The 56,776-nt window shown below is 70.2% G+C and carries 53 protein-coding genes (1 of these 53 cut by a window edge); 20 read left to right on the top strand and 33 right to left on the bottom strand.

Annotated features, from left to right (window positions below; translation table 11 throughout):
* Together AC1DG4_RS13855 and AC1DG4_RS13860 are read right to left on the bottom strand one after the other, a co-directional pair.
* A partial coding sequence (locus AC1DG4_RS13855; RefSeq protein ID WP_477421291.1) for an alcohol dehydrogenase catalytic domain-containing protein occupies positions 1–379 on the bottom strand: 379 nt, incomplete at its 3' end.
* Positions 380–399: 20 nt separating this feature from the next.
* Complete coding sequence (locus AC1DG4_RS13860; protein ID WP_477379694.1) at positions 400–1,353, bottom strand: aldo/keto reductase; 954 nt, start codon at positions 1,351–1,353, stop codon at positions 400–402.
* A 139-nt stretch (positions 1,354–1,492) separates the two neighbouring features.
* Between AC1DG4_RS13860 and AC1DG4_RS13865 the strand changes: the two genes are divergently transcribed.
* Positions 1,493–2,434: a pseudouridine synthase gene (locus AC1DG4_RS13865; protein ID WP_477380400.1), complete on the top strand. Its 942-nt coding sequence runs from the start codon at positions 1,493–1,495 to the stop codon at positions 2,432–2,434.
* Between the two features lie 13 nt (positions 2,435–2,447).
* Here the strand turns inward: AC1DG4_RS13865 and AC1DG4_RS13870 are convergent, their stop codons facing one another.
* The 5 genes from AC1DG4_RS13870 to AC1DG4_RS13890 all read right to left on the bottom strand — a co-directional run bounded on the left by AC1DG4_RS13870 (position 2,448) and on the right by AC1DG4_RS13890 (position 7,910).
* Positions 2,448–3,107 carry a methionine ABC transporter permease gene (locus tag AC1DG4_RS13870; RefSeq protein WP_477379696.1) on the bottom strand — a complete coding sequence of 220 codons (660 nt, stop codon included), beginning with the start codon at positions 3,105–3,107 and terminating at the stop codon, positions 2,448–2,450.
* Entirely contained in the window at positions 3,107–4,180 is a 1,074-nt protein-coding gene (locus AC1DG4_RS13875) for a methionine ABC transporter ATP-binding protein (protein WP_477380402.1), read from the bottom strand. The genes AC1DG4_RS13870 and AC1DG4_RS13875 overlap by 1 nt, the downstream gene beginning before the upstream one ends.
* A 122-nt stretch (positions 4,181–4,302) precedes the next feature.
* On the bottom strand, positions 4,303–5,211 hold the full coding sequence (locus AC1DG4_RS13880) for a MetQ/NlpA family ABC transporter substrate-binding protein (RefSeq protein WP_477379698.1): 909 nt from the start codon (positions 5,209–5,211) through the stop codon (positions 4,303–4,305).
* An 81-nt stretch (positions 5,212–5,292) separates the two neighbouring features.
* Positions 5,293–5,967: a DedA family protein gene (locus tag AC1DG4_RS13885; protein ID WP_477421292.1), complete on the bottom strand. Its 675-nt coding sequence runs from the start codon at positions 5,965–5,967 to the stop codon at positions 5,293–5,295.
* 107 nt (positions 5,968–6,074) lie between these two features.
* Complete coding sequence (locus AC1DG4_RS13890) at positions 6,075–7,910, bottom strand: Na+/H+ antiporter (RefSeq protein WP_477421293.1); 1,836 nt, start codon at positions 7,908–7,910, stop codon at positions 6,075–6,077.
* Positions 7,911–8,110: 200 nt separating this feature from the next.
* Between AC1DG4_RS13890 and AC1DG4_RS13895 the strand changes: the two genes are divergently transcribed.
* The 3 genes from AC1DG4_RS13895 to AC1DG4_RS13905 all read left to right on the top strand — a co-directional run bounded on the left by AC1DG4_RS13895 (position 8,111) and on the right by AC1DG4_RS13905 (position 13,071).
* Entirely contained in the window at positions 8,111–10,348 is a 2,238-nt protein-coding gene (locus tag AC1DG4_RS13895; RefSeq protein ID WP_477379704.1) for an ATP-binding protein, read from the top strand.
* A 132-nt stretch (positions 10,349–10,480) separates the two neighbouring features.
* On the top strand, positions 10,481–11,977 hold the full coding sequence (locus AC1DG4_RS13900; RefSeq protein ID WP_477379706.1) for an aldehyde dehydrogenase family protein: 1,497 nt from the start codon (positions 10,481–10,483) through the stop codon (positions 11,975–11,977).
* Positions 11,974–13,071 carry an NAD(P)-dependent alcohol dehydrogenase gene (locus AC1DG4_RS13905; protein ID WP_477379708.1) on the top strand — a complete coding sequence of 366 codons (1,098 nt, stop codon included), beginning with the start codon at positions 11,974–11,976 and terminating at the stop codon, positions 13,069–13,071. Before AC1DG4_RS13900 ends, AC1DG4_RS13905 begins: the two co-directional genes overlap by 4 nt.
* A gap of 30 nt (positions 13,072–13,101) precedes the next feature.
* Here the strand turns inward: AC1DG4_RS13905 and AC1DG4_RS13910 are convergent, their stop codons facing one another.
* The 3 genes from AC1DG4_RS13910 to AC1DG4_RS13920 form a co-directional block, all read right to left on the bottom strand.
* Positions 13,102–14,037 (bottom strand): sugar kinase, encoded by a 936-nt coding sequence (locus AC1DG4_RS13910; RefSeq protein WP_477379710.1) that lies wholly within the window; start codon positions 14,035–14,037, stop codon positions 13,102–13,104.
* 116 nt (positions 14,038–14,153) lie between these two features.
* Complete coding sequence (locus AC1DG4_RS13915; protein WP_477379712.1) at positions 14,154–15,977, bottom strand: ABC-F family ATP-binding cassette domain-containing protein; 1,824 nt, start codon at positions 15,975–15,977, stop codon at positions 14,154–14,156.
* Between the two features lie 179 nt (positions 15,978–16,156).
* Positions 16,157–16,924 (bottom strand): biotin--[acetyl-CoA-carboxylase] ligase, encoded by a 768-nt coding sequence (locus AC1DG4_RS13920; RefSeq protein ID WP_477379714.1) that lies wholly within the window; start codon positions 16,922–16,924, stop codon positions 16,157–16,159.
* Between the two features lie 137 nt (positions 16,925–17,061).
* On the opposite strand from AC1DG4_RS13920, the gene AC1DG4_RS13925 reads away from it, so the two are divergent.
* Together AC1DG4_RS13925 and AC1DG4_RS13930 are read left to right on the top strand one after the other, a co-directional pair.
* Positions 17,062–18,651 (top strand): acyl-CoA carboxylase subunit beta, encoded by a 1,590-nt coding sequence (locus AC1DG4_RS13925; protein WP_477379716.1) that lies wholly within the window; start codon positions 17,062–17,064, stop codon positions 18,649–18,651.
* Positions 18,648–18,869, top strand: a complete 222-nt coding sequence (locus AC1DG4_RS13930) for an acyl-CoA carboxylase subunit epsilon (protein WP_477379718.1) — start codon at positions 18,648–18,650, stop codon at positions 18,867–18,869. Before AC1DG4_RS13925 ends, AC1DG4_RS13930 begins: the two co-directional genes overlap by 4 nt.
* 349 nt (positions 18,870–19,218) lie before the next feature.
* Here the strand turns inward: AC1DG4_RS13930 and AC1DG4_RS13935 are convergent, their stop codons facing one another.
* The 4 genes from AC1DG4_RS13935 to AC1DG4_RS13950 form a co-directional block, all read right to left on the bottom strand.
* Positions 19,219–20,226, bottom strand: a complete 1,008-nt coding sequence (locus AC1DG4_RS13935; protein WP_477379720.1) for a hypothetical protein — start codon at positions 20,224–20,226, stop codon at positions 19,219–19,221.
* Positions 20,223–21,449 (bottom strand): sensor histidine kinase, encoded by a 1,227-nt coding sequence (locus AC1DG4_RS13940; RefSeq protein ID WP_477379722.1) that lies wholly within the window; start codon positions 21,447–21,449, stop codon positions 20,223–20,225. The genes AC1DG4_RS13935 and AC1DG4_RS13940 overlap by 4 nt, the downstream gene beginning before the upstream one ends.
* A 62-nt stretch (positions 21,450–21,511) precedes the next feature.
* Positions 21,512–22,177, bottom strand: a complete 666-nt coding sequence (locus AC1DG4_RS13945) for a response regulator (protein ID WP_477379724.1) — start codon at positions 22,175–22,177, stop codon at positions 21,512–21,514.
* 71 nt (positions 22,178–22,248) lie between these two features.
* The gene (locus tag AC1DG4_RS13950) at positions 22,249–23,541 is read right to left on the bottom strand and encodes a class I SAM-dependent RNA methyltransferase (RefSeq protein WP_477379726.1); all 1,293 of its coding nucleotides are present in this window, start codon (positions 23,539–23,541) and stop codon (positions 22,249–22,251) included.
* A gap of 78 nt (positions 23,542–23,619) precedes the next feature.
* Here AC1DG4_RS13950 and AC1DG4_RS13955 point away from each other — a divergent pair, with 78 nt between their 5' ends.
* Complete coding sequence (locus tag AC1DG4_RS13955) at positions 23,620–24,279, top strand: Maf family protein (protein WP_477421294.1); 660 nt, start codon at positions 23,620–23,622, stop codon at positions 24,277–24,279.
* A gap of 106 nt (positions 24,280–24,385) precedes the next feature.
* Complete coding sequence (locus tag AC1DG4_RS13960) at positions 24,386–26,155, top strand: acetyl/propionyl/methylcrotonyl-CoA carboxylase subunit alpha (RefSeq protein WP_477379730.1); 1,770 nt, start codon at positions 24,386–24,388, stop codon at positions 26,153–26,155.
* A 63-nt stretch (positions 26,156–26,218) separates the two neighbouring features.
* On the opposite strand, the gene AC1DG4_RS13965 is transcribed toward AC1DG4_RS13960, so the two are convergent.
* The 3 genes from AC1DG4_RS13965 to AC1DG4_RS13975 are packed head-to-tail and all read right to left on the bottom strand — an operon-like array spanning position 26,219 to position 28,244.
* On the bottom strand, positions 26,219–26,479 hold the full coding sequence (locus AC1DG4_RS13965; protein WP_477379732.1) for a Txe/YoeB family addiction module toxin: 261 nt from the start codon (positions 26,477–26,479) through the stop codon (positions 26,219–26,221).
* Between the two features lie 3 nt (positions 26,480–26,482).
* The gene (locus AC1DG4_RS13970) at positions 26,483–26,740 is read right to left on the bottom strand and encodes a type II toxin-antitoxin system Phd/YefM family antitoxin (protein ID WP_477379734.1); all 258 of its coding nucleotides are present in this window, start codon (positions 26,738–26,740) and stop codon (positions 26,483–26,485) included.
* Positions 26,741–26,795: 55 nt separating this feature from the next.
* Entirely contained in the window at positions 26,796–28,244 is a 1,449-nt protein-coding gene (locus tag AC1DG4_RS13975) for an NAD(P)H-quinone dehydrogenase (protein ID WP_477379736.1), read from the bottom strand.
* A 175-nt stretch (positions 28,245–28,419) separates the two neighbouring features.
* On the opposite strand from AC1DG4_RS13975, the gene AC1DG4_RS13980 reads away from it, so the two are divergent.
* Entirely contained in the window at positions 28,420–29,250 is an 831-nt protein-coding gene (locus AC1DG4_RS13980) for a purine-nucleoside phosphorylase (protein ID WP_292724034.1), read from the top strand.
* Entirely contained in the window at positions 29,247–30,938 is a 1,692-nt protein-coding gene (locus AC1DG4_RS13985) for a phospho-sugar mutase (RefSeq protein ID WP_477421295.1), read from the top strand. Before AC1DG4_RS13980 ends, AC1DG4_RS13985 begins: the two co-directional genes overlap by 4 nt.
* A 360-nt stretch (positions 30,939–31,298) precedes the next feature.
* On the opposite strand, the gene AC1DG4_RS13990 is transcribed toward AC1DG4_RS13985, so the two are convergent.
* Positions 31,299–32,255 carry a type IV toxin-antitoxin system AbiEi family antitoxin domain-containing protein gene (locus tag AC1DG4_RS13990; protein ID WP_477379740.1) on the bottom strand — a complete coding sequence of 319 codons (957 nt, stop codon included), beginning with the start codon at positions 32,253–32,255 and terminating at the stop codon, positions 31,299–31,301.
* Positions 32,256–32,592: 337 nt separating this feature from the next.
* Here AC1DG4_RS13990 and AC1DG4_RS13995 point away from each other — a divergent pair, with 337 nt between their 5' ends.
* From AC1DG4_RS13995 to AC1DG4_RS14005, 3 genes are all read left to right on the top strand, one after another.
* On the top strand, positions 32,593–33,180 hold the full coding sequence (locus AC1DG4_RS13995) for a GNAT family N-acetyltransferase (protein ID WP_477379742.1): 588 nt from the start codon (positions 32,593–32,595) through the stop codon (positions 33,178–33,180).
* An 82-nt stretch (positions 33,181–33,262) separates the two neighbouring features.
* A complete protein-coding gene (locus AC1DG4_RS14000; RefSeq protein ID WP_477379744.1) occupies positions 33,263–34,636 on the top strand; it encodes a flavin-containing monooxygenase in 1,374 nt (457 codons plus the stop codon).
* On the top strand, positions 34,633–35,586 hold the full coding sequence (locus AC1DG4_RS14005; RefSeq protein WP_477421296.1) for an SDR family oxidoreductase: 954 nt from the start codon (positions 34,633–34,635) through the stop codon (positions 35,584–35,586). The genes AC1DG4_RS14000 and AC1DG4_RS14005 overlap by 4 nt, the downstream gene beginning before the upstream one ends.
* 30 nt (positions 35,587–35,616) lie before the next feature.
* Here AC1DG4_RS14005 and AC1DG4_RS14010 read toward each other — a convergent pair whose 3' ends face one another.
* The 12 genes from AC1DG4_RS14010 to AC1DG4_RS14065 all read right to left on the bottom strand — a co-directional run bounded on the left by AC1DG4_RS14010 (position 35,617) and on the right by AC1DG4_RS14065 (position 47,268).
* The gene (locus AC1DG4_RS14010) at positions 35,617–36,054 is read right to left on the bottom strand and encodes a VOC family protein (RefSeq protein WP_477379748.1); all 438 of its coding nucleotides are present in this window, start codon (positions 36,052–36,054) and stop codon (positions 35,617–35,619) included.
* A 35-nt stretch (positions 36,055–36,089) separates the two neighbouring features.
* Positions 36,090–36,410 carry a DMT family transporter gene (locus tag AC1DG4_RS14015; RefSeq protein ID WP_477379750.1) on the bottom strand — a complete coding sequence of 107 codons (321 nt, stop codon included), beginning with the start codon at positions 36,408–36,410 and terminating at the stop codon, positions 36,090–36,092.
* A complete protein-coding gene (locus tag AC1DG4_RS14020; RefSeq protein WP_477379751.1) occupies positions 36,407–36,820 on the bottom strand; it encodes a DMT family transporter in 414 nt (137 codons plus the stop codon). The genes AC1DG4_RS14015 and AC1DG4_RS14020 overlap by 4 nt, the downstream gene beginning before the upstream one ends.
* Complete coding sequence (locus AC1DG4_RS14025) at positions 36,807–37,685, bottom strand: carbohydrate kinase family protein (protein WP_477379753.1); 879 nt, start codon at positions 37,683–37,685, stop codon at positions 36,807–36,809. Before AC1DG4_RS14025 ends, AC1DG4_RS14020 begins: the two co-directional genes overlap by 14 nt.
* Positions 37,678–38,793, bottom strand: coding sequence for an adenosine deaminase (locus tag AC1DG4_RS14030; protein WP_477379755.1), 1,116 nt, complete (start codon positions 38,791–38,793; stop codon positions 37,678–37,680). The genes AC1DG4_RS14025 and AC1DG4_RS14030 overlap by 8 nt, the downstream gene beginning before the upstream one ends.
* Before the next feature lie 98 nt (positions 38,794–38,891).
* Complete coding sequence (locus tag AC1DG4_RS14035) at positions 38,892–40,184, bottom strand: thymidine phosphorylase (protein ID WP_477379757.1); 1,293 nt, start codon at positions 40,182–40,184, stop codon at positions 38,892–38,894.
* Complete coding sequence (locus tag AC1DG4_RS14040) at positions 40,181–40,597, bottom strand: cytidine deaminase (RefSeq protein WP_477379759.1); 417 nt, start codon at positions 40,595–40,597, stop codon at positions 40,181–40,183. The genes AC1DG4_RS14035 and AC1DG4_RS14040 overlap by 4 nt, the downstream gene beginning before the upstream one ends.
* A gap of 10 nt (positions 40,598–40,607) precedes the next feature.
* Positions 40,608–41,894, bottom strand: a complete 1,287-nt coding sequence (locus AC1DG4_RS14045) for an ABC transporter permease (protein ID WP_477379761.1) — start codon at positions 41,892–41,894, stop codon at positions 40,608–40,610.
* Positions 41,891–43,198, bottom strand: coding sequence for an ABC transporter permease (locus tag AC1DG4_RS14050; RefSeq protein ID WP_477379763.1), 1,308 nt, complete (start codon positions 43,196–43,198; stop codon positions 41,891–41,893). Before AC1DG4_RS14050 ends, AC1DG4_RS14045 begins: the two co-directional genes overlap by 4 nt.
* On the bottom strand, positions 43,195–44,709 hold the full coding sequence (locus tag AC1DG4_RS14055) for an ABC transporter ATP-binding protein (protein WP_477379765.1): 1,515 nt from the start codon (positions 44,707–44,709) through the stop codon (positions 43,195–43,197). The genes AC1DG4_RS14050 and AC1DG4_RS14055 overlap by 4 nt, the downstream gene beginning before the upstream one ends.
* Before the next feature lie 113 nt (positions 44,710–44,822).
* Positions 44,823–45,941, bottom strand: a complete 1,119-nt coding sequence (locus AC1DG4_RS14060; RefSeq protein WP_477379767.1) for a BMP family lipoprotein — start codon at positions 45,939–45,941, stop codon at positions 44,823–44,825.
* Positions 45,942–46,152: 211 nt separating this feature from the next.
* Positions 46,153–47,268: a mannose-1-phosphate guanylyltransferase gene (locus AC1DG4_RS14065; RefSeq protein WP_477379769.1), complete on the bottom strand. Its 1,116-nt coding sequence runs from the start codon at positions 47,266–47,268 to the stop codon at positions 46,153–46,155.
* A 232-nt stretch (positions 47,269–47,500) separates the two neighbouring features.
* Between AC1DG4_RS14065 and sdhC the strand changes: the two genes are divergently transcribed.
* The 6 genes from sdhC (at position 47,501) to AC1DG4_RS14095 (ending at position 53,339) form a co-directional block, all read left to right on the top strand.
* Positions 47,501–47,935, top strand: coding sequence for a succinate dehydrogenase, cytochrome b556 subunit (gene sdhC, locus AC1DG4_RS14070; protein ID WP_477379771.1), 435 nt, complete (start codon positions 47,501–47,503; stop codon positions 47,933–47,935).
* Positions 47,935–48,390, top strand: a complete 456-nt coding sequence (locus AC1DG4_RS14075; protein WP_292717660.1) for a succinate dehydrogenase hydrophobic membrane anchor subunit — start codon at positions 47,935–47,937, stop codon at positions 48,388–48,390. Before sdhC ends, AC1DG4_RS14075 begins: the two co-directional genes overlap by 1 nt.
* Before the next feature lie 69 nt (positions 48,391–48,459).
* Positions 48,460–50,286 carry a succinate dehydrogenase flavoprotein subunit gene (gene sdhA, locus AC1DG4_RS14080; protein ID WP_477379773.1) on the top strand — a complete coding sequence of 609 codons (1,827 nt, stop codon included), beginning with the start codon at positions 48,460–48,462 and terminating at the stop codon, positions 50,284–50,286.
* A complete protein-coding gene (locus AC1DG4_RS14085; RefSeq protein ID WP_477379774.1) occupies positions 50,286–51,059 on the top strand; it encodes a succinate dehydrogenase iron-sulfur subunit in 774 nt (257 codons plus the stop codon). Before sdhA ends, AC1DG4_RS14085 begins: the two co-directional genes overlap by 1 nt.
* A 110-nt stretch (positions 51,060–51,169) precedes the next feature.
* A complete protein-coding gene (locus tag AC1DG4_RS14090; protein WP_477379776.1) occupies positions 51,170–52,435 on the top strand; it encodes a YihY/virulence factor BrkB family protein in 1,266 nt (421 codons plus the stop codon).
* Between the two features lie 10 nt (positions 52,436–52,445).
* Positions 52,446–53,339, top strand: coding sequence for an exodeoxyribonuclease III (locus AC1DG4_RS14095; RefSeq protein ID WP_477379778.1), 894 nt, complete (start codon positions 52,446–52,448; stop codon positions 53,337–53,339).
* A gap of 29 nt (positions 53,340–53,368) precedes the next feature.
* On the opposite strand, the gene AC1DG4_RS14100 is transcribed toward AC1DG4_RS14095, so the two are convergent.
* Together AC1DG4_RS14100 and AC1DG4_RS14105 are read right to left on the bottom strand one after the other, a co-directional pair.
* A complete protein-coding gene (locus AC1DG4_RS14100) occupies positions 53,369–53,986 on the bottom strand; it encodes a TetR/AcrR family transcriptional regulator (protein WP_477379780.1) in 618 nt (205 codons plus the stop codon).
* Positions 53,987–53,994: 8 nt separating this feature from the next.
* Entirely contained in the window at positions 53,995–55,176 is a 1,182-nt protein-coding gene (locus AC1DG4_RS14105; RefSeq protein ID WP_477421297.1) for an FAD-binding domain, read from the bottom strand.
* Between the two features lie 162 nt (positions 55,177–55,338).
* Here AC1DG4_RS14105 and trpS point away from each other — a divergent pair, with 162 nt between their 5' ends.
* A complete protein-coding gene (trpS, locus tag AC1DG4_RS14110) occupies positions 55,339–56,349 on the top strand; it encodes a tryptophan--tRNA ligase (protein WP_477379784.1) in 1,011 nt (336 codons plus the stop codon).
* An 86-nt stretch (positions 56,350–56,435) separates the two neighbouring features.
* Here the strand turns inward: trpS and AC1DG4_RS14115 are convergent, their stop codons facing one another.
* A protein-coding gene (locus AC1DG4_RS14115) for an endonuclease domain-containing protein (RefSeq protein ID WP_477379786.1) crosses the window boundary here: on the bottom strand, positions 56,436–56,776 show its 3' end. It continues 502 nt past the right edge of the window; 341 of the gene's 843 nt are visible here — the last part of the coding sequence; its start codon lies off the right edge, out of view; it ends in the stop codon at positions 56,436–56,438.

Here is a 56,776-nt window from a genome sequence, read left to right on the forward strand (position 1 = left end):
GCGCCGCGCCCGCCTGAGCGGGGCTCCACGCGCGGGGCGCCGCGGCGAGGTCCGCGGCGGGCACGACGGCGAACTCGGCGAGGGTGTGCGCGGCCTCGGGGAACCGGGCGAGTCCGAACACCGCATCGCCCTCCGCCCAGCCCGTGACTCCGGGTCCGACAGCGGCCACCGTCCCCGCGACGTCCCAACCGGGGCGGTCCGAGTACCGGATGGCGCCGAAATCGTGCCCCGCGGCGCGGATCTTGACGTCCACCGGATTGAGTCCGACCGCCGCGACGCGGACGAGCACCTCCCCCGCACCGGCGACCGGAGCCTCGACCTCGCCGATCGTGATGACGTCCGCCGCCGCGCCGGCGGCGGAGTATGTGACGGCACGCATGAGGTCCGCTCCGTTGACCGTCACGCCCGTGCCGGCGTCCATTCGGAGACCGCGCTGAGGCGCGCGACCTCGTCGGCGGCGAGTTCGAGGCGGCCGCCGGCGAGCAGGTCCGGCACCTGGTCCGCCGTGCGTGCGCTGGCGATCGGGGCCACGACCGCCGGCTGGGCGCGCAGCCAGGCCAGCGCGGTCGCCGTGATCGAGGCGCCGTGCGCGTCGCCGATCTCCTCGAGGGCGTCGATGATGCGCAGGCCCTGCTCCGTGGCGTACTTCGCCGCGCCGGCGGCACGCGGCGAGCCCTGCCCCGTCGCATCCGTCGAGCGGTACTTGCCCGTGAGGAAACCGCTCGCGAGCGCGTAGTACGGCACGAGGCTCAGCCCGAACTCGGTCGCGACAGGGATGATCGTCTCCTCCACCTCGTTGCGGTGAACGAGGTTGTAGTGCGGCTGCACGGCCACCGGGAGCGCGACGCCCGTGGATCGGGCGATCTCGACCCATGCGCGGATCCGTTCGGCCGAGTAGTTCGACACCGCGATGTTGCGGACCAGGCCGTCGGCGACGAGCTGGCCGAAGGCTGCGACGGTCTCCTCGAGCGGCACGTCGGCGTCGTCGAAGTGCGCGTAGTACAGGTCGATCGCGTCCACGCCGAGCCGCTCGAGGGATGCCTCCGCCGCGCGACGGACGTTCGCCGCCGACAGGCCGAGGAATTGCGGATGCTGGCTCACCTTCGTCGCGACCACGACGCCCTCCGGGCGACGCGAGGCGAGCCACTCGCCGATGATCCTCTCGCTCTCGCCGCCGCTGTTGCCCGCCACCCAGGCGCTGTAGCCGTCGGCCGTGTCGATGAAGTTTCCGCCGCCCGCCACGAACGCGTCGAGGACGGCGAAGGACGCATCGCGATCGGCCGTCCAGCCGAATACGTTGCCGCCGAGCGAGAGGGGGAAGACGGAGAGGTCACTGGATCCGATGCGAGTCATACTCGTCGCAACCACGCACCCGCGGCGACTATTTCCCTGTTACTCCCAAAGACTCCGTGCGCGGCCTCCGCGCCTCACACCGGACCGCTGCCGCCGCACGTGGCATGCCGCGGCGAGAACTAGGCTGGGCCGAATGGCGATGCGCTCTCCCCTGCCCGTGCGCGACGGCGTCGGCGCCACCCGCCTGCGCGTGCCCGACGCGGGGCCGTGGCCGACCGTCGGCGCTTTCATGGCCGAGCGCTTCTTCCACCTCGATCCCGAGTACCTGCTGGACCGCTTCGACCGCGGCGAGATCGTCGCGATCGACGGCACCGCGCTCACCCGTGAGACGCCGCTCGGGGTGCACGATTTCATCTGGTACTACCGGGAGCGTCCGGTCGAGAAGCAGATCCCCTTCGACGTCGAGATCCTGCACCAGGACGCGGATCTCGTCGTCGTCGACAAACCGCATTTCCTGCCGACGACCCCCGGCGGCAAGTTCCTGCAGAACTCGGCGCTGGTGCGGCTGCGCAACGCGCTCGACATCCCAGAGCTCACGCCCATCCACCGCCTCGACCGCGCGACGGCGGGCCTGCTGATGTTCTCGACGCGGCCCGCCACCCGCGGCGCGTACCAGCTGCTGTTCGAGAACCGCCGGGTCGAGAAGGTCTACGAGGCCGTGTCGCTGCTGCCGGAGGACTGGGATCCGCGGACGCCCGCGCTCGGCGGATCCGCGCTCCCGCTCGTGCATCGCAACCACATCGAGAAGCTGCGTGGGAACCTCTGCGTGCGCGTGGATCCGGATCGCGCGCCGAACGCGGAGACGCTCGTCGAGCTCCTTGGTTTCGATGACCGGGTGCTGCACACGCTGCTACGCCCGCACACCGGACGCATGCACCAGCTGCGCGTGCACCTCGCCGAGCTCGGCGCCGGGATCCTCAACGACGCCTTCTATCCCGAGCTCCTGCCCGAACAGCCCGACGACTTCGCCCACCCGCTGCAGCTGCTCGCCCGCGAGCTGCGCTTCACGGATCCGCTGACCGGCGCCCCCCGCGAGTTCCGCACCAGACGGTCCCTGCAGGAGGCGCCGGCCCCGGAGTGACGCCCGACCAGCCTCAGCGCCGCATGATGCGCCGGGCGAGCCAGGTGCCGAAGGTCTGCACGAGGTGCACGAACACGACGATCAGGATGATCGCCGCCCACATCACGACCGGCTCGAACTGGCGGAAGCCGTAGACCTGGGCGAACGCGCCCAGGCCTCCGCCGCCGACCAGTCCCGCCATCGCGGTCATGTCGATGAGCGCCACGACGACGAACGTGTAGCCGAGGATCAGCGGTCCGAGCGCCTCCGGCATCGCGACCGTGAGGAGGATCCGCCAGGGGCCCGCGCCCATCGACCGCGCGGCCTCGATCACGCCCGGCGACACCGAGACGAGGTGCTGTTCGACGATGCGGCCGATCGCGAACGACGCGGCGACGCCGATCGCGAAAGCGCCCGCGTTGATGCCGATGCCCGTGCCGATCACAATCCGCGTGAACGGCTGCAGCACGGCGATGAAGATCACGAACGGGATCGGCCGGAAGAAGTTCACCAGGAACGAGATGACGATGCTCGCCGGACGGTTCGGCAACAGACCACCGGGACGGGTGACGTACAGGCCGATGCCGATGATCGTGCCGATCACGCCCGCCATCGCGAGTGCGAACGTGGTCATGTACAGCGTCTCGAGCGCCGCCTGCCAGAAGTCCGGGAGCAGTTCGATCAGGCGATCCATCAGCGCACCTCCCCGTCGGTCGTGGTCGTCCCCGCGGGTGCCCGGGATCCGATCTCGGTCACGGTCGCGTGCGCCCGGATCTTCCGGAGCGCGGCGTCGATCGCCGCGTCGGCACCGCGGATCGCGAGGGTGAGATGCCCGAACGCGCGGCCGCGGATGTCGTTGATCCCGCCGTAGACGAGCTCGAACGCGAGGCCGGCCTCGGCGAGATCCAGGAACACCTGCGCCTGCGAGGAGTCGCCGTCGCGGAACGAGAAGGTGACGAGCCGGCCCTCGTGGCGCGCGCCCAGCGACGCCTGCTCCACGGGAGTGGGGATGCCCTTGATGACGGTGCCGACGAAGCGCTGGGACGCGGGGTTGCGGGGGTTCGAGAACACTTCGAACACCTCGCCCTGCTCGACGACGCGTCCCTGCTCCATCACGGCGACCCGGGTGGCGAGCGTCTGGATCACGTCCATCTCGTGCGTGATGACGACGATCGTCACGCCCTGCTCCCGGTTCACGCGGGCGAGCAGCTCGAGCACCTCGTGCGTGGTCTGCGGGTCGAGGGCGCTGGTGGCCTCATCGGCGAGCAGGATGGCGGGCCGGGTGGCGAGCGCGCGCGCGATGCCGACGCGCTGCTTCTGGCCGCCCGACAGCTGCTCGGGGAACGCCTTGGCCTTGTCGGACAGCCCGACGAACGCGAGCAGCTCCGTCACCCGCGCCTCGATGTCGGCCTTCGTCCAGCCCGCGAGCGTGAGCGGGTAGGCGATGTTCGCCCTGACCGTCTTCGCGGAGAACAGGTTGAACTGCTGGAAGATCATGCCGATGCCGCTGCGCACGCGACGCAGCTCGCGCTCGGTGAGCGTGGTGAGGTCGACGCCGTCCACGACCAGGCGACCGCTCGTGGTCGGCTCCAGCGCGTTGATCAGCCGCACCAGCGTGGACTTGCCCGCCCCGGAGTATCCGATGATCCCGAAGACGTCGCCCTGGGCGATATCGAGGGACACGTCGTCGACCGCGATCACGGGCGCACCGTCGCGCGCGGTGGGCGGATAGGTCTTGGTGACGCCCTGCAGGCTCACGATCGGCATGGGTTCTCCGGTTCGGTTCTGCGTCACGGATCTCCGATGACGCGGAATCGGGCGACGCTGGTGCGCGTCGCCCGATTCTCTGGCAGGCGGCGGGTTCGCATCCGTCGCCGTACGCCCAGGGCTCAGCCCTTGTGGGTCTTGACGTCACCCTCGACCTTGGTGAGGGTCTTCTGCAGCTCGGCCGAGTCGACCGTCAGCGGCACGCCGGTGTCGCCCGAGGCCTTGGCCAGGCCCGCCTGCACGGCCTTGTCGGTCTGGAAGATCTCGACGAGCTTCTTGTACGTGGCGTTGTCCTTCTCCTTGGCCGGGGCCGCGAAGATGTTCACGTACGGCAGCGCATTGGGATCCTTCGGGTCGTCCTGCGCGATCGCGTCCTTGAACGTGAGACCCGCGTCCTTGACGAAGTCGTTGTTGATGATTGCGGCGGCCACGTCCGGCAACGACGTCGGGATCAGCGCGGCCTCGAGCGCCGTGACCTTGACCTTCGACTTCGCGGTGTCGACGTCGGCGAGGTCGGAGAAGATCGATCCGCCGCTCTTGAGCGCGATGAGGCCGGCGGACTGCAGCACAAGCAGGCCGCGCGCCTGGTTGGAGGCGTCGTCGGGCACCGCGACCGTCTCACCGGCGGGGATGTCCTTCACGCTCTTGTACTTCTTCGAGTACAGGCCGAGCGGATAGATCGCGGTGGATCCGATCGGCTGCAGATCCTTGCCCGAGGCGACGTTGTACTGCGCGAGGTACACGATGTGCTGGAACTGATTGAGGTCGATCTCGCCCTCGGTCAGCGCGGGGTTCGGCTGTTCGTAGGAACCGAAGTCCACCAGCTCGACGGTGATGCCCTCCTTCTTGGCGGCCGCGACGAAGGCGGGCCACTGCGGGTCGCTCTTGCCGACGACGCCGACCTTGACGGTCTTGGACTCGGAGGTCGGGGCGGATCCGGTGCCCGCTGCGGACGAGCAGCCGACGAGGGAGATGACGAGCGCGGCGGCCGCGGTGGCGGCGGCGAGCGCGGTGGTGAGCGTGCGGGACATGGCTGTGAGTTCCTCTCTTGGGGGACTCGACCACGCTACGAGCGGCGCCGAGCGCCGTCCGAATCGGCCCGTCACACGGCGTCACAGCTCCGCGGCGGCACCCGCGGTCACGAGCTCGTGGTCGACCTCGGAGTCGGGAGCCTGCGCGGCCGCACGCGTCCCGCGCGCGCGACGGACGAGCCGCGCCCCGAGATCGATCAGCACGCCGACCACGATCGACAGCACGACACCGACCAGCGCCGCGAGCAGGGGCGAATGCCCGAGCCAGGCGGAGGCGACGGACGCGATCACCGCGCTGAGCGCGACCCAGCAGACGGCCGCGACGATCGACAGCGGCAGGAATCGGCGGTACGGCAGCCTGGTCGCCCCCGCGGTCATGTTGACGGCGACGCGTCCGACCGGGATGTACCGCGCGACGAGCAGGTACACGGCCGGGCGGGCGGCGAGACGCTCCCCCGCCCATTCGAAAGCGGTGCGCACGCGAGGACGCCGCATCCAGGTCCACCGCTCTGTGCCCACGCGACGGCCGATCGCGTACGCCGCGCTGTCTCCGGCCGCCGCGCCCACGCCGGCGGCGAGCAGCACCAGGAGCGCCGTCGGAAACGCTGCCTCCCCGGTCGCGAAGGCCAGCGACAGGGCGCCGACGACCACCSTCTCGCTCGGCACCGGCGGGAAGAATCCGTCCAGGAAGCAGAACAGCAGGACCAGGATCGGCGCCCACGGGGTGAGGAGGAACGAGCTCAGGAGGTCGGCCATGACCTCACGGTAGGTCGCGGCGGGATCCGGTCGCGTCCCTCTGCAGAGTGATCCTCGCTCCAGGTCGTACTACGGGAGTACGACCCGGAGCGAGCTGCACGTCCGGGTCAGTCGAAGTCCTCGAGTCCCTGCAGACGGAGCTGCTCGAGGTCGAGCCGCGCGGAGATCCGGCGCACGACGAGGTCGTCGACCGTGCCGGAACGGCGCAGGCCCAGCAGCACCTCGCGCTTGCGGTCCAGGAGCGCGAGCTTGAGCCGCGTGAACTCCTCGTGGCGTACCAGCGGGGACCGCTGCAGGAGGTCGACGTCCTCCGAGGTCGCGATCATCTGCAGGGTCGCTCCCTCGATGAGCGTGCGGCGCGGGGCGGATCCGCTCGCGCTGCCCTGCTCGTCGGCGTCGATCGGCTGGCCGCCGATGCCGTCGGATCCGATGCCTTCGGATGAGGTTCCCTCGGATCCCGAGGCGACCTCCTCCGGCTCGGTCCCCGCGGCGAGCGGGTCGGGCTGGCCGAGCATCTCGTCGAGCGCCTTGACCTCGGCGTCGACGAGAGCCTGCTCCCGGGCGAGAGTGCGCGCGTTGGCGTACTCGAGCATCTGGTAGCCCTCGAACCGGATCCGGTCACGCACGTCGTCGCTGACCTCGTGCCGCACGGCGAGGTCGTCGAGCGCGGAGAGCGCCGCCCCCGAGATCGTGCGCTCGGCGAGCTCATACTCCTCGACCTCGCCCTGGTCGGCGGGGATCCGCGCCCAGCGGACGATCGCGGGCAACAGCGTGCCCTGCACGAGCAGACTCAGCAGGATGACGCCGGCCGTGACGAACACGATCTCGTCGCGGCCGTCCAGCGCTCCCCCCGCGACAGCGCCCGCGGGAACCGACAGCGCGATCGCGAGCGACACCGCCCCGCGCATGCCCGCGAACGTGCTCAGCACGCGCGAGCGCGCCCTGACGCCGCGGGGCGGGCGCGGCCCCGTGCGCTGGTAGAACGGCACGCTGAGCAGCTGGAACAGGTAGCGCACGACCAGCAGCGCGACCCAGACCGCGAGCGTGACGAGCACGAGACGCCCGATCGCGCCGGCCGAGATCTGGTGCACGACGYACTGCACCTCGAGTCCGATCAGCACGAACAGCGCGCCGTTGAGCAGGAACACCCCGAACGGCCAGGCCGACTCCGCCTGCCGTCGGGACTGCGCCGTGGTCACGGTGGGCGACACGTACGCGATGATCACGCCGGCGACGACGACCGCGAGAACGCCCGATGCGGTGATGAGCTCCGCGACGAGGAACGCGACGAACGGGACCAGGAGCAGCGCCGTGTTGATCACGATCGTCGAGGAGACCGCACGCAGCAGCAGGAACGCGAGGGCCGCGACGGCCACGCCGGCCGCGATGCCGCCGAGATAGGAGACGATGACGGACCAGGTCACGCTCAGCGGGGTGATGTGCCCGCCGACCGCGAGCGAGATCCCGATCGCGTACAGCACGAGGGCGGTGCCGTCGTTGGTGAGGCTCTCGGCCTTGAGCTTCATGAACATGCGCCGCGGCAGCAACCGGCCGAGGGCTGCGACCGCGGTCGCGTCGGGCGGCGCGACCGCCGCGCCGAGGATCAGCGCGGTCTCCCACGGCAGCCCGAAGAACAGCCCGATGCCGGCGACGGCGAACGCGGAGACCACGACGAGCAGCGTGCTCATCGGCAGGATGTAACGGAAGTCGCGGCGGATCGCGCGCAGCGACGTCGTCAGGCTCTCCCAGAACAGCATGACCGGCAGGAACAGCAGCAGCACCGTCTCCGGCGGCAGCTGGATCTCGCGGAGGGCCGGCACGAATCCCAGCGCGAGGCCGATGATGACGAGCACGAGCGGCAGCGCGAGCCGGAGCCGCGGTGCGAGCAGGGCGCCCGTGAGGATCGTGAGCCCCAGCAGGACGGTGACTTCGAGACCTTCCATGCGTGGCCTCCTCTCGTCTCGCATGCGGACCGCGAGTGCCATCCGCCCAGAGCACAGCACCGCGTAAGACCACGGTATTCCCGGCTGGCGCTCCATGGCCATCGATGTCCCCAGATCCGGGGCACCGCGAGGCAGATCCGGAGCACCGCGAGCCGCCTTCCGGCACTCCGTGCAATAATCCCAGCCACGATGGGGACGGCATGATCAGGGAACCGCGCAGCGCGTTCGTGGGGCGAGGACGAGAGCTCGACGCTCTGTCCGCGCTGCTGCGCGGCGCCCGCCTCGTCACGCTCACCGGCGTCGGCGGCGCCGGCAAGACGCGCCTGGCGATCCGCGCGGCGAACGCCCACGCCGACGCCACCGGCGATCCCATCTGGTTCGTCCCTCTCGACGGCATCCAGGATCCGCGGCGGCTCCCGCTCGCGGTGGCCCGCGCGCTCCCGCTGGGCGAGCAGACCGTCCGCGATCCCCTCGAGTTCGCCGTCGACGTGCTCGGCGAGACGCCGGCTCTGCTCGTACTGGACAACTGCGAACATCTGGTCGACGCCGTGGCCGCGCTGGTCGACGAACTGCTCGACGCGGTGCCAGGGCTGCGCATCGTGGCGACCAGCAGACGACGCCTGGAGCTGGATGGGGAGAACGTCTTCGCGGTGCCGCCGCTGGAGGTGGAGGCCGCGGCGGGAGACGTTTCAGAGGCCGTCGCGCTGCTCACCGCACGCGCCGGCGCAGCGGACGCCTCGTTCGCGCTCCGGCCCGCGGACATCCCGATCGCGGTGGAGATCTGCCGCACCCTGGACGGCCTTCCCCTCGCGATCGAGCTCGCGGCGAGCAGGCTGCGCACGCTCTCCCCCGTCGATCTCGCCGCCCGGCTGTCGTCGCGCTTCACGCTGCTGCGCGGATCCTCCCGATCCTCGGTCGCCCGCCAGCGCACGCTCCGCGCGGTCGTCGATTGGAGCCATGATCTCTGCTCCCCGCCGCAGCGGGCGCTGTGGGCCGCGGTCAGCACGTTCGCGGGGCCCTTCGACCTGGCCGCCGCGGCGGCGGTGGCGGGCGAATCGGAGGAGACCGCCCTCGATCTGCTCGACGAGCTGGTGGCGCAGTCCCTCGTGGAGGCCGATCGCGACGCCGGCAGGTTCCGCCTGCTGGAGACGATCCGCGGCTACGGACGGGAGCTCGCCGAGGAGTCGGGACGGAAGCCGGCACTCGTCCGTCGCCATCTCGCGCACTACGGCCAGGTCGCCGCCGAGGCGAACCGGCACTGGTACGGACCGCGGCAGGCCGAGATCGTCACGGCGCTGCGCACGGATCGCGCGGAATTGCAGGCCGCACTGCGTGCGGCGGCGGCGCTCGACACCGCGGCCGCGCTCGGCCTCTTCACCGACCTCCGCTACCACTGGGGCGTCGGCGGGTACCTGCTCGAAGGGCGCGGATGGGCGGCCCGGCTGCTCCCGTTGGCCGATGCGACTCCCGCCCTGCGCGTACCGGCTCTGCTCACGGCGACCTGGCTGTGCCTGCTGCAGGGAGACCTCGCAGAGGCGCGGATCCGTCTGGACGAGGCGGCCGTCCTGTCGGCGTCCGTGCCCGCGGCGCTCCGGTCACGGACCGAGATCGAGCGCCATCGCTGGAACGGCACGCTCGCCCTCTTCTCGGGCGATCCGGCGCAGGCGCGCGAGGAGTTCACGCACTCGATCCGTCTCGCCGTCGAGGCGGGCGTCCCCGAGGAGTCGATGCTCGCGCAGTTCCAGCTGACGACCGCGATGAGCCACCTGGGGCTGCCCGACGCCGCGCTTCCCGCCGCCTCCGCGGAGCGCCACGCGGCCACGATCGGAGAGCGCTGGATGCGTTCGCTCGCCCTCTGGGCGCGAGCTCTGGCCTCGTTCACCGACGGATCGCTCGACGATGCCGAGAGCATCGCGAAGGAGGCGCTGGCCGTCGACACCGGGATCGACGATCCGGCAGGCGACTGCCTGGTGCTGGAGCTGCTCGCCTGGATCGACGCCGCGCGCTCGCCCACCGAGCGCTCTGCCGTGCTGCTGGGCGCCGCCCGGAGCCGCTGGCGGCGGATCGGATCCGGCATCGAAGTGCACGGCCCGCAGATGACGGCCCACCACGACCGCTGCGTCGAGATCGTGCGCTTCCGTCTCGGACATCGCGCCTCCGAGCGCCTCGCCGCCCTCGGAGAGCGCCTCTCCCCCGCGGAGGCGGCGTCCTTCGAGGGGGACGGCGCGCCGCGGACTCCGGCTCTGAGCGACCGAGAGCGCGAGGTCGCCGCGGGCGTCCACGCCGGGCTGAGCAACCGTGGGATCGCCGAACGCCTGGTGCTCTCGGTCCGCACCGTCGACACGCATGTGCAGCGCATCTTCGCGAAGCTCGGGGTCTCCTCCCGCGCGCAGATCGCGGCGTGGTACGAGGCGACCTCCTCCGGGTCGAATCGGTAATCCTACGGATACCGCGGCGCAGGGCGGTCCCGCAGACTGACCAGGACGACGCCGCCGGCCTGTGCTCCGCCGCTTCGCGGCCGGGTCTCCACGCCGTCGTCGCCCCGGATCTCGACGAGGAGAGGACTGATCATGACGATCGCAGAAGAGGCACCCGTCGCCGCACACCCGGCCTTCGCGCCAGGACGGCTGTTCATCGGAGGGTCGTGGCGCGAGGCGGCCGACGGCGGCCGGATGGACGTCCTCGCCCCGGCGACCGGACGGAAGCTCACGGATGTCTCGCGCGCCACCACGCAGGACGTGGACGACGCGGTCGCAGCGGCCCGCGCCGCCTTCGACTCCGGCGTGTGGTCGGGGCTCTCCAGCCGCGAGCGCGCCCGCATCCTGCAGCGCGCGCACGACCTGCTGCGGGAGCGCGCGGAGGAGCTCGCCCAGGCGGAGAGCGCGAACGCCGGCAAGCCGATCACGTTCGCGCGGGTCGTCGACGTCAACAACGCCGCCGAGCTGTACGAGTACTACGCGGCCCTCGGGCACCACCTCGACGGTGAGGTCAGGGAGATCCCCGCGCACGCGCACGCCTACGTGAAGAAGGAGCCCTACGGCGTCGTCGCGGCGATCACGCCCTTCAACTTCCCGCTGATCCTGTCCAGCTCGAAGATCGCGCCCGCCCTGATCGCCGGCAACACGATCGTGCACAAGCCGGCGAGCGACACCCCGCTGAGCGCCCTGATCGTGGCCGACATCCTGCAGAAGGCCGGCGTGCCCGACGGCGTGTTCAACGTGGTCACCGGTCCCGGATCGACGCTCGGCGACCACCTGGTGGGGCACCCCGGCGTGGACAAGGTCGCCTTCACCGGCTCGACCGAGGTCGGCGCCCACGCCGCGGCGATCGCCGGGAGCTCCCTCACGCCGTTCACCGCCGAACTGGGCGGCAACGCCGCCAACATCCTGTTCGCCGATGCGGACCTGAGCACCGCGATCGGAACGGTCATCTCCGCGTTCGTGTTCAACAGCGGGCAGTTCTGCATGGCGGGACCCCGGCTCCTCGTGGAGCGGCCGATCTACGAGGCCGTGCTCGGCATCCTCGCCGACGCGGTGCCGCAGGTCCCGTTCGGGGACACCTCCGACCCGGCCACGGTGATCGGCCCCGTCGCGAGCCGCAGCCAGCTGGAGAAGGTCGCCGGCATCGTCGACCGCGCGCGGGCCGCAGGAGCCCGCGTGGTCACGGGCGGCGAGAGGGTCGATCTCGAGGGCGGCTTCTACTATGCGCCCACGGTGCTCGCCGCCCTGGACCCTGCCGCCGAGGCCGTCGTCGAGGAGATCTTCGGACCCGTCCTGACGGTGCAGCCGTTCGACACCGAAGACGAGGCGGTCGCGCTCGCCAACGGCACGAGATACGGGCTGGCCAGCGGCATCCAGACCTCGGATCTCGCACGGGCGCACCGGGTCGCCGCCCGCCTGCAGGCCGGCATCACCTGGGTCAACGGCTGGGCGATCCTCGACCCCGCGATCCCGTTCGGCGGTGTCAAGGACTCGGGGTGGGGCCGCGAAGGCGGTCCGGAGGCCATAGCCTCGTACCAGAGGGCGCACTCGATCGTCATCAGCCTCGGCACGGAGAACGAGCGGTGACCGCAGGACGCGCGGCCGTTCTCGATGCGGGCGCATTCACGGTCGCCGACGTCGACTACGGCGACCCCGGCCGCGAAGAGGTGCTCGTGCGTCTCGTCGCGAGCGGGCTGTGCCACACGGACCTCGCTGTCCTCGCCGGCGGGATCCCGTTCCCGGCACCGGGGATCATCGGACACGAGGGCGCCGGCATCGTCGAGCGCGTCGGACCGGGAGTGACCGAGGTCGCACCGGGCGACAAGGTCCTGCTCAGCTTCACCTCCTGCGGCGACTGCGCGGCGTGCACCGGGGACCACCCGGCGTACTGCCAGACCTGGCTGCCGCGGAACCTGCTCGGTGCCCTGCGCGCGGACGATGCTGGAACGATCACCCGCGACGGGCAGCCCATCGCCGGCCACTTCTTCGGCCAGTCCTCCTTCGGCACCCATGCCATCGCCGACCGGCGCTCGCTCGTGAAGGTCGCATCGGACGCGGATCTCACCGCCCTCGCGCCGCTCGGCTGCGGCGTGCTCACCGGCTTCGGATCGATGTGGAACGTGCTCGACCCCGGCCCTGAGCACATCGTCGCCGTGTACGGCGCCGGTGCGGTGGGCCTGTCCGGGCTGATCGCGGCGTCTCTGCGCACGCCCGCCCGACTCATCGCGATCGACCTCGTCACGGAGCGGCTCGACCTCGCTCGTGAGCTCGGCGCCACCGACGTCATCGACGCGGGGGCCGAGGACGTGGCCGCGCGCCTTGCGGAGGTCACCGCGGGGCACGGCGTCGATCTGAGCTTCGACACGACGGGGAACCCCGGCGTCGCCAGGGCCGCGCTGGACGCCGCGGCGACCCGCGGCACGGTGCTGGTGTGCGGGGCGCCGCCGCCCGGAACCGAGATCGCCGTCGACATCCAGGGGATCCTCACCGGAAAGGTGCTGCGYGGCGTCACGATGGGCGATGCCCGGCCGCAGCAGCTGATCCCGCAGCTCGTCGCCCTGCACGCCGAGGGCCGGCTTCCGCTGGAGCGGCTGGAACGGGCCTACGAACTCGATGAGATCGCGCAGGCCGCCGAGGACATGCACCACGGCCGCACGGTCAAACCGGTGATCGTGTTCTGAGGAACACGGCGCCGCGCGGCGATCGAGGGGTCAGTGCGCCACGTCGGCGTGCACGGAGTCCGCGTCGCGCGGCGCCACGGCAGGAGCGCTGTCGCTCGTCGACTGGAGCACCAGGTGCGCGCGCTCATGCCCGCTCTGCAGGCACTCCTGCACGCTCCGTCCGCGCAGGAGCCCGGCGAGGTAGCCGCCGGCGAAGGCGTCGCCGGCGCCCACGGGCTCGACCACCTCGGTCGGGATCGCGGGCACGAAGATCCGGCCGTGCGCGGAGAACTCGGTGGCGCCGACATCGCCGTCCTTGACGATCAGCCGTGCCGGTGCGGGGAGGTGCTCGCGCACATCCTCGGCCGTCCGACAGCCCCACAGCGTCTCCGCCTCGTCGCGCCCCACGAAGACGATGTCCGCGCGGTTCGCCAGATCGCGCAGGACCGGGGCGGCGTCGGCGACCGACCACAGCCCGCGGCGGTGGTTCACGTCGAAGCTGAGCAGCGCGGTGCTCGCGGCGACGCGCTCGAACACGGCGTCGATCATGGCGGCGCAGTCGTCCGAGAGCGCAGGGGTGATCCCCGAGACGTGCACGACCGCCGCCTCCTCGAGCGGAATCGGCGCGATCGATGCAGGGGTCATCCGCGAGGCCGCGGACCCGGCACGGTAGTAACTGACGCCGCGACCCGGATCCTTGAAGAAGACCCCGGTGGGCGCTGTCTCATCGAACGACACCCAGCGGGTGTCGATGCCCTGCGCCGCGAGCTGGCGGTGCACCCGACGCCCGAGCACGTCGTCTCCGAGCGCGCTCGCCCAGGCGGCCGCGCCGCCGAGCGCCACCACATGCCCCGCGACGTTGGATTCGGCGCCGCCGACGAGGAGCCGGATGCTCTCCGCGTCGAGGAGGGACTCCGCCCGACTCGGCGTCACCAACGCCATGGTCTCGCCGATCGCGATGAGCGCGGGAACGTCTGCAGATGCCATTCCGGCATTCTCCCCCACAGATCACCGCTGACGCAACACCCGTTGCATTAGACGCAACCGGGCTACGCGCACGACGAACTTCCCCTTTCGGAGTCGCCCTGCGGATCCCTCGGCGCTCAGCCCAGCTGATCGGTGAGTTCGAACCAGCGCAGTTCGAGCTCCTCGACCTCGGCCTCCCGAGCGGAGATCTCCTTCATCTTCTCGCCGAGGCCGGCGTAGTCGGCCTGATCGTGGTCGGCGAGGGCGTGCTTGGCGCGGTCGATCTGCTCGGCGAGCTTCTGCATGCGGCGTTCGAGGGCGGTCAGCTCCTTCTCGGCCGTGCGACGATCGGCGCCGCTCAGGGCGGACTCGGCGGCCGGCGCGGACGCGGAGGCGGATCCTGTCGCAGGCGCCTTCTGGTGCGCCTGCTCGAGAGCCCGCAGCCGCAGGTACTCGTCCACTCCGCCCGGCAGGTGGCGCAGGCGCCGGTCGAGGATCGCGTACTGCTGGTCCGTCACCCGCTCCAGGAAGTAGCGGTCGTGGCTCACGACGAGAAGCGTGCCGGGCCAGGAGTCGAGCAGATCCTCGATGGCCGCGAGCATGTCGGTGTCCATGTCGTTCGTGGGCTCGTCGAGGATCATCACGTTGGGCTGGTCGAGCAGGACCAGCAGCAGCTGCAGCCGGCGCTGCTGGCCGCCCGAGAGGTCCTTGACGGGGGTGGAGAGCTGCGCCGACGAGAAGCCCAGCCTCTCCAGCAGCTGGCCCGGCGTCAGCTCGGCCGCCTTGGATCCGGTCCCGAACGTGTAGGTCGTGCGCAGTCGCCCGATCACGATGCGCACGGGTTCGTCCCAGACGTCCTGCAGCTCGTCCAGGCGCTGGGTGAGGGTGCGCACCTGCACGGTCTTGCCGTGCTTGACCCTGCCGCTCGTGGGCGCCAGCGTGCCGGCCACGAGACCGAGCAGCGTCGACTTGCCCGCGCCGTTGACGCCGAGGATGCCGGTGCGCTCCCCCGGTGCGATCCGCCACTCGACGTCGCGCAGCACCTCGCGCTCCGGCGTCGATGCGGAGGCCGGGAAGGTGACGCCGGCGTCGATGAGATCGACGACCTCCTTGCCGAGCCGCGACACGGCGAGCGACTGCAGGGCGATGCGGTCGCGGACCTCGGGCTCGTCGGAGATGAGCTCGTTCGCCGCATCGATGCGGAACTTCGGCTTCGACGTGCGGGCAGGAGCGCCGCGACGCAGCCAGGCGAGCTCCTTGCGCGCGAGGTTCTGCCGCTTGGCTTCGGTCGCCGACGCCATCCGGTCGCGCTCGACGCGCTGCAGGATGTAGGCCGCGTAGCCGCCCTCGAAGGGTTCGACGATCCGGTCGTGCACCTCCCAGGTCTCGGTGCACACCTCGTCCAGGAACCATCGGTCGTGCGTCACGACCATGAGCGCGCCCTGGCTCGCCGACCAGCGCTTCTTCAGGTGCTCCGCGAGCCAGCCGATCGCCTCCACGTCGAGGTGGTTGGTCGGCTCGTCGAGAGCGACGACGTCCCAGTCGCCGGCGAGCAGCTGCGCGAGCGCGACGCGGCGGCGCTGGCCGCCGGAGAGATCCGCGATGGAGGCGTTCCAGTCCAGGTCGCTCACGAGACCGTCGATCACATCGCGGACCTTCGGATCCCCCGCCCACTCGTGCTCCGGGGTGTCGCCGACGATCACCCCGCCGACCGTGAGCGCGTCATCGAGCACGTCCGCCTGGTCGAGCACTCCGATCGTGGTGCCGCCGCGCATGGTCACGCGTCCGCCATCGGGTTCCAGGCGTCCGGCGAGCATCGCGAGCAGGCTGGACTTGCCGTCGCCGTTGCGGCCGACGATGCCGATCCGATCTCCCTCTTCGATGCCGAGGGTGACGGAGTCAAAGACGATCCGGGTGGGGAACTCGAGATGGAGGCCTTCGGCCCCGAGGAGATGTGCCATGTCGGCTTCCAGGGTAGTCGGCCCGCCCCGCGCCGCGCTCCGAGGCGGGCTGGTCCGCCCGTGCCGCCGCGCGCGAAAGCACGGGATCCTGCCGAGTGCACGGGGTGTTCGCGTCAGGATCCCGTGGGCTCGACAGGATCCCGTGCGATCGGCAAGCCGGCGGACCCGGCGAGGCCCGCTCAGGCGAGGCGCAGGTGCACGATATCGCCGGCGGCGATGCGGTGCTCCATTCCCTGCGCCGACACGATCAGGCAGCCGTCCGCGCCGAGCTCCGTCGCCTCGCCGACCAGGTCGGTGCCGCCCGGGAGCATCACGCGCACGGTCCGGCCGAGCGTGACGCAGCGCGCGGCGACGGCGTCGCGCAGACCGCTCGCGACGGCCGAGCCGTGCTCCGAGAGCCCCTCGATCCACCCGTCCAGCCGGGCCAGGTAGCCGGCGACGAGCAGGTCGAGATCGGCCTGCACCCCCTCGACGGCGAACGAGGTCGCCGTCTCGACCGGGAGCTGCTCCGCCGTCATCGCGGTGTTGACGCCGGACCCGACGATCACGACGTCGGATCCGGTGGCCTCGGCGAGGATGCCGCAGATCTTGCGGTCGCCCACCAGCACGTCGTTCGGCCACTTGACGCCTACGCTCCGCTCGGGGAGCTGAGCGGCGATCGCATCGGCCATCGCGAGACCCGCCGCGAGCGGGATCCAGCCGCGCTCGGCGACGGGAACCCGCGGCACCCGCAGCAGCACCGACAGGGCCAGCGCGGATCCGGCCGGCGTCGTCCACACGCGGTCGAGGCGACCACGGCCCGCGACCTGGTCCTCGGTGAGGATCGCGGACAGGTGCGGCCAGCCGACCTCGTCACCCGCATGCGCGCGCAGATCGGCGTTCGTGGATCCGGTGGAGGCGACGATCTCGAGACGCGCGGCGGCCGCGGTGCTGTGCGGGAAGCTCATCCGGTCACCCTATCCGCGGGGGTCGGCGGCATCTTCGGATGGACGGCGTCGATCAGAGGGTCCGCACAGAGGATCCGGCTCCGGTGTTGTGCCTCTCATCCAACGGGCGCCCGGGCCCCGGCGCTAATGTGGAAACTGTGACGGACAAGCCTGACCTCTATACGACCGCCGGCAAGATCGCCGACCTGCGCGCCCGCTACGACGAGGCCGTCGTCGCGGCCGAGGCGAGGGCGAAGGAGAAGCAGCACGCCAAGGGCAAGATGACCGCCCGCGAGCGCATCGAGTTGCTGGTGGACCCCGGCAGCTTCGTCGAGTTCGACGAGTACGTGCGGCACCGCACGACCGCGTTCGGCATGGACAAGAACCGGCCCTACGGCGACTCCGTCGTCACCGGCGTCGGCACGATCAACGGTCGTACCATCGCGGTCTACTCGCAGGACTTCACGACCTTCGGCGGCTCGCTCGGAGAGGTCTCCGGTGACAAGATCATCAAGATCATGGAGTTCGCGCTGCGCAGCGGCGTGCCCATCATCGGCATCCTCGACTCGGGCGGCGCCCGCATCCAGGAGGGCGTGCTCGCGCTCAGCAAGTACGGCGAGATCTTCCGTGCGAACACCCGCTCCTCCGGCGTGATCCCACAGATCTCGATCATCATGGGCCCCGCCGCCGGCGGCGCCGTGTACGGCCCGGCGCTGACCGACTTCGTGATCATGGTCGACAAGACCAGCCAGATGTTCGTCACCGGCCCCGACGTCATCAAGACCGTCACCGGCGAGGACGTCGGCATGGAGGAGCTCGGCGGCGCGTACACGCACAACACCCGCTCCGGCGTCGCGCACTACCTCGCCGAGGACGAGGACGACGCGATCGACTACGCCCGCACGCTGCTCGGCTTCCTGCCGGACAACAACATGGCGGAGCTGCCCTCGTACTCCAACGACTTCGAGTTCGAGACCACCGACGCCGATCGCACGCTCAACACGCTGATCCCGGACTCCGCGAACCAGCCCTATGACATCCACACCGTCATCGAGCGCGTCGTCGATGACGGTGAGTTCCTCGAGGTGCAGCCGCTCTTCGCCCCGAACATCGTGATCGGCTTCGGCCGCGTCGAGGGCCGCTCGGTCGGCATCATCGCCAACCAGCCCTCGCAGATGGCGGGCACGCTCAACATCGAGGCCGGCGAGAAGGCCAGCCGCTTCGTGCGGTTCTGCGACGCCTTCTCGATCCCGATCGTCACGCTCGTGGACGTGCCGGGCTACCTTCCCGGCACCGATCAGGAGTGGACCGGCGTGATCCGCCGCGGCGCCAAGCTCATCTACGCCTACGCCGAGGCCACGGTGCCCCTCGTGACCGTGATCCTGCGCAAGGCCTACGGCGGCGCCTACATCGTCATGGGCTCCAAGCAGCTCGGCGCTGATGTCAACCTTGCCTGGCCCACGGCGGAGATCGCCGTCATGGGCGGCCAGGGCGCGGTGAACATCCTCTACCGCGGTGAGATCAAGCGTGCAGAGGAGGCCGGCGAAGACGTCGCCGCCGTCCGCACCCGCCTCGCCAACGAGTACACCTACAACGTCACCAGCCCGTTCCTGGCCGCCGAGCGCGGCGAGATCGACGGCGTCATCGAGCCGGCCAACACGCGCGTCTCGATCGCGAAGGCGCTGCGGGCGCTGCGGGGCAAGCGCGCGGAGCTGCCCCCGAAGAAGCACGGGAACATCCCGCTGTGAGCGCGGAGGACGACGAGGCGGTCGAGATCCAGGTGCTGCGCGGCTCGGCCTCAGAAGAAGAGCTCGCGGCGCTCATCGCCGTGCTCTCCGAGGCGTTCGTCGCGGAAGAGGCCGATGCCGTGGCCGCCGAGAAGCCCGTGTCGGCGTGGGGCCGCACGCAACGCGCGCTGCGGGCACCGCTGCGACGGGACATCCCCTGGGGCCGCTTCTCCGGCTGAGCGCGCCGCTGCACGGCACGCACGGGGTTTCTCAGGGGCAGTGACGGGATATTCGCCTCCGTCTGAATTTGTCCCCCAAAATACCTACAGACATCCCCCTTGCAACCCGGAAGACTCTTTCTTGCAACGCTTCGCGTTCGGCCGGATCTCTGCCACAGGGTAGGTAGACGATCTCCGGTCTCAGCGGGCAGTTTTCGGGTAACTGTTCCGCGCCTGGCGAGGGGCGGGCGGCTTCGCCGCCCCKCGCCCTTTCTTCTTCCTGCCTGCGGGGCGTCAAGCCTCCTGCACGCGGGAATCGAGCGAAAGCTCGCCCTCCCCACCGGTCAGCGCGGGCGGGTCCGCGGAAAGATCACTTCTCGCGCGAGCGAGGGATCTCGTGCCACAGCTCGACCGAGTCCTCGTCGGAGGACTCCCCCGCGGCAGAGCGTCCGACCACGGTGACCGCGATCCGCGCGTCCTTCGGGGCGCGGATGATCAGGCGCGCGGAGGACGAGTCCGCGAGCACATCCGCCAGCTCCTCGCGGATCAGGCCCTTGGTGCGATCGTCGAGGCCCTCCAGCCCGCCGTCGTCGAACACGGTCACGGTGGCGCCCCTCGCGCGCGCCGTCTCGATCGCCGCGCGGGCGCGCTCGTTGAGAAGCTCTCCGCCCCGGATCTCGTCGCGGAGCCGCCCCTCGGACAGGTGAGCCTCCTGCCGCTCCTCGACGGACAGATCTCCCCGGGTCGCGATGACCCTGGTGAGGATCGGACCCGCGACCGCGAGCGCGTACTGGACGCGTTCGCGGCGCTCACGCTGGCGGACGATCTGGGTCGCCTGCCAGGCCGACGCCGCCTGCTGGATCCCCGCGAGGCGGTCCGTATCCTGCACCGCGCGCCGCCAGAAGGCGACCATCAACTGGGCGATCACCATCCACACCGTGGATCCGACGAGCCCGAGGCCGAGCGAGTCGAGTATCCCGATCCACGCCGTCGACGCGATCGTGAGCAGCAGCAGGACCAGCCATCCGGCGAGCGGGCGGCGGCGAACGATGCAGACCACGCCGATCAGTCCCACCGAGCCGATGTACCAGGTGGCGTAGGGAGCACGCAGTGCGCCCGGATCCAGGCCGAGGTTGCTCAGCTGCGGGATCGCGATCGCGGACGCGAGCGCCAGGCCGGCGGCCCAGCCGGGCATCTTGATCACGCGAGCGGCGCCGACGATCGCGATCACGGCGAACGACACCAGGTAGATCAGGACCGAGAGCAGCACGAGCAGCGGACGCGGCGGCGGCGTGGTCCACCACAGCGCCCGCGCGGAGAAGTAGCAGGCGAACACGAGTGCGAGCCCGGTCGCGACGATGCGGACGGTGAGCCTCATATCCGCGACCAGCCCAGCGTGACGACCGTGCCGCGACGGTCCGAGTCGATCGTGGCGGTGCCTCCGACCGCCGCCATCCTGGCGAGGATCGAGGCGCGGATCCCGAGCCGGTCCGCCCCGACCTGGGAGGGGTCGAACCCGCTGCCGGTATCGCTGACCTTGACGGTGAGCCCCGTGTCGCCGTGTCCCTCGACGACCACGGCCAGTCCGCGGGCGGAAGCATGCGCGACCGCATTGCCGATCGCCTGCCGCGCGGCGAGCGCCATCGCGCGGGCGACGCGGTCGGGGACCGCGCCGTGGCCGAACTGCTCGACCTCCACCGTCAGCCCCATCTGCGTCACGGCGCGGCGAAGATCCTCGGCGAGGAGCTCGACCTCCACCGGCTCGTCGCTGCCCTCCTGCGCCGGGGCCTCGGCGTTCGCGAGACGGGTCAGGGCCTCGCGTGCCATGTCCGTGGCGAGGGCGCGCTCCCGGTCCGTCCCTGCACGCTCGGCCGCGATCAGCGCGGCGAGAACGCTGTCGTGCATGAGCGCGGCCACGGCCACGCGTTCGTGCTCGACCGCTTCGGCGGAGGCGGCCTCGGTGTAGAGGGCGACCGCGCGCCCCCGAGCGTCGTCGACGCCGTTCGCGACCGAACGGAACATCCAGCCCAGGGCGACCAGCACGAGCCCGAGGATCAGCGTGAACGACACGTCGAACGCCGTGACGATCCAGAAGTCCGGTCCGAAGTCGCCCTGCACGAGTCGCACGGCGCCGTAGATGAACGGGCCGACGAGGGCCCACACGACCTGCACGCCGAGCGGGAAGGCGACGACCGCCGCGACGCCGGCCACGTTGACGAGGAAGAAGATCCACGGCTGATCCGTCGGCACGACGTCCTTGTGAGTCGCCACGAACGGCCACAGCAGCAGGTCGACGAGGTACGCGACGAAGAAGATCCCGGCCGTCAGGCGCACCCCGCGCCCGAGCGTGCAGCCCACGAGCATCGCGAGCCACGGCACGAACACCAGCGCCATCATCCCGACGTGCGGAGTGTCCACGACCCGCATCTTGACGAGCGCGTTCACCAGCGCCTGGGTGCCGAGCGCGAGCGCGCCGACCCCGACGACGATCGCGATGATGCGCTCCATCCGCCGTCCGGCGAAGCGCTCGAGCTCCTGTCCGACCTCGCCCGGCGTGGGGATCTTCTCCCACGCCTCTCTGAGGCCCTGATCCGCCGACACGCGCTCAGCCCCTCGGTGGCGGTGCGCTCACCGCGGCCGCTCCCCTGCGACGCCCGCTCGGCTCAGGCGACACCCTGCGGATCCTCCTGCGCCGTCTCCACGATGCCGTCCTCCATCGCGCGCCGCAGCAGGTCGACCTTGGTGGGCGCGGGGCGCCCGACCTCGACGTACTTGACCCTGATGCGGGTGATGTTCTCCTTGGCCGTCGAATAGGCGACGCCGAGCCGCTCCGCCACGACCTTGAGCGGCAGGCCCGTCGCGTACAGGCGGAGCACCTCGCGCTCACGGGTGGACAGCTGCGCGTCCGCGAACGCCGTGTCGCCGTCGACCGCGTTCGCCCACTCCACGTTGTTGAGCGCCTCGCCCCGCGCGACCGTGCGCACGGCGGCGATCACGTCATCCAGTGGCGAGGACTTGCTGATGACCCCGGCGGCGCCTGCGGCGAGCGCCTCGCGCACAGATACCGGTCGGTCGGCGACGCTGTGGATGACCACACTGGATCCGTCGACGACGAGCCGGGTGACGTTCTCGGTCACGGTCGTGCCATCGCCCAGGGTGAGATCGAGCACCACCACATCGGCGGGCGCATTGCCCGCGCGGCTTCGTGCATCGAGGTACTCGGCGACGCCGGCGCCCGCGAAGACGACGTCGAAGGACGCCCTCTCGAGCGCGGCGGCGAGTCCCAGACGAACGGACTCGTGGTCGTCGATCAGGGCTACGCTGCTCACGGTCTCACCCTATCCCGTGGCCCGGCGGGTCCACGCTCCCTCATCCGCCGTGGCCGCCCTCCTGAGCGGGCTCACCGCGTGAGCAGCGCCACGGTCTCCAGGTGGTGGGAGTGCGGGAACAGGTCGAAGGCGCGGAGCGCACGCGGCTCGAACCCGAGCCCGCGGAACGTGGCGAGATCCCGGGCGAGCGCGACAGGATCGCAGGCCACGTAGGCGATCGCCGCCGGATCCAGCGCGGCGACGTCCTCGACGACGGCGCGTCCGGCACCGGAGCGGGGCGGATCCAGGATCACGGCGCCGCCGGCGACACCCTCGGTCGCCGCGTCGTCCGCACGCAGGAAGCGGTCCACGCGTGCGGTGACCGCCTGGACGCCGAGATCGCGGAGGTTCGCTGCGGCGTGCCGGGTGGCACGAGGGGCGGATTCGACCGTGGTGATCCGTTGCGCGCCGAGCCGCGCCAGAGTGGCCGCGAACAGGCCGACGCCGCCGTACAGGTCCAGATGCGCGGCGTCCGGATCGACCCGCCCGTCGAGCAGCTCGGCGACGGCTCCGTCGAGGAGCGACGCTGCGGCCGGGTGGATCTGCCAGAAGCCGTCGGCGTCGAGCGTGAAGGAGCGCTCGCCCACGCGCTCGACGATGGCCTCGGGAGCGGGGCGCCGCGGCCCCCGTCGTCCTCTAGTGCCGTGCGCGATGCGCTCGGCCTCGGTGCGCAGCACCCGCCGCACCTCGCCGTCGGCGGGCTCGACGAGCTCGATCCGGCCTTCGGGCAGCCCGCGCAGCTCGCGCGCCACGGCGTCGATCGCGGGTCGGGCGAGCACGTGCTCGGCGACCGGCACCACGCGGTGGCTGCGCGCGGCGAAGGGGCCGATCCGCCCCTCGTCGTCGACGTGCAGGGTGACCCTCGTGCGCCAGTTCTCGTCGGTTCCGGTTGCCTCGACCGCCGGAGCGTCGATCCCTCCCCCGGCGAAGCGGTCCAGCGCCTCCTGCAGCACCCGGCGCTTGAGCACGCGCTGGTGCGCGATGTCGATGTGTCCGAGGTCTGCGCCGCCGGGGCGCCTCTCGGGCGCGCGCGACACGTCGGCCTCCGGCCATACGTGCGGGCGCCGGTGCTCCGACGCGTCGAGCACCTCGACGGTCTCGGCCCGCCAGAACGAACGCGTGTCGGCGCCGTCGGCGGAAGAGCCGGGCGAAGGGTCGGTCAGCCGGGCGCGCACCCGTTCACCGGGGATCGCGTCCGAGACGAACACCACGCGCCCCTCGTGCCGGGCGATGAAGACGCCGCCGTGCGCGATGGCGGTCACGTCGAGGTCGAGAAGGGCGCCCTCGGACGCGTCGGTCCCTGAGCCAGTCGAAGGGTCGGTCACCCCTCGATCATCCCAGACCTCGGCGCCCTCCCGCCGCCGGATCCGGATCCGCGATGGCCGCACCGCTAGCGTGGGCTCATGCGCGTATGCCTCGCCYCCACCTCTCCCGCCCGGCTCGCTCTCCTGCGGCAGAGCGGTATCGAACCGCTGTGCCTGAGCCCCGACGTGGACGAGGACGCGGTCGCCGCCGCCGAAGCGGACCGGCTCGGCCGGGCGCTCGCGCCGGAAGAGGTCGTGCTGCTGCTGGGGCGTGCGAAGGCCGCCGACGTCGCCGCGCGGATCCGTGACACGCATCCGGAGTTCGACGGGATCGTGATCGGCGGCGACTCCATGTTCGAGCTCGACGGCGAGGTGCACGGCAAGCCGCACACGCCGGAGCGTGCGCTCGCGCGCTGGCACGCCATGCGCGGCCGGACCGGAGTGCTGCACTCCGGGCACAGCGTCATCCTGGTGCGTCCTGGCGAGCCCGCCGAGGAGGCGCACGCGGTCGCGGAGGCGGCCGTGACGTTCGCCGCCGACATCGACGACGCGGAGCTCGAGCGGTACGTCGCCACCGGGGAGCCGCTGCTCGTGGCCGGCGCCTTCACCGTGGACAGCCTGGGCGGCGCCTTCATCGAGCGGGTCGACGGCGATCCCTCCACGGTCGTCGGCATGTCGCTGTCCACCCTCCGGCATCTCGCCGGACGGCTCGGGATCCGCTGGACCGACCTGTGGAACGCCGTGCCGCACTCCTCCTGACGCCTTTTCCGGAGGACCTGGTTCGTAGGATCCAGGAAGGGTTACACGCCGATTCTTGTGGAGAGTCGTCAAAAATATCGGCGGTGCTGTCGATAGGCTGACATTCATGCCTGACATCGCCAAGGTGCTCGTCGCCAACCGCGGCGAGATCGCCGTCCGCATCATCCGCGCCGCGCGCGACTCCGGTCTCTCCTCCGTCGCCGTCTACGCGGACCAGGACCGTGACGCCATGCACACCCGTCTCGCCGACGAGGCCTACGCCCTCGACGGATCCACGAGCGCCGAGACGTACCTGCAGATCGACAAGATCCTGTCGGTGGCCCGCCGCGCCGGGGCCGACGCCGTGCATCCCGGCTACGGCTTCCTCGCCGAGAACGCCGACTTCGCCCGTGCCGTGATCGGCGCGGGCATGGTGTGGATCGGCCCCTCCCCCGAGGCCATCGAGGCGCTGGGCGACAAGGTCACCGCGCGCCACGTCGCCGAGAAGGTGGGCGCGCCGCTCGCGCCAGGCACCCCCGGCCCGGTCGAGACGGCCGCCGAGGTGGTCGCGTTCGCCGAGGAGGTCGGCCTGCCCATCGCGATCAAGGCCGCATACGGCGGCGGCGGGCGCGGCCTCAAGGTCGCACGCGAGCTCGACGAGGTCGCCGAGATGTTCGAGTCCGCCACCCGCGAGGCCGTCGCCGCCTTCGGCCGCGGCGAGTGCTTCGTGGAGAAGTACCTCGACAAGCCGCGGCACGTCGAGACCCAGTGCCTCGCCGATGCCGAGGGCAACGTCGTCGTCATCTCGACGCGCGACTGCTCGCTGCAGCGCCGCCACCAGAAGCTCGTCGAGGAGGCGCCGGCTCCGTTCCTCACCGAGGAGCAGAACACCCTGCTGTACTCGGCGTCCAAGGCCATCCTCAAGGAGGTCGGCTACGTCGGCGCCGGCACCTGCGAGTTCCTCATCGGCGCCGACGGCACGGTGTCCTTCCTCGAGGTGAACACCCGACTGCAGGTCGAGCACCCGGTCTCCGAGGAGGTCACCGGCATCGACCTCGTCCGCGAGCAGTTCCGCATCGCGGCCGGCGGCACCATCGACTACGACGACCCCGCCCCGCAGGGCCACTCGATCGAGTTCCGCATCAACGGCGAGGACCCGGGTCGGGGCTTCCTGCCGCAGCCCGGGCCGATCCACGTCTTCAAGACCTTCGGCGGCCCCGGCCTGCGCCTGGACTCGGGGGTGACCGCAGGCGACGTCGTCTCCGGCGCGTTCGACTCCCTGCTCGCGAAGATCGTCGTGACCGGCAAGGACCGTGCCGAGGCGCTCGAGCGCTCGCGACGCGCCCTCGACGAGTTCGAGGTCTCCGGTCTGCCGACCGTGCTGCCATTCCACCGCAAGGTCGTGAACGACCCCGCCTTCACCGCCGAGGACGGCCGCTTCGGCGTCTACACGCGCTGGATCGAAACCGAGTTCGTGAACGACATCCCCGCGTGGGACGGCGAGCTGGAGGCCGCGGCCGAGTCCAAGGGCCGGCACACGGTCGTCGTCGAGGTCGCCGGCAAGCGTCTCGAGGTCAGTCTGCCCGATCGCGTCGCCGCCTCCGTCGTGGGCACGGGCGGGCGCCCCGCGGCGGTGCCGCCATCGCGCCGCAGCCACGCCAAGACCGTGAACGCCGGGGCGTCCGGCGACGCGGTGAAGTCGCCGATGCAGGCCACGGTCGTCAAGATCGCGGTCGAGGAGGGACAGCAGGTCGTCAAGGGCGATCTCGTGGTCGTGCTCGAGGCGATGAAGATGGAGCAGCCGCTGCAGGCGCACAAGGACGGCGTCATCGGCAACATCAACGCCGACGCCGGCGCGACCGTGTCGGCCGGCCACCAGCTCCTCACGATCAGCTGAGTCGATCCGCACACGCGAACGGTGCCAGGACGCGAGCACCGAAGCGACGGATGGATCAGCGGATCAGCGGCCGTAGTGGTACCGGCAGGCGGCGATCAGCACGTCCGTCTCGGTCACGCGGTAGACCAGACGGTGCTCTTCGGTGATCCGCCGCGACCAGTAGCCGGAGAACTCGTGCTTCAGAGGCTCCGGCTTCCCGATGCCCTCGTTGCCGTGGCGGACGATGTCGGCGATCAGTACGTTGATGCGCTTCAGGATCTTTCGATCCTGAATCTGCCACCACAGATAGTCCTCCCAGGCGTTCGCGTCCCAGACCAGCCGCATCCGTCACTCGGCTTCGAGCATGCCGCGCTCTTCGCCGCCTCCGGATTCGAGCCGTTCGATGGACTCGAGGAGACGCCGCGCGTTCGACGGTGAGCGCATGAGGTACGCCGTCTCTTTGAGTGACTGGTATTCGTCGAGCGAGACGATCACCGCGGACTCGTGCCCCGCGCGAGTGATCACGATCTCTTCTCGATCGTCGACGACCGAGTCCAGCACCTCCGCATAGCGGCGCCGCGACTCGCTGTACCCCATGGTCTTCATACGGATCTCCCTACGTACAAGAAATTGTACGCGTGGTGACCCGCCTGAACAAGGGTCAGTTCGCGATGTAGACCTGGTGCATCGCACGGGTGGCGTCGGTGATGCTGCTCGTGATCGACGGGTAGGCGGCGAACACGCGCGACACCTGGTCGACGTTGAGGCGGCGCTCCACGGCGATCGCGAGCGGGTAGATCAGCTCCGACGCACGCGGGGCGACGATCACGGCGCCGATGACCGTGCCGGATCCCTTGCGCGCGATGATCTTCACGAAGCCGTCCCGGATCCCCTGCATCTTGGCGCGCGGGTTGGCGGCGAGAGGGAGCTTGTAGGCGATGCCGTCGGCCACGCCGTCCTCGATGTCCTTCTCGGAGAACCCGATCGTGGCGATCTCCGGGGCGGTGAAGATGTTGGCGGTGATCTTCAGCTTCTCGAGCGGGATCACGATGTCGCCGAGCGCGTGGAACACGGCCGTGCGGCCCTGCATCGAGGCCACGGAGGCGAGCGGGAAGAAGTTCGTGCAGTCGCCGACCGCGTAGATGTTGGAGACCGAGGTGCGCGCGACCCTGTTGACGCGGATGTGGCCCGACGCGGTCAGCTCGACGCCGACGTCCTCCAGGCCGATCCCCGCCGTGTTCGGGATGGATCCGACCGCCATCAGGCAGTGGCTGCCATCGACCGTCCGGCCGTCCGACAGCGTCACGGTCACGCCGTCCGCCGAGCGCTCGACCTTGTCGGCGCGGGACTTGGACAGCACCTGCATGCCCCCGCGCTTGAAGACCTTCTCGAGCACGTGCGCCGCGTCCTGATCCTCGCCGGGGAGCACCTGGTCGCGGCTGGAGATCAGGGTGACCTTGGCGCCGAGGTTCATGTACGCCGAGGCGAACTCGGCTCCGGTGACGCCCGAACCGACCACGATGAGGTGCTCCGGCAGCGTCTTCATGTCGTACAGCTGCGTCCAGGTGAGGATCCGCTCGCCGTCCGGCTTGGCGGAGTCCAGCTCGCGCGGAGACGCCCCCACGGCGACGATGAGGGTGTCGGCCTCGACGCGATCGAACTCGGTGCCGTCCACGGAGGTGGCGACGACGATCGCGTTCGGACCGTCCAGGCGGCCGTGGCCGGAGAGGATCGTCACGCCCGCATCGAGAAGCGTCGTGCGCATGTCCTCGGACTGCTGCCCGGCGAGCGCCATCAGGCGCTTGTTCACGGCGGCGAGATTGATCGCGACCTGCGGCTTGAGGGGTTTGCCCTCGGCGCCCTTCGCGTAGAACTGCACGCCGAGGTCGGTGGCCTCGCTGATCGCGACCGCGGCGTCTGCCGTGGCGATCAGGCTCTTGGAGGGCACGACATCGGTGAGCACCGCGGATCCGCCCACGCCGACCCGTTCGACGAGCGTCACCTCCGCCCCGAGCTGTGCGGCGGCGAGCGCCGCCTCGTAACCGCCGGGACCGCCACCGAGCACGGCGACACGCTGGGAGCGCTCGAACATCAAGGTCATGGGATCCATTCTTCCGTATCTGCGGCGCGGCCGGGATCCGCCGGCCCGCAGCCGGGAAAGCGTTCCCTCCGTGTTCGCCGCGCGTTCCGTCCCTGCGGCGTCGTCGTGAGCGCGGGCGAGCGCGACCCCCGCTCTTCCGCGCCCTCCTCGCCCGCTCGGGTCGCGGGGCCGTATCCTCGATCTCATGGCTGACTGGAACCACCCCCTCGACGACCCGAGTGCCGACCCCTTCGCGATCGCCGCAGAGGCCGCCTCCGACATCCGCCGGCTCACCGGCGTCGAGCGTCACGACATCGCCGTCACCCTCGGCTCCGGCTGGGGCAAGGCCGCGGAGCTCATCGGCGAGACCGTCGCGACCATCCCCGCCACCGAGGTCACCGGCTTCTCCAAGCCCGCGCTGGAGGGCCACGTCGGCACGCTCCGCAGCATCGTCACCCCCGGCGGCAAGAACGTGCTCGTGATCGGCGCCCGCACCCACTACTACGAGGGCCACGGCGTCCGCAGGGTCGTGCACAGCGTGCGCACCGCCGCCGCCACGGGGGCAAAGACCATGGTGCTCACCAACGGCGCCGGCGGGATCCGCGAGACCTGGAAGCCGGGGCAGCCGGTGCTGATCAGCGACCACCTCAACCTCACCGCGGACTCGCCGCTCGAGGGCGCAACCTTCATCGACCTCACCGACCTGTACAGCGCGCGGCTGCGCGACCTCGCCCGCACGATCGACCCGAGCCTCGACGAGGGCGTCTACACGCAGTTCCGCGGCCCGCACTACGAGACCCCGGCGGAGGTGCAGATGGCGAAGGCCATCGGCGGCCACATCGTCGGCATGTCCACGGCACTCGAGGCGATCGCCGCCCGGCAGGCCGGCATGGAGATCCTCGGCTTCTCGCTCATCACGAACCTCGCCGCGGGGATCCAGAAGACCCCGCTCAGCCACGCCGAGGTGATCGAGGCCGGCCGTGAGGCTGAGCCCGTCATCTCGGACCTTCTCGCACGAGTGATCGGGGCGCTGTGAGCGCGCAGGAGACGACGCTGCTCGCGCAGGCACGCGCCTGGCTGCGTCAGGATCCGGATCCGGAGACCCGCGACGAGCTCGCCGGTCTCATTACGCGCGCCGGATCCGGGGACGAGGCAGCCCTCGCCGACCTCGCCGACCGCTTCTCCACGCGTCTCGCCTTCGGCACCGCAGGACTGCGCGGCGAGCTCGCCGCCGGGTCGAACCGGATGAAMCGGGTGCTCGTGGCGCAGGCCGCCGCCGGCTTCGCCGCGTACCTCGTGGCGAAGACGCCGGACTCCGCGCCGACGGTCGTCATCGGATACGACGGACGCAAGAACTCCCGCATCTTCGCGAAGGACTCGGCCGAGATCTTCGCGGGCGCAGGGCTGCGGGCGATCCTGCTTCCGCGGCTGCTGCCGACCCCGGTGCTCGCGTTCGCCGTGCGGCACCTCGGCGCGGCCGCCGGTGTCATGGTCACCGCGAGCCACAATCCGCCTGACGACAACGGTTACAAGGTGTACCTCGGCGGCGCAGACCACGGCTCGCAGATCGTCGCGCCCGCCGACGCGGAGATCGCCGCGCACATCCAGCAGGTGGCAGACCGCGGCGATGCGCTGGGCATCCCGCGCTCCGAAGCCTATGAGACCGCGGGCGAGGACATCGTCGAGGCGTACGTCGCCGCGACCGCGGCCGTGGCACCGGCCCCCGTCGGCACCGCGGGGCTGCGCTGGGTCTACACGGCCATGCACGGGGTGGGCTGGGAGACGTTCTCCCGCATCATCGGCGAGGCCGGATACCCCGCGCCGTGGACCGTGAGCGAGCAGCGCGACCCCGATCCCACCTTCCGCACGGTCTCCTTCCCCAATCCGGAGGAGCCCGGCGCGATGGACCTCGCCTTCGCGAAGGCGCGCACGCTGGGTGCTGAGCTCGTGATCGCCAACGACCCCGATGCGGACCGGCTCGCCGTCGGCATCCCCGACGAGACCGCCGAGGGCGGCTGGCGCCGGCTCACCGGCAACGAGGTCGGCCTGCTGCTCGGCTGGCGCGCCGCGCGTGCGGCCACGGCGGACGGTCCTGCCGCACCAGGGATCTCGCTCGCCTGCTCGCTCGTGTCCTCCCCAGCGCTCGGCGCGGTCGCCGCACGCTACGGCTTGGACTTCCACGAGACCCTCACCGGCTTCAAGTGGATCTCCCGCGCTCCCGGCATCGCGTTCGGCTATGAGGAGGCCCTGGGCTATCTCGTGAACCCGGAGACGGTGCGCGACAAGGACGGCATCTCCGCCGCGGTCGCGCTGCTCGGGCTCGCCGCGGAGGCGCGCGGACGCGATGCGACGCTCGCAGACCTGCTCGAGGAGGTCGCCGCCGAGGTGGGCCACTTCGCGAGCGGGCAGGTGTCGATCCGCGTCGACGACGTCACCGTGATCAGCCGGATCATGGCCGCGCTGCGACAGGATCCCCCCGTCGCGTTCGGCGAGACCGCGATCTCGTCGGTCGAGGACCTCCTCACGGCCTCCGAGGGCGCGCCCGCCGGCGACGTGCTGCGCTACCGTCTCGCCGACGGCTCCCGGGTGATCGTGCGCCCGAGCGGCACAGAGCCCAAGCTCAAGGTCTACCTCGACGCCCGCGCGGACTCCGGCGAGGCGGCCCGCGCCGCCGTCGCCGCGCTGGACGCCGCGATCCGCGAGCTGCTGACCCGGTTGAGCTGAGTCGGCGCGGCGCCCGGGCCTCGGTCCCGTTTTGGGGCACGCTTCGACGTTTTGGGGCGCGTCCCACCACGATTTCCGGGCGTGGCGCGCCCCAAAACGGCAGAATGCGCCCCGAAATCCCTGGACTCGTAGCGGGTGTGACTCCACGATCCTCGCGTCGCCCCGTCTTGCGAGTCCGCCGCAGGTTTGGGGAGTCAGCCGGCCCGGTTTGGAGGCCGGGTTTGGGGCGGTTTGGGGCGGGATCCTCCGGTTTGGGGCGTATCTCACCAAGACTTCCGAGCGTCGCGCGCCCCAAAACGAGATCGCGCGCCCCAAACCGAACGGATGGGGCTCTCCCGACCGGTCGACCGCACCCCGGCATCAGGCGGGTCGGATGCCGAACGCGGCGAGACGCCGTCCCAGCAATGGAGCCGTCTCGATGTGGCCCCAGCCCCACCGCGCGAAACGTCGCTGAGTGGTGCCGCGGATCCAATCCTCCCGCTGCTTCTCCTCATCGAGCACAGATGCGCCACTCCGGCCCGCGAGAATGCCCTCATCGACATACTTGACCGCGCCGTCGAATTCGCCGAAGGCCATCGCGGCGAGATCGTCGAGCGCGAAGTCCACGAAGTACGAACCGCGGGGACCGGGCACTTCGACCTGAAGGCGGAGGCTCCGGAATCCGAGCTCGACGAGTCGGATCCGGCTGATGCTCTCCCCGGGCAGCTGGGATCGCCCATCCGCGAACGCCAGAACCCGGTCCGCCCGCTGCCGCCCGTGCGCGAATCGGTGTGCGATCCCGTGGACGGTTTCGAGGACCGCCGCCGCCGCGTCCTCGTCGTATGTTCCGGGCCCCGACACACAGCGGGTTCGCAGCGCCGCGTCGGCGACCACCACGGCGCTCTCGAAACTCGCCGTGCGCACCACATCCGCGACAGTGCGCTCAAGCGTCGTGCAGCGCAGCCCGCGTGTCTCGACGACCTCGTCCTCCGGCACGGATCCGCGGTGCCGGATCGTGCCTACTGCGGATCCGGGACGCGCGTGCGACACGGTGAGATGCACGCGCGCGCGATCGGCGTGGAACAGCGGAAGTCCGTGCAGCGCGGCTGCGGTCTCGTGCGAGAACACGGCGTCGTCGGAGATCAGCCCGAGCGCGTGGGCACGTGCGATGACCCGTCCCTCGGGTGACGCAGCGGCCCAATCCTGCCGATGCGCATAGACGCCGGGCCGGATCCGTTCGAGGTCCCGACCGTCGTCCGCCACACGGATGCCTGTCGCCGTACGGCGGATGCGGCCGAGCTCTGCGGCGCGATGAACCGCGGGGATGAGGAGAGTCATCGCCCCATCCTGAGATGCCCGCCTGGTGCCCAGACGGCCGTGCACGGAACGCGTGGACAACTCGTCGGTGACGCGACCCGTGCAGGACGACGTCCGGAGCAGGACGACGTCCGGAGCAGGACGACGTCCGGAGCAGGACGACGTCCGGAGCAAGGTTCCCGATCCAGGCAGGGTTCCCTGTTCGGGGCGCGCTCTCACGTTTCGGGGCGCGTGCTGCGCGGATTTCGTGACGTAGGGCGCCCCAAAACGTGTGAGGGCGCCCCAAAACCTTGGTGGGGAACCCCGAGCGCGCCGCTGTGGCAGAGAACCACGCCGCGGGTGCGGATACGCTCGTTCCATGGACTTCGCCGCGCCCGTGACCCTCGAGAACGACTTCGTGCGACTGGAGCCGCTCACCGCGGACCACGCCGAAGACCTCGCCTTCGCGACCACCGGGCTCGAGGACCGCTGGTACACCTCGGTGCCGTCCGCCGAGGGCGTCCCCGCGGAGATCGCGCGACGCCGTGCGCTGCATGCCGAGGGCGCCATGAACCCGTTCGCGATCGTGCGCCTCGACACCGGGCGCGCCGTCGGGATGACGACGTTCTGCGACATCGTCCAGGCCAACCGCACGGTCGAGATCGGGTACACCTGGCTCTCGCCCGAGGTGCACGGCACGGCCGTGAACCCCTCCGCCAAGCGCCTGCTGCTGGGGCACGCCTTCGAGCAGTGCGACGCGATCCGGGTGCAGTTCTGYACGCACTTCCACAACCGGCAGTCCCGTTCCGCGATCGAACGGCTCGGGGCGAAGCAGGATGGCATCCTGCGCAACCACCGCATCGGGCCCGGCGGCGCCTTCCGCGACACCGTGGTGTACTCGATCCTCCCCCACGAGTGGCCCGCGGTCCGCAACAGCCTCGACGCCCGACTCGACAAGCGCCGCTGAGCACTCGCCCGCGCTCTCAGCCGAAGGATAGGATCGGGCACTGCACGCGGAGACCCCCGAGCCGCACACGGATGAGGAGAGCATGGCGACGAAGTCATATGCCGTGATCGGCGCCGGCCCCTCCGGACTCGCCGTCATGCGGGCGCTGCAGAAGGCGGGCATCGACGCCACCGGCTACGAAGCCTCGCACGGCGTCGGCGGGCTGTGGGACATCACGAACCCGCGCAGCACGATGTACTCCTCCGCGCACCTGATCTCCTCGCGCACCACGACCGAGTTCACCGAGTTCCCGATGGACAGCGACGTCGACTATCCAGGGCACGACGTGCTCAAGAGTTACTTCGACGCCTATGCGGACGAGTTCGGGCTGCGCGAGCGCTTCCGGTTCGGCACCAGGGTGGATCGCCTGGAGCGCGACGGCGAGGGGTGGATCCTGCACGCCACGGCCAGGGATGAGGCCGGCGTCGCCACACCCGTCACCGCGCGGCACGACGGCGTGATCCTCGCCAACGGCACGCTCGCCGAACCGAACGTCCCCACGTTCCCCGGAGAGTTCGCCGGGGAGATCATGCACACCAGTGCCTACAAGGATCCCGCCCAGCTCGCAGGACGGCGCGTGCTCGTCGTCGGCGCGGGCAACTCCGGCTGCGACATCGCGGTGGACGCCGTGCACCACGCCGTGAGCGTGGACATGAGCGTACGCCGCGGCTACTACTTCGTGCCGCGCTATCTGTTCGGCCGTCCGAGCGACACCCTCAACCAGGGCAGGCCGCTGCCCGCGCGGATCAAACAGGCGATCGACTCCCGCGTGCTGCGCGCGTTCACGGGCGACCCGGTGCGCTTCGGCTTCCCCAAGCCCGACTACCGCATCTACGAGTCGCACCCGATCGTGAACACCCTCGTGCTGAACCACCTCGGTCAGGGCGATCTGCGGATCCGCGCCGACGTCGCGCGCTTCGACGGCCCCGCCGTGCGCTTCCGCGACGGCACGAGCGGCGACTACGACCTCATCCTGCTCGCGACCGGCTACGCCCTGGACTACCCGTTCGTCGACCGGGAGCATCTGAACTGGACGGGCGCCTCGCCGCGGCTGTTCCTGAACGTCTTCCCGCCATCGTTCAACGGCCTGTACATGATGGGCATGATCGAAGCCAGCGGGATCGGCTGGCAGGGCCGCTACGAGCAGGCCGAGCTGATCGCCGCCTACCTCGCCGCGGAGACGGCGGATCCGGCCCGCAGCGCGGGCTTCCGTGACCGGGTGACGACGCAACCGTGGCCGGACCTCACCGGCGGGTACCGCTATCTGGGCCTCGCGCGCATGTCGTATTACGTCAACAAGGACGCCTACCGGCGCGCGGTGCGCACGGAGAAGACCGCGCTGGCCGCGAGCGCGGCCACGGCCGGTTCGCGCACCGGCGATGCCTCCCGCCGAGCCGTCAGGGCAGGAGACCGATGAGACGTGTGATGGTCACCGGCGGYGCCGGCTTCCTGGGCAGCAGGGTCACCGGGCTGCTGTCCGATCACCCCGGCGTCGATGTCGTCCTCTCCGGTGATCTCCGCGAGTGCGAGGTGCCCGGCGTCGTCTCTGTCGACCTGGACGTCACGGATCCACGCGGGCTGCCGGAGCTGCTGCGCCGTCATCGCATCGACACGGTCGTGCATCTCGCCGCGATCGTGAATCCCGGCCGGGACGTGCAGGRCGAGTTCCGCGTCGACGTGCAGGGCTCGTCCAACGTGCTGGCGGCGTGTGTGGAGGCCGGCGTACGCCGCCTCGTGGTCTCGAGCTCCGGCGCCGCATACGGCTATCACGCCGATAATCCGGACTGGATCGACGAGACGGATCCGCTGCGCGGCAACGACGAGTTCCCGTACTCACGGCACAAGCGCATGGTCGAGGAGATGCTCGCCGCCGCGCGCACCACGCACCCGGCCCTGGAGCAGGTGATCTTCCGGATCGGAACGATCCTCGGCCCCGCCGTCCGCAATCAGATCACGGCGCTGTGGGACGCGAATCGGATCCTGCGCATCGCCGGATCCGATTCCCCCTTCGTGTTCGTGTGGGTCGACGACGTCGCCGCGGCGATGGTGCGCGCCGCCCTCGGCGAGGGCCCCGCCGGGATCTACAACGTAGCGGGCGACGGAGCGCTGACCGTGCCGCAGATCGCGCGGAGGTTGCACAAGCCGCTGCTGACGATCCCCGCGCCGCTGCTCGCGATCGCCCTCGCGATCGGCAGCGCGCTGCGCCTGACCGATCACGGTCCCGAGAAGATCCGCTTCCTGCGCTACCGCCCCGTGCTGCGCAACGACCGGCTGAAGGAGGAGTTCGGCTACACGCCGCGGCTCACCTCGGCGGAGGCGTTCGAGGAGTACCTGCGCACGCACCCGGACGTCGTGCACGCCGGCTGACCCCCGCGCGTGCCGGCGCGGCGCGTGCGGTCAGGGCCTCTGCAGCTCCTGGGCGAGCATCACCAGGATGCCGCTGGGTCCGCGCAGGTACGTGAGCTTGTAGACGTCCTGATAGTTCGCGACGCCCCGCAGCGGGAAGCAGCCGTGGCGGGCGGCGATCGCCAGGGCATCGTCGATGTCGTCGACCGCGAACGCGATCCGGTGCATTCCGATCTCGTTCGGGAGGGTCGGCGTCGTCTCGATCGCGTCGGGATGGATGTACTCGAAGAGCTCCACGCGCCCGTGCCCGTCCGGAGTCTGCAGCACGGCGATCCTCGCGTGGTTGCCGTCCAGCCCGACGGCGGTGTCGGCCCACTCCCCCGAGACGGTGTCGCGGCCCAGCACAGTGAGCCCGAGGTCGGCGAAGAAGGCGATGGTCGCTTCGAGGTCGTGGACGGCGATGCCGACGTTGTCCATGCGGATGGCCATGCCTCGGACTCTACACGCCCGATCGCGGCACGGTGTCAGTGCGAGCCGGCCTCGACCAGGATCACGCCGCCGACGATGACTGCAAGGCCGATCGCCGTCATGACCGAGATGTGATCGCGGAACAGCACACGCCCGAGTACGGCGGTGGCGGCGACGCCGAGCGCCGCCCAGATCGCGTACGCGATGCCGACCGGCATGCCCAGCGCCAGCACGGTTCCCAGCAGCACGTACGAGGCGAGATAACCGAGCACGATGGCCGGGATGTGGCGCCGACGCCGGAAGCCCTCGGACGCCCTCAGACTCAGCGTCGCGGTCACTTCGGAGGCGATCGCGCCGAGCAGCAGCAGCCAGGTCATGAGGCGCTCCCCGATCCGCCGCGGGAGTGCCGGGTGCCGAGCTCGGCGAGCAGCACCCCGGCGATGATGACACCGAGACCGACGAGGGAGAGCGGGCTCAGCGCCTCCGCGAACAGCGCCGCGGCCGCGAGCGCCGTGAGCGCCACGCCGATCGCCGACCAGATGCCGTAGGCGACGCCGACCGGCATCCCGCGGGTGAGGACGACCCCGAGCAGCCAGAACGACCCGCCGTACCCGAGCACGACCACGCAGACCCACCACCAGGATCCGCCCGTCGACACCGCACGCAGGCTCAGCGTGGCGCTGACTTCCAGGACGATCGCGAGCAGCAGGGGCGGCCAGGCACTGGCCGGGCGCCGGCCGACGGCGGGCGCGTCGGCAGGGCTGCCCGCGGGGTCAGGCGAGGACATCGTCGAGCAGCGGATGCAGATGCCGTGAACGCAGCGCCGCCGCGGCAGCCGTGGCGCCCGCCGCCAGCGCGTCGCCCACGGCATCGCCCGCGAGCGTCGCGTCGAGCACTCCGGCGAAGAAGGCGTCGCCCGCTCCGTTGGTGTCGACGACCTCGACCGGCACGGCCGACACCCGATGCAGTACGCCGTCGCGGTCGACCGCGATCGCGCCTTCGGCGCCGAGTGTGCAGACCGCGAGCACGGCGCCCGCGTCGATGCAGCTGCGCAGGAAGCCCTCGGGATCCGGCAGCCGGTCGGCGTTGCAGAAGATCACGTCGGCGGCCTCGAGGAATGGCCGGTGAAACGCCGCGGTGCCGTCGTAGTCGTGCAGGTCGACCCAGATCGGGGCCCCGGTCGCCTGCGCCTCCTCGATCGCGGCGAGTCCCTCGGCGGAGAGGTCGAGCACGATCGCCGCGGCGTCCGCGAGCGGGACCCCATCGCCGACGAGCTCCTCCCACCCCGGCGCGGGCTCGGGTGACGACAGGAACAGCGAGACCCGCTCGCCGGCACCCGTCATGAGGTTCAGATGACGCTCGGAGGCGGTGGCCTCGCGCAGCCCGAGCAGCGGTAGCCCTGCACGTCCGAGCGCATCGCGGATCCGCAGTCCCGCCGGATCCCGGCCGACCCTCGCACGCAGCGACACCCCGCGTCCGAGGCCCCGCAGGCTCAGCGCCTTCCCCGCGCTCGTGCCCCCGACGGTCTGCCAGTCCGCCTCGGCGAACTGCATGTGCGGGGTCGGATCAGGAAGCCTGTCCAGCAGCACGATCGTGTTCCACGACACCGCACCGACGATCGCGACGCGCCCCTCAGCGGGGGCTTCACTCATCGAAGCCCTCGGCGATCAGCTCGACGAGCTCCTCACGCTCCTCGACGGGGAGGAAGGCGCCGGCGGCCGCGTTGAACTGGAAGGACTCGAGGTCCTCGAGGTCGTAGCCGAAGGAGTCCACGAGCAGCGCCATCTCGCGCGTCAGCGAGGTCGCGCTCATCGTGCGGTTGTCGACGTTCACGGTCACCGCGAAGCCGAGCTGGTAGAGCAGGTCGAACGGGTGGTCGCCGAACTCCGTCCCCCAGGCGGCGATCGCGCCGGTCTGCAGGTTCGACGACGGCGAGAGCTCGAGCGGGATCTCCCGGTCGCGCACCCAGCGGGCCAGATCGCCGAAGCGGACCTGCACCTCCTCGCCGTCGCGGTTGACGATCTCCAGGTCCTCGGCGATGCGCACGCCGTGACCGAGGCGCAGCGCGCGGCCGTCGACCAGGGCGGAGCGGATCGAGTCCAGCCCTGCGGCCTCGCCCGCGTGCACGGTGGCGGGGAACATCTCCCCGGCCAGATACTCGAAGGTCTCCCGGTAGCGCGAGGACGGATAGCCCGCCTCTGGCCCTGCGGTGTCGAAGCCGACCACGCCGCGATCGCGGTTGGCGACCGCGAGCTCGGCGATCTCCCGCACCCGGTCGGTCTGCCGCATCGCGGAGAGCAGCTGTCCCACCCGGATGCTCTTTCCCCGGCTCTCCGCGGCGTCCTCCGCCTCGTCGATGCCGTCCTGCACGGCGTCGACGGCCTGCTGCAGGCTGAGCCCGGTCGTCAGGTGCAGCTCGGGCGCCCAGCGCACCTCGCCGTACACGACGCCGTCGCGCTCCAGGTCCTCGACGAACTCGCGCGAGATGCGGCGCAGGTTCTCCGCGCTCTGCATGACGGAGAGCGACACGTCGAACGTCTTCAGGTAGTCGACCAGGGATCCGGCCGCCGCCTGGGTGCGGAACCACATCGCCAGCGCCGTCGGGTCCGTGTGCGGAAGCTCGATCCCCGCCGCGTCCGCGAGCTCGATGATCGTGGCGGGACGCACCCCTCCGTCGAGGTGATCGTGCAGCGAGACCTTGGGGAGGCTCCGGAGGGACAGGCCCTCGACCTCCAGGTCGCCGTTCGCGTCGATGGGCATGACAGATCCTTCCTCAGCGGTCGATCGATGGGAATCGTCAGGGATGTTCCGAGAGGAACCGGACAGGGCGCCGCGCGGACGCCGCGCCCGGAATCAGCCTAGGCGGTGATGCGCTCGCGCACGAGGGGCGCGCGCTCGATGTGCTCTGCGCCGATCTCCCACGCACCGTCGACCGCGTCCAGGGCTCGGTCGAACCGTGCCGCGTCGTCGGCGGACAGGGTGAACATCGGATCCCCCGCACGCACCGCGTCGCCGGGCTTCACGTGCAGGTCGATGCCCGCGGCGAACACTACGGCGTCCTCGGCACGGGCGCGGCCCGCTCCCAGGCGCCAGGCGCCGATGCCGAACGGCAGAGCGTCCATGCGGGTCACGAATCCGTCGGAGGGGGCGGTCACGGTGTGCGTCTCGCGCGCGGCCGGCAGCACCGCGTCGGGATCGCCGTCCTGCGCGCGGATCATGGCCTTCCACGAGTCCATCGCACGGCCGTCGTCGAGCGCCCTCTCCACATCCGCGTCGGGCTGGCCGCTGAGCGCCAGCATCTCGCGGGCGAGGGCCAGGGTGAGCTCGCGGACGTCGGAGGGGCCGCCGCCGGCGAGCACCTCGACCGATTCGCGCACCTCGTTCGCGTTGCCGATCGCGAGACCCAGCGGGACGTTCATGTCGGTGAGCAGCGCGGTGGTCCGCACGCCGGAGTCGGTGCCGAGCGCCACCATGGTGCGGGCGAGCTCGCGGGCGCGGTCGATGTCCTGCATGAAGGCGCCGGATCCGAACTTCACGTCCAGCACGAGCGCGTCGGTGCCCTCGGCGATCTTCTTCGACATGATGCTCGAGGCGATGAGCGGGATCGCCTCGACCGTGCCGGTGACGTCCCGCAGCGCGTAGAGCTTCTTGTCGGCGGGGGCGAGACCGGTTCCGGCGGCGCAGATCACCGCGCCGACATCGCCCTGCAACTGCGCGAAGATCTCCTCGTTGCTGAGCGCGGCACGCCAGCCGGGGATCGCCTCGAGCTTGTCCAGGGTGCCACCGGTGTGGCCGAGGCCCCGGCCGCTCAGCTGCGGGACCGCCACGCCGAAGCTGGCGACCAGCGGAGCGAGCGGGAGCGTGATCTTGTCCCCCACGCCGCCGGTGGAGTGCTTGTCGACGGTCTTCTTGCCGAGGGCGGCGAAGCTCATCCGCTCCCCCGAAGCGATCATGGCGTCGGTGAGGACGCGGATCTCGTCGCGCTCCATACCGCGCTGGAACACGGCCATCGCGAACGACGCCATCTGCGGATCCGTGACATAGCCGCGCGTGTACGCGTCGACCATCCAACGCAGCGCGGGCTCCGGTACGGCCCCGCCGTCGCGCTTGGCGCGGATCACGTCAACGGCGTCAAAAGGCTCAACACTCAACGTCCTTCTCCATTCGGTCCCTGAGCCCGTTGAAGGGCGCTCGGCCCGAACGCATCGGGCAGCACTTCGTCGATGGTCCTGATCCCGGACACGGTCTCCAGCAGCATCCCCGGTGCGGAGTGCTCGTACAACAGCTGCCGGCAGCGGCCGCAGGGCATGATCGTCTCGCCCTCGCCGTTCACGCAGAGGAACGCGACGAGACGCCCGCCTCCCGACATGAACAGGTCGCCGACCATCGCGCACTCGGCGCACAGCGTGACGCCGTAGGAGGCGTTCTCGACGTTGCAGCCGGAGACGATCCGGCCGTCGTCGACGAGCGCCGCGGCGCCCACCCGGTAGTGCGAATACGGCGCGTAGGCCTTCTGCTGGGCTTCGTCGGCGATACGACGCAGCTCGTCCCAGTCGATGTCCATGAACGTCCCCCTAGGACTTGATGTACGGCTTGCCGTCGGCCGCCGGCGCCTTGATCTGGCCGACGAAGCCGACCACGGCGAGGATCGTCACGACGTACGGCAGCATCAGCATGAACTCGCCGGGGATCGGCGTGCGCAGCACGGTGAGCAGGTTCTGCAGGTTCGTCGCGAAGCCGAACAGCAGCGCCGCGAGGGCGGCGCGCACCGGATCCCACCGTCCGAAGATCACTGCGGCCAGTGCGATGAAGCCGAGGCCGGCGGTCATGTCCTTCGTGAACTGCGGCACCGAGACGAGCGTGAAGTATGCTCCGCCGATGCCGGCGATCGCGCCCGCGAGCTGGAGGTTCCAGAACCGCGTCGGGTTCACCTTGATGCCGACCGTGTCCGCGGCGTGCGGGTGCTCTCCGACCGCGCGGACCCGCAGCCCCCAGCGGGTGCGGTACATCCCCCACGCGACGAGCGCCACCACGACGTACATCAGGTAAACGAGGAACGTCTGGTTGAACAGCGCAGGACCGATCACCGGGATGTCGCCGAGGAGCGGGATCTTGATGAGCGAGAACCGGGTGGGGCTGTTCAGCGCCTGCGCGTTCGGGGCGAGCACGCCCTGGTACAGGAATCCGGTCAGGCCAGAGGCGAAGACGTTCAGCACGACGCCGACGATCACCTGGTCGACCAGGTACTTGATCGCGAACGCGCCCAGCACGAGCGAGATGAGGATGCCGCCGAACATCGCACCGATGAGGCCGACGAACGGGTTGTGCGTGAGGGATCCGAGGATCGTCGCGGTGAACGCGCCCAGCAGGAACTGGCCCTCGATCGCGACGTTCACGACGCCCGCGCGCTCGCCGATCACGCCGGCGAGGGCGCCGAAGACGAGCGGCACGGCGAGCGAGATGGATCCGCCGAGCAGGCCGGTCAGGGTGATCGCCCCGGCGGCGCCGGCGCCGGCCCAGGTGAGGAACGCCGTCATCGCCAGCAGGGCGTAGACGATCGGCAGCCACAGCGCGATCTTGCGGTACTGCAGCGCGGCCACCAGAGCGAGCGCGCCGAGGACGAGCGCGAGCGTCCACGCGATCCAGAGCACGGGACCCGCAGGCACCGGGATGTCTCCCAGACGGATCGCGGCGCTCGCCTCGGACAGGCGGAACGTCGTGGTCCCGTAGCGGGGCGCGAAAAGGAACAGCAGGCCCAGGAGCGCGACGATCGCGAGCAGCGTGATCGGCGTCTTCAGCGAGCGGACCTTGACGACGGTCGGCGCGTCGAGCACGGGCGCCGAGGTGAGGGAGGTGCTCATGCGGCCGCCGCCTTCGTGTCGGAGGAATCGGTGGTCTTCGATGCCCGTCGCGCGATCCGCGCCTTGGCGCGCTGCGAGCGCTCGGAGTCGTCCTTGGGCAGGAAGAAGATGGTGCGGATCAGCGGGGGCGCCGCGATGAACAGCACGATGAGCGATTGCACGACGAGCACGATGTCGACCGGGATCGACTGCAGCGCCTGCATCGGGAACGATCCCGCCTTGAGCGCGCCGAACAGCAGGCCCGCCCAGAAGGTGCCCCAGGCCCGGCTGCGGCCGAGCAGCGCCACGGTGATGGCGGTGAATCCGATGCCGGCGTCGATGCCGCCGTCGAAGCCGCCGGTGATCGTGCTCTGGATCTGGAACATGCCGGCAAGGCCCGCGAGCCCGCCCGAGAACAGCATCGCGTAGATGTACACGCGCGGCACGCTGATGCCCGCGGCCCGTGCCGCGCTGGGGTTCTCCCCTACTGCCCGCATCCGGAAGCCGAGGCTCGAGCGCTCGACGAGCCACCACACGAACAGCGTGGCGACGATGACGATGGGGAAGCCCCAGTCGATCAGGTCGAGGCCCGGCAGCTTGGGCAGCACCGCGTTCGCCGGCGTCGGCCGCGAGATCGGCTGGATCTGCCCGGGTCGCTGCAGCAGCTGAGGCACCTGCACCAACCACGTCACCAGGTAGAACGCGATGTAGTTGAGCATGATCGTGAGGATGACCTCGTGGGCGCCGGTGCGCGCCTTGAGCAGCCCCACGAGCCCGCCCCAGAGCGCCCCGGCGGCGATGCCGATGATGAGGGTCAGCGGGATCTGGATGAGCGCCGGCAGGTTCAGCTGGAACGTGACCAGGGCCGCGGCCGCACAGGCGATGAGCATCTGACCGCGCGCGCCGATGTTGAACAGACCGACCCGGAACGCGACGGCGATGCCGAGACCGGCCGCGATCAGCGGCGCCGCGAACCCGATGGTGCTGCCCAGAGGCTTCACCGCGGACCAGAAATCGGAGGCGCTGAAGTCGATGACGGATCCGTTGAACAGCGCCGCGTAGGCGCCGGCCACGGCCGTCCACGCCGCCCCCAGGGTGTCCCCGGGGCGCGCGAAGAAGTAGCCGGCAGAGGACTGCACGTCGGGGCTGGTGAGGGCGATCAGCACACCGCCGACGACGAGCGCGAGCACGATCGCGAGCACCGTGGTGACCGCGCTGCCGCGCAGGATCTCCCGGAGCACACGGTTCGAGACCGGCACCTCCTGGATGTTGCGGGTGATCGGCGGCTCGGGCGCCGGCGTCTGAGGTTCGGTCGCGGTGCTCATGCGGCTGCCTCCGTCGGGTTCTCGCCGGCCATCATCAGGCCGAGCACATCTCGCGAGGTGTCGCCGGGGACGATCCCGACGACGCGGCCGCGGTACATCACCGCGATGCGGTCGGCGAGGGCGGTGACCTCGTCCAGTTCGGTCGACACCACGACCACGGGGATGCCGGAGTCGCGGGTGGCGACGATGCGCTTGTGGATGAACTCGATGGATCCGACGTCCACTCCGCGGGTCGGCTGGGATGCCAGCAGCAACTTGAGGTCGCGGGTGAGCTCGCGCGCGATCACGACCTTCTGCTGGTTTCCGCCGGAGAGGGAACCGGCCGCCTGGCCCGGACCCTGCGTGCGGATGTCGAACTCGGAGATCCGCGCCTTCGCGAAGTCGTCGAGCACGCCGCGCAGGATCGTCCCGAAGCGGCTGAACTCCGGGTCGTCCGAGCGGTCGAGGATGAGATTCTCGGCGACCGAGAACGCGCCGACCAGGCCGTCCTCGTTGCGGTCCTCCGGCACGAACCCGACTCCGGCCTCGAGCACCTGATGAACGTTGCGGCCGACCAGCTCGACGCCGTTCAGCGAGATGGAACCCGTCGTGCGGGAGCCGAGTCCGATGATCGCCTCGGCGAGCTCGGTCTGCCCGTTGCCCTGCACGCCCGCGATCGCGAGCACCTCGCCGGGGCGCACCTCGAAGCTCACGTCATCGACGACCACGACGCCGTCGGGGGCGATCACGCGCAGGTCCTTCACGCGCAGGCCGCCCTCGCCGATCTTCGGCGGATCCTTGTGCACGGTGAGCTCGACCGCGCGTCCCACCATCATCGATGCGAGCTCGGTGTTCGACGACTTGGGGTCGGCCTCGCCGACCACCTTGCCGAGACGGATCACGGTGATCTTGTCGGCGATAGCGCGCACCTCGCGCAGCTTGTGCGTGATGAACACGATGGCCGTGCCCTCGTCGCGCAGCTGCTTCATGATCTCCATGAGCTCGTCGGTCTCCTGCGGTGTGAGCACGGCGGTCGGCTCGTCGAAGACGAGCACCTTCGCGTCGCGGCTCAGCGCCTTGATGATCTCCACGCGCTGCTGCACGCCGACCGGGAGGTCTCCGACGATCGCGTCGGGGTCGACCTCGAAGCCGAACCGGGAGGCGACCTGGCGCACGTGCTCGCGGGCGGCGGCGATGTCCAGCACGCCGAGCGCCTTGGACTGCTCGTGGCCGAGCATCACGTTCTCGGCGACCGTGAAGACCGGGATGAGCATGAAGTGCTGGTGCACCATGCCGATGCCGGCGGCCATGGCGTCGCCGGGTCCGCGGAAGTGCTGCGGAACTCCGTCGAGCAGGATCTCGCCCTCGTCGGCCTGGTACAGGCCGTAGAGGACGTTCATCAGGGTCGATTTACCGGCCCCGTTCTCGCCCAGCAGGGCGTGGATCTCTCCGGCTTCGACGACAACGTCGATGTGATCGTTGGCGACCAGGGATCCGAAGCGTTTGGTRATGCCGCGGAGCTCGAGCTTCATAGTGGTGACCCTATCCGGGAAGACGTGTCTCAAGAAGAGCGCGGGACGTCCGGCCCGCCTATCGAGCCGTCAGGCTGCGATGGCGGACCGGAACGTCCCGCGTCGAAGGGGGATTACTTCGGGGAGCTGGGCGAGGTGACCTTGATGTCGCCCTTGATGATCTTGTCCTGCAGCGCCTTCAGCTCGTCCGTCAGGCCCTTCGGGAGCTTGCTCTCGAAGTCGTGGAACGACGACAGGCCCACGCCGTTGTTCTCCAGCGTGCCGACGTAGGCGGTCGGGTCGAAGGAGCCCTTCGCCGTCTCGGTGACCGTGCTGTACACCGCGTCGTCGATCCGCTTCATGATCGAGACCAGGATCTGGTCGGCGACCGACGGGTCGGCCACGGCGAGGTCGGAGTCGACGCCGAGCATGACCGTCTTCTTGCCGCCGTCCTTGATCGCCGCGCTCGCGGAGAGGTAGATCGGACCGCCGACCGGGAGGATCGGGTCGACGCCCTGGTCCAGCACCGAGTTCGCCGTCTGCTTGGCGACGTCGTTCGCCTGGAACGCACCGGTGAACGAGCCGTCCTGCTTGTCCTTGTCCCAGCCGACGACCGCGACGCTCGCGCCCTTGTCCTCGTTGTACTTCTTGACGCCGTCGACGTAGCCGTCCATGAAGATCGTCACCGGCGGGATCTTCATGCCGCCGAAGGTGCCGACCTTGTTCGCGCCGGACTGGGCGGACCAGGCCGCCGCAGCGTAACCGCCGAGGTAGGCCGCCTGCGCCGTGTCGAACAGCAGCGGCTTGATGTTGGGCGCCGCCGGCTTTCCGGTGTTCTTGGGGTCGGCCATCGAGTCGATGATGCCGAAGTTGAGCTTCGGGTTGGCGATGGCCGCGTCGGCGATCGCCTGGTCGAGCTTGAAGCCGACACCGATGATCAGCGTGCACTTTCCTGCGATGAGGGAATCGATGTTCGGCTTGTAGTCGCCGTCGGCCTTCGACTCGACCGTGATCGGCTTGACGCCGAGGTCCTTGCCGGCCTTCTCGATGCCGTTCTTGGCCGACTCGTTGAAGGACTTGTCGTTGAACCCGCCGCTGTCGGACACGAGGCAGGGCTTGAAGCTCGCGTCGGCCGGCTTCGCGCCGCCGCTCGAGCTCGCCGGAGCAGGAGCGGATCCGCAACCTGCGAGAGCGACGATGACACCGGCCGCGACGGTCGCGCCGATCAGCTTCTTGGTGAGGGTGATGGTCACACGGGCCTCCAGAACACGAGCCCGCGGCCATCGCGGGTCACTTGAAAGTTACCGACTATGACGGGGATCGGGCATCCTCGTCCGTGTCGCTGTGGTCAATGGTTACAAACATGAGATCACATGCGCTCGTCCGTGCTCATATGAGCAGAACGCCAGAACCTTCCCTGCTTTCGTGCAGTGTGGTGCGCATCTGCTGATGACGCGCCGGGCGTCAGAGCACGTCGCCGCGTCCGTTGAGCTTGAGCGACTCGACGACGCCCTTCACCCGCTGCGCGTGCTCGATCGTCGTGACGAGGAGCGCGTCGGGGGTGTCCACGACCACGATGTCCTGCACCCCGACCAGGCTGATCACCCGGGAGGTCTGACTGACGAGGATCCCGCTCGCCGCGTCCGAGAGCACGCGCGCCGAGGGGCCGAGCACGGCGAGGTCGTTCTTGCGCCCGTTGAGGATGAGCTTGGTGAGCGAGGCGAAGTCCCCCACGTCGTCCCAGTCGAAGTGCCCTGGCACGACCGCGAGCCGGCCGCCCTCGGCTGCCGGCTCTGCGACGGCGTAGTCGATCGCGATCTTCGGCAGCGCCGGCCACACCCGGTCCACGACCGGGCCTCGGCGATCGCGGTCGTCCCACGCCTCGGCGAGCTCGAGGAGCCCGGCGTGCAGCGCGGGCTGGTGCCGCTCGAGCTCCGCGAGCAGCACGTCCGCGCGGCTGATGAACATGCCCGCGTTCCACAGGTAGCTGCGGTCCTCGAAGTAGGTCTTCGCGGTGGCCAGATCCGGCTTCTCCACGAACCGCTCGACGAGCGACGCCTCGCGCACCCCGTCCACGTCGAGCTCTTCGCCCTGCTTGATGTAGCCGAAGCCGACCGCGGGCTCGGTCGGGGTGATCCCGATCGTCACGATGTACCCCTGCCGCGCGACGTCGACGGCGTCGCGCACGGCGAACTCGAACTTGCGGGTGCTGCGGATGACGTGATCCGCGCTGAAGGATCCGATGATCACGTCCGGCTCGCGCCGGTGCAGGATCGCGGCGGCGAGGCCGATCGCGGCGGCGGACTCGCGCGGCTCCGACTCCAGGAACACGTTCCTGTCCGGGATGCCGGGGAGCTGCCCCTCGACGGCGGCGCGGTGCGCCCGGCCCGTCACGACCGCGATCCGGTCGTGACCTGCGAGGGGTTCGATCCGGTCCCAGGTGTCGCGCAGCAGCGACTGCCCCGAACCGGTCAGGTCGTGCAGGAACTTCGGCGCATCCGCGCGGGAGAGCGGCCACAGCCGGCTCCCGATGCCCCCCGCGGGGATGACGGCATAGAAGTCGGGGATCGGCTCGCGCATGGACTCAGCGTAGCGAGGACCCCCGAGCGCCCCCTCGGAAGGTGGCCCCGGCGACCGGCGAGCGGCGCGGCCACCGGCGCGCGCATGATCGCAATCGTGCATGGTTTCGATCGCAGAACCGCATCGCGCTAAGGGTCGCCTTCGTCGCTCCCAGCCAGCTGACAGGAATAGGATGAGGGGGATCGGACGCCTGCGCGCCGCGATCCTTCGCTATCGATCAGGGAGGACGACTGTGTCCGCAAGCACTCGCTTGACACCTTCGATTGCGGAAACCACGTCCAAGACGCCGCGCGGCACCCTCTACCGGGGTCGCGAAGGCATGTGGTCATGGGTTCTGCATCGCATCACCGGAATCGCCATCTTCTTCTTCCTCCTGGTGCACGTGCTCGACACGTCGCTCATCCGGGTCTCGCCGGAGGCGTACAACGCCGTTCTCGGCACGTACAAGAACCCGATCATGGGGCTGGGCGAGACGGTGCTCGTCGCCGCGATCGTGTTCCACGCGCTCAATGGCCTGCGGATCATCCTGGTCGACGTGTGGTCCAAGGGCGCGCAGTACCAGAGGCAGATGTTCTGGATCGTCATCGGTCTCTGGCTGGTGCTGATGGCCGGTTTCGCACCGCGCCACCTGATCAACGTGTTCTCGCACGTGGGGGGTGCGAGCTGATGGCCGCAGACGTCTTCACCACGCAGCACATGGCGGCTCCGCGCCGCAACAAGGGCTTCAACATCGAGAAGTGGGGCTGGATCTATATGCGCGTGTCGGGCGTCGTGCTCGTCGTGCTGATCTTCGGCCACCTGTTCGTCAACCTCATGCTCGGCGAGGGCATCCACGCCCTGGACTTCGCGTTCGTCGCCGGCAAGTACGCGACGCCGTTCTGGCAGTGGTGGGATGTGCTGATGCTGTGGCTGGCGCTCATCCACGGCGCCAACGGCATGCGCACGGTCGTCAACGACTACGTCGGACACGCGGGCATCCGCAAGACCCTCCTGGTCGTGCTCGGCCTGGCCGCCGCGCTGCTCATCGTGCTCGGCACCCTGGTCGTGTTCACCTTCGACCCCTGCAACGGCGTGTTCGAGAGCGGCGCCATGTGGGACACCTGCAAGGCGCTGGGCAAGTAGCCCGGCGATCGGCGGCGAGACAAGCTCCTCCGCGGCAGCGGCGAAAAGCTCAGAGAAAAGGCAGAACCAGTGACCACTGAGACCCAGGATTCCGTCGTCAAGAACGGCGTGCACCACCATCAGTTCGACATCGTGATCGTCGGCGCCGGCGGCGCCGGCATGCGTGCGGCGATCGAGGCCGGCCCCGGCGCGAAGACCGCGGTGATCTCGAAGCTCTACCCCACGCGCTCCCACACGGGCGCGGCGCAGGGCGGCATGGCCGCGGCGCTCGCGAACGTCGAGGAGGACAGCTGGGAGTGGCACACCTTCGACACCGTCAAGGGCGGCGACTACCTCGTCGACCAGGACGCGGCGGAGATCCTCGCGAAGGAGGCCATCGACGCGGTCATCGACCTCGAGAACATGGGCCTTCCGTTCAACCGCACGCCCGAGGGCAAGATCGACCAGCGCCGCTTCGGCGGGCACACGGCCGAGCACGGCAAGACGCCCGTCCGCCGTGCGTGCTACGCGGCGGACCGCACCGGCCACATGATCCTGCAGACGCTGTTCCAGAACTGCGTGAAGCTCGGCATCAACTTCTTCAACGAGTTCTATGTGCTGGACCTCATCACGGTCAAGGACGAGGCAGGCAAGACGGGCATCGCCGGCGTGGTCGCCTACGACCTGTCCACCGGCGAGCTGCACGTCTTCCACGCCAAGGCCGTGATCTTCGCGACCGGCGGTTTCGGCAAGATCTTCAAGACCACCTCGAACGCGCACACCCTCACCGGTGACGGCGTCGGGATCGTGTGGCGCAAGGGCCTGCCGCTGGAGGACCTGGAGTTCTTCCAGTTCCACCCGACCGGCCTCGCCGGACTCGGGATCCTGCTCACCGAGGGCGCCCGCGGTGAGGGCGCGATCCTGCGCAACGCCTCCGGCGAGCGCTTCATGGAGCGCTACGCCCCCACGATCAAGGACCTCGCACCACGCGACATCGTCGCCCGGTGCATGGTGCAGGAGGTCGCGGAGGGCCGCGGAGCGGGCCCGCACAAGGACTACGTGCTGCTGGACTGCACGCACCTCGGCGCCGAGGTCCTCGAGACCAAGCTCCCCGACATCACGGAGTTCGCGCGCACCTACCTCGGCGTGGACCCCGTCGTCGAGCCGGTCCCCGTGATGCCGACCGCGCACTACGCGATGGGCGGCATCCCCACCAACAACAGCGGTGAGGTGCTCGCCGACAACGACACCGTCGTGCCCGGCCTGTACGCCGCCGGGGAGTGCGCCTGCGTGTCGGTGCACGGCGCCAACCGCCTCGGCACGAACTCGCTCCTGGACATCAACGTGTTCGGCAAGCGCAGCGGCCGCAACGCCGTCGAGTACGTCAAGACGGCCGAGTTCCTGCCCCTCCCCGAGGCGCCGGAGACCGCGGTCAAGGAGATGCTCGAGGGACTGCGCAACAACGCGGGAACCGAGCGCATCGCCGTCCTCCGCAAGAAGCTGCAGGAGGAGATGGACAAGGGCGCGCAGGTGTTCCGCACGCACGAATCCCTCCAGCACGTTCTCGGCATGATCGCGGAGCTCCGCGATCGCTACAAGAACGTCCACGTCGACGACAAGGGCAGCCGGTTCAACACCGACCTGCTCGAGGCGGTCGAGCTCGGCTTCCTCCTCGACATCGCGGAGGTCGTCGTCTACGCCGCCCAGAACCGCGAGGAGAGCCGCGGCGGTCACATGCGCGACGACTTCCCGAAGCGCGACGACGAGAACTACATGCAGCACACGATGGCGTACCTGACCGGTGACCCGCACTCGTCGACGCCGAGCGACCACATCAGGCTCGACTGGAAGCCGGTCGTGTTCACGAAGAACGAGCAGGGCGAGTTGAACTACCCGCCGATGGAGAGGAAGTACTGATGTCCGCCGCCGTCGCCACGGAAGTCACCGCAGAGGCCGTCGTCGAAGACACCGGCGTGCAGTCCTTCCTCGTCACGTTCAACATCCGCCGTTTCGACCCCGAGGTCGACAGCGAGCCGCACTGGGTCGACTACGACGTGGAGCTGTTCTCGACCGACCGCGTGCTCGACGCGCTGCACAAGATCAAGTGGGAGGTCGACGGATCCCTCACGTTCCGCCGTTCCTGCGCGCACGGCATCTGCGGATCCGACGCGATGCGCATCAACGGCCGCAACCGCCTCGCCTGCAAGACGCTGATCAAGGACCTGGACATCTCCAAGCCGATCTACGTCGAGGCGATCAAGGGCCTGCCGCTCGAGAAGGACCTCGTCGTCGACATGGATCCGTTCTTCGCCGCGTTCCGCGAGGTGAAGCCGTTCCTGCTGACCACGAGCGAGCCGGAGAAGGGCAAGGAGCGCGTGCAGTCGATCGCCGACCGCGCGATCTTCGACGACACCACCAAGTGCATCCTGTGCGCCGCGTGCACCTCGTCGTGCCCCGTGTTCTGGACCGACGGGCAGTACTTCGGCCCCGCCGCGATCGTGAACGCGCACCGCTTCATCTTCGACTCGCGCGACGACGCCGCCGATGTGCGCCTCGACATCCTCAACGACAAGGAGGGCGTCTGGCGCTGCCGCACGACCTTCAACTGCACCGAGGCGTGCCCCCGCGGCATCGAGGTCACCAAGGCGATCGCCGAGGTCAAGCAGGCGATCCTCCGTGGCCGGCCCTAACAGGATCCGCCACCCGCATCTGTCGAGAGGCGCCACCCCGTGCGGGTGGCGCCTCTCGGCGTCTCCCCCACCGCCCCGGACGATCCCGGCGCACTCGCTAGGGTGAGATCGTGGTGGATTCGGAGCCGGAGCTGCGTGCGCGCTTCGAGGCGCCCATCGAGCGCGCGGCGGCGATCACCCGGCGCACCATGCGGGCCTTCCCGATCCGGGTGTGGCGGCGGTTCCTGCAGCGCAACGGCTTCCTGCTCTCCGCCGGGATGAGCTACCAGGGCCTGTTCGCGGTGTGTGGGCTCCTCTATATGGCGTTCGCCTCGGCGGGGCTCTGGCTCGGCGGCAGCGATCAGGCGATCGCGCTGGTGACCGCGATCGCGAACAGCTACATCCACGGCATCATCGGGGAGAACGGGCTCGTGCATCCCGATGACGTGCAGGACTTCGCCTCCGGCGCCACGAACGTGCTGAGCATCACGGGCATCGTCGCCGCCGGGGTCGTCGCCTGGACCGGCATCACGGCCGTCACGTTCACCCGGCGCGCGGTGCGCGACATCTTCGGTCTCCCCTACGACAACCGCAGCTTCGTGCTGCTGAAGGTCCGCGACGGGCTCGCGGGCGCGGCGTTCGGGCTGGCGCTGCTGGCGGGATCCGTCCTCGGCTTCGTCGGCGTCTGGGCCCTGCGGCAGATGTTCGACCTGTTCGGCTGGCACCTCGGGACCACCGCCTTCGACGCGCTGACGCGGCTGGGCTCGGTCGTGGTGATGTTCGTGATCGACTCCGCCGCGATCGCGCTGCTCGTGCGGTTCCTCACCGGCACGCGGCTCGCCTGGGGCACGATCCTGCCGGGATCGATGCTCGGCGGAGGCGCCGTCGTGGTGCTGCAACTGGGTGCCGGCCTGCTGCTCGCGCACTCCCCTGGCAATCCTCTGCTCGCCACGTTCGCCGTGATCATCGCCATGCTGCTGTGGTGCCGCTGGGTGGCTGTCGTGATCCTGGTCGCCGCGGCCTGGATCGCGCTGACCGCCGAGGACCGGGACCAGCCGCTGCAGGAGGTCGACGAGGACGCCGCGCACCGCGCGGAACTCGCGGCGCTCGTGCTGGCCGCCGAGGTGAGGCTGCGCCGTGCGGAGAAGGAGCACGAGACCGCGCCGTGGTGGCGTCGGCGCGCGACGGCCCGCGCGGTGCGCGAGGCCCGCGAGGAGTGGGGCGATGCGCTCGCGGACGAGGCGGCCGCCGTGCCTGCGGAGGACGAGGAGGGCATGCTCGGCCTGCTGCTCGAGGGCCCCCGGCGGGAGGGTGCCCGCCTCGGTGGGACCCGAACGGAGGGCGGCCGGCGGGACAGAGCCCCGCGCCGGAACGCCGATGTCGGAGGCCCTCGTTAGGCTGGGATCCATGCCCCACCTGCGTATCGCCACGGTCAACGTCAACGGGATCCGCGCCGCGGTCCGCAATGGAATGCATGGCTGGCTCGATGACGCCGGCGTCGACGTGCTCACGCTGCAGGAGGTGCGTGCGCAGGACGAGCATCTCGAAGCGGCGTTCCCCGGCTGGTCGATCCTGCACGATGAGGCGACGGCGAAGGGCCGCGCGGGCGTCGCGGTGCTGAGCCGCGAGCCCGCCCTCGCCTCGCGGACGACATTCGGCGCCGAGGAGTTCGACTCGAAGGGGCGCTGGCTCGAGGCCGACTTCTCCCTCGGCGGCTCCCCGCTCACGGTCGTCAGCGCCTATGTGCACAGCGGCGAGGCCGACACTCCGAAGCAGGACGAGAAGTGGAAGTTCCTCGACGCGATGACCACGCGCATGGGCGAGCTCGGCGCCGACGGCGCCCTGGCCCTCGTCACGGGCGACCTCAACGTGGCGCACCGTCCCCTCGACATCCTGAACTGGAAGGGCAACGTCAAGAAGTCCGGCTACCTCGCGCGCGAGCGGGCCTACTTCGATCGCTTCCTCGGCGCAGCGGGCGAGCCCGCCGTCGGCCAGGAAGGCATCGGCCGGGGAATGATCGGACAGCTCAGCGACACCCGCCCCTACACGGCGGAGGGCGACGGCAAGGGCCTCGGCTGGGTCGATGTGGGACGCGTCGCGGCGGGCGACATCGCCGGCCCGTATACCTGGTGGACCATGCGCGGCCAGGCGTTCGACAACGACTCCGGCTGGCGTATCGACTACCACCTGGCCACCGCGGCTCTCGCAGGACGCGCGTCCAACTACCGCGTCGCCCGCGCCGCGACCTACGCCGAGCGTTGGAGCGACCACACGCCCGTGATCGTCGACTACACGTACTGACGGCGGCGGGTCGAGGCGACCCGCCGCCGTCACGGCTGGAGCGCGCGACGCATCATGTCGATGAGGGCGTGTACGGCGTCCTCAAGCTCGCTGCCGGCGGGGTTCTGCACCACCAGCCACGTGTCCATGGCCTGCCCCATCCCCATCGCCATCGCCACGAGGAACTCGGCCGGCATGTCCGCGCGCACGGCCCCGAGTCGCTGACCCGCGAGCACCGTCTGCAGCACCCACGGGAGGGTCTGCTGCTCCGCATCGCGCTGGGCAGCGCGGAGAGCAGGTGAGGCTGCACCGGTCAGCCAGTCACGCAGCAGGTTCCCGGTCTCCGGTTTCTCACCAAGCAGTTGCATGAGCCGCAGGTAGAGCGCCTCGATGGAGGACCAGAACTCGTCCGGCCCGGAGGCGTCTGGCAGCGGCACGGGTACACCGTGCTGGAACAGCCCTTCGAGCTGGCGCCGGATGATCTCGGCGTAGAGATCCTCCTTGCCATCGAAGTAGTAGTACATGGCGCCTTTGGAGATCTCCGCTGCGGAGATGATGCGGTTGAGCGAGGCGCCGGCGAACCCGAGCCGGGCGAACTCGTCGAGTGCGGCATCCAGGATTGCGGTCTGCTGTGCGGCGGGAAGTCGTTGGAAACGCGGGCGGGCCATGCGACCATTCAACCGGTCGGCAGCGTTGGAAGCGTGATCGGATCGCGCAGACTCCGGCCCAGGGCGAGTCGCGCGACGAACGGCACGCCCATCAGCCCGAACGCCGCGTTTCGCAGCAACAGCTGTGCGCGGTTGCGCGGCGCGAAGGCGGCGCCCAGCCCGATCGCGGCGTCCTGCTTCTTGCTCACGAGCGATGCCAGGCGCCGGTGGTACGCGGCGAATGCGGTTCCGTAGTCGTCCTGAGCCTCGTGCAATGCGCTGGCGAGCACGTATGCCTCCACCATCGCCAGGGCTGAGCCTTGGCCTGCCAGCAGGGACGGGCAGGCCCCCGCGTCGCCGATGAGTGCGATGCGGCCGCGCGACCACGATGGCATCCGGATCTGGCTCGCCCGATCAAAGAAGAAGGTGCGAGCCTGCGGCATCCGCTCGAGGATCTTCGGCACCTCCCAGCCCGCGTCGTGCAGCCGCGTGCGCAGGAGCTCCTGCTGCGCCGGGACGTCATCGACCGGCACCTCGCCGTCATGGCGGAAGATGAAGCAGAACATCGTCGCATCGTCGTGCAGGGCGAGCCGCAGGGTCTGCAGCCCCACCGCGGTGTGCATCACCGCGGTGAGTTCTTCCCTGGGGCGATACCCCACGACATCGAAGACGGCGACGGCGATGCCCAGATACCGCTCGAACTGCTGCTCCGGCCCGAACGTCAGCGCCCGCACTCGAGAATGCAGCCCATCCGCCCCGACGACGAGGTCGAACTCGCGCTCGACGCCCGACTCGAACACCACCTGGACGCGATCACCGTCGTCGTCGAGCGAGCGGACCGTGTCACCGAAGATCRTCTCCATCTGACCGTCCACGACGTCGTAGATCGCCCTGGCCAGGTCGGTGCGCCCCACGGTGACGTAGCGGCTGGTGGCCTTCGGGATGACGCTCTCGGGATGCAGGCGCGCGATCGGTCTGCCCCTTTCGGAGACCTCGCGCGCCTCGCGAACGTGATACCCCTCGGCCATCAATCGCAGGGTGATACCCATCCGCTCGGCGACGTCGAACCCGGCACCCCAGAAGTCGACGACGTACCCGCCCTCCCGCAGGTGCGACGCACGCTCCACGAGCGCGACCTCGTGGCCGGTACGCCGCAGCCAGTACGCGAGGGTGGGCCCTGCGATGCCCGCCCCCACGATCAGAATCTTCACGAGAGTCCTCCTTAGACCGGTGGTCGAACCTATGGTCTCAACAATACGCCCGATGAGACGTCGCGGCCAGAACCGGGATGCCGGTCGCGCGTGGTGCTACCACCCCGTAGGCAGTGGGATCTGCACACAAGGAGGTCGCGCAACGCCCCATAGGATTGTTCCGTGACGAAACCCCGCCTCTACTCCGGAATGCAGCCCTCCGCCGACTCCCTCCAGGCCGGTAACTACATCGGGGCGCTGCTGCAGTGGCGGGACCTGCAGAACTCCTACGACGCGTTCTTCTCCGTGGTCGACCTGCATGCGATCACCGTTCCGCAGGATCCTGCGGAGCTGCGCGAGAAGACCCGTCGCACCGCAGCGCAGTACATCGCGGCCGGCATCGAGCCGTCCCAGTCGACGCTGTACGTGCAGTCGCACGTACGCGCGCACGCGGAGCTCGCCTGGATCCTCAGCACCATCACGGGCTTCGGCGAGGCCGGTCGGATGACCCAGTTCAAGGACAAGTCGTCGCGCTTCGGTGCGGACGCGACCTCCGTCGGCCTGTTCACCTACCCCGTGCTGATGGCCGCCGACATCCTGCTCTACCAGACCGACGTCGTGCCGGTGGGCGATGACCAGAAGCAGCACGTCGAGCTCACGCGCGATCTCGCGGAGCGGTTCAACTCCCGCTTCGGTGAGACGTTCGTCGTGCCGATCCCGGTGATCCAGAAGGACACCGCGCGCATCTTCGACCTGCAGAACCCCACCTCGAAGATGTCGAAGTCGGCCGAGTCCGACGCGGGCGTGCTGTGGCTGCTGGACGACCCGGCGAAGTCGGCGAAGAAGATCATGCGCGCCGTGACCGACAACGAGGGATCCGTCCGGTACGACCGCGAGAGCAAGCCCGGCGTCTCGAACCTGCTCACGATCTACGCGGCGCTCACGGGCCGCCAGATCGCGTCGATCGAGGACGAGTACGCGGGTCGCGGCTACGGCGACTTCAAGAAGGGGCTCGCCGAGGTCGTCGTGAACGAGTTCGGCCCCGTGCGCGACCGTGCGAACGAACTGCTCGCGGATCCCGCCGAGCTGGACCGCATCCTCGCAGCCAACGCCGCCCGTGCCGACGAGGTCGCCGACAGGACCCTCGCGGCGGTCTACGACAAAGTCGGGCTGCTGCGCCGTATCGCCCTCTGAGACATCCGGTCGCCTGCAGCGCGGATCACACGCCGATCGCGTTCCGAACTCAGTCGATTCGGGCCGCCAATGTGCACCTCGGCGTGTCAGACGCCGAATTCGACTGAGTTCGGAACGATCAGCCGACGCGCCGGCCGCAAGCCGCGCAGCCCCCGGAGGGCCAGGACGACACCCTCCCGGTCGTACATGATGTCCTCGGCGACGAGCCTCAGCACGCAGAAGCCGAGCGCCGCCAGACGGCGATCCCGCTCGTAGTCGCGAAGCCGCTGCTTCCAGTCCTCGTGATGCGCCCTCGAATCGCATTCGACGATCAGCCAGCCGTCGAGCAGCAGGTCCACACGGGCGAAGTCGAACTCGACCTGGGGCACGACGTCGTACCCCAGAGCCCTGGCCGCGATGCGCACCAGCGTTTCAGGACCGGACTCCG

The sequence above is a fragment of the Microbacterium sp. 05N427 genome, from assembly GCF_056397105.1.

What these genes read in the sequence shown, in the direction of transcription:
- AC1DG4_RS13860 (WP_477379694.1), bottom strand. Translation starts at nt 1,353, where the DNA reads ATGACTCGCATCGGATCCAGTGACCTCTCCGTCTTCCCCCTCTCGCTC.
- AC1DG4_RS13865 (WP_477380400.1), top strand. Translation starts at nt 1,493, where the DNA reads ATGCGCTCTCCCCTGCCCGTGCGCGACGGCGTCGGCGCCACCCGCCTG.
- AC1DG4_RS13870 (WP_477379696.1), bottom strand. Translation starts at nt 3,107, where the DNA reads ATGGATCGCCTGATCGAACTGCTCCCGGACTTCTGGCAGGCGGCGCTC.
- AC1DG4_RS13875 (WP_477380402.1), bottom strand. Translation starts at nt 4,180, where the DNA reads ATGCCGATCGTGAGCCTGCAGGGCGTCACCAAGACCTATCCGCCCACC.
- AC1DG4_RS13880 (WP_477379698.1), bottom strand. Translation starts at nt 5,211, where the DNA reads ATGTCCCGCACGCTCACCACCGCGCTCGCCGCCGCCACCGCGGCCGCC.
- AC1DG4_RS13895 (WP_477379704.1), top strand. Translation starts at nt 8,111, where the DNA reads ATGATCAGGGAACCGCGCAGCGCGTTCGTGGGGCGAGGACGAGAGCTC.
- AC1DG4_RS13900 (WP_477379706.1), top strand. Translation starts at nt 10,481, where the DNA reads ATGACGATCGCAGAAGAGGCACCCGTCGCCGCACACCCGGCCTTCGCG.
- AC1DG4_RS13910 (WP_477379710.1), bottom strand. Translation starts at nt 14,037, where the DNA reads ATGGCATCTGCAGACGTTCCCGCGCTCATCGCGATCGGCGAGACCATG.
- AC1DG4_RS13915 (WP_477379712.1), bottom strand. Translation starts at nt 15,977, where the DNA reads ATGGCACATCTCCTCGGGGCCGAAGGCCTCCATCTCGAGTTCCCCACC.
- AC1DG4_RS13920 (WP_477379714.1), bottom strand. Translation starts at nt 16,924, where the DNA reads ATGAGCTTCCCGCACAGCACCGCGGCCGCCGCGCGTCTCGAGATCGTC.
- AC1DG4_RS13935 (WP_477379720.1), bottom strand. Translation starts at nt 20,226, where the DNA reads ATGAGGCTCACCGTCCGCATCGTCGCGACCGGGCTCGCACTCGTGTTC.
- AC1DG4_RS13960 (WP_477379730.1), top strand. Translation starts at nt 24,386, where the DNA reads ATGCCTGACATCGCCAAGGTGCTCGTCGCCAACCGCGGCGAGATCGCC.
- AC1DG4_RS13965 (WP_477379732.1), bottom strand. Translation starts at nt 26,479, where the DNA reads ATGCGGCTGGTCTGGGACGCGAACGCCTGGGAGGACTATCTGTGGTGG.
- AC1DG4_RS13970 (WP_477379734.1), bottom strand. Translation starts at nt 26,740, where the DNA reads ATGAAGACCATGGGGTACAGCGAGTCGCGGCGCCGCTATGCGGAGGTG.
- AC1DG4_RS13975 (WP_477379736.1), bottom strand. Translation starts at nt 28,244, where the DNA reads ATGGATCCCATGACCTTGATGTTCGAGCGCTCCCAGCGTGTCGCCGTG.
- AC1DG4_RS13980 (WP_292724034.1), top strand. Translation starts at nt 28,420, where the DNA reads ATGGCTGACTGGAACCACCCCCTCGACGACCCGAGTGCCGACCCCTTC.
- AC1DG4_RS13990 (WP_477379740.1), bottom strand. Translation starts at nt 32,255, where the DNA reads ATGACTCTCCTCATCCCCGCGGTTCATCGCGCCGCAGAGCTCGGCCGC.
- AC1DG4_RS14000 (WP_477379744.1), top strand. Translation starts at nt 33,263, where the DNA reads ATGGCGACGAAGTCATATGCCGTGATCGGCGCCGGCCCCTCCGGACTC.
- AC1DG4_RS14010 (WP_477379748.1), bottom strand. Translation starts at nt 36,054, where the DNA reads ATGGCCATCCGCATGGACAACGTCGGCATCGCCGTCCACGACCTCGAA.
- AC1DG4_RS14015 (WP_477379750.1), bottom strand. Translation starts at nt 36,410, where the DNA reads ATGACCTGGCTGCTGCTGCTCGGCGCGATCGCCTCCGAAGTGACCGCG.
- AC1DG4_RS14020 (WP_477379751.1), bottom strand. Translation starts at nt 36,820, where the DNA reads ATGTCCTCGCCTGACCCCGCGGGCAGCCCTGCCGACGCGCCCGCCGTC.
- AC1DG4_RS14025 (WP_477379753.1), bottom strand. Translation starts at nt 37,685, where the DNA reads ATGAGTGAAGCCCCCGCTGAGGGGCGCGTCGCGATCGTCGGTGCGGTG.
- AC1DG4_RS14030 (WP_477379755.1), bottom strand. Translation starts at nt 38,793, where the DNA reads ATGCCCATCGACGCGAACGGCGACCTGGAGGTCGAGGGCCTGTCCCTC.
- AC1DG4_RS14040 (WP_477379759.1), bottom strand. Translation starts at nt 40,597, where the DNA reads ATGGACATCGACTGGGACGAGCTGCGTCGTATCGCCGACGAAGCCCAG.
- AC1DG4_RS14045 (WP_477379761.1), bottom strand. Translation starts at nt 41,894, where the DNA reads ATGAGCACCTCCCTCACCTCGGCGCCCGTGCTCGACGCGCCGACCGTC.
- AC1DG4_RS14050 (WP_477379763.1), bottom strand. Translation starts at nt 43,198, where the DNA reads ATGAGCACCGCGACCGAACCTCAGACGCCGGCGCCCGAGCCGCCGATC.
- AC1DG4_RS14065 (WP_477379769.1), bottom strand. Translation starts at nt 47,268, where the DNA reads ATGCGCGAGCCGATCCCCGACTTCTATGCCGTCATCCCCGCGGGGGGC.
- AC1DG4_RS14075 (WP_292717660.1), top strand. Translation starts at nt 47,935, where the DNA reads ATGGCCGCAGACGTCTTCACCACGCAGCACATGGCGGCTCCGCGCCGC.
- AC1DG4_RS14085 (WP_477379774.1), top strand. Translation starts at nt 50,286, where the DNA reads ATGTCCGCCGCCGTCGCCACGGAAGTCACCGCAGAGGCCGTCGTCGAA.
- AC1DG4_RS14095 (WP_477379778.1), top strand. Translation starts at nt 52,446, where the DNA reads ATGCCCCACCTGCGTATCGCCACGGTCAACGTCAACGGGATCCGCGCC.
- AC1DG4_RS14100 (WP_477379780.1), bottom strand. Translation starts at nt 53,986, where the DNA reads ATGGCCCGCCCGCGTTTCCAACGACTTCCCGCCGCACAGCAGACCGCA.